The following is a 56,119-nucleotide window of genomic DNA, read 5'->3' as shown; positions in this document are numbered from 1 at the left end:
CACCAGAATGGTGGTGCTTCGGAGGCCACGCTAGCGCCCGTTCGCGCCCTTCAGGCGCGACTTGACGACCAGCGGCTGGATGTAGGGTTCAAGGGATTTCAGCGTGCGCGCCAGCGCACCGCGCATCTCGTCGACGGTCGCAACGCCCGCCGCCATCATCTCGTGGCGCGCCACTTCGTTGGTCAGGAGGAAATTGACGGCGCCGGCCAGCATGTCGCGATCGCGCACCAGCTTGGCGCCGCCACTGTCGAGCAGACGCTGGTAGGCCTCGCGAAAATTCTGCACATTGCGCCCGGCGAGAACCGCTGTGTCGAGCATGGCCGGCTCCAGCGGGTTCTGGCCACCCTCGGAGGTCAGCGAGCGGCCGACGAAGGCGATTTCCGTCAGCCTGAGATAGAGCCCCATCTCGCCGATCGTGTCGCCGAGCAATATGTCGGTGTCGGCAGTGATCCTGTCGCCCTTGCTGCGCCGCGCGACCTTCAGGCCCATGCCGGAAATCTGTGCCGCCAGGACCTCGGCGCGATCGGGGTGGCGTGGAACGACGATCGTCAGAAGACCGTGGTGACGCTTGTGCAGTGTCGCGTGGACCTCGGCGGCGACCACCTCCTCGCCGTCATGGGTCGATATCGCCGCCCAGGTCGGGCGCGCGCCGATCTGCCGCCGCAGCGTCGCCAGCACCCGTTCGTCGACAGGCGGCGGCGACGTGTCGACCTTGAGGTTGCCCGACACCGTAACCGGCCGCGCGCCGAGAGCGAGAAACCGCTCGCCATCGACATCAGACTGCGCCACCACATGAGCCAGGTTCTCGAACAACGCCTCGGCGATATTGGCTCGTTTCTTCCACGACTTGAACGAGCGGTCGGACAGCCTGCCGTTGACCAGCACCTGCGGCACGCGGCGCGCGCCGAGCTCGAGGATGGTCATCGGCCAGATCTCGGATTCGGCGATGATCGCCAGATCCGGCTGCCAGTGATCGAGAAACCGGCTGACCGCCGGCTTAAGGTCGAGCGGCACATACTGGTGGATGATGCGATCACCGAGCCGCTCGTCGGCAACCTGCGCCGAGGTGACCGTTCCGGTCGTCAGCACGATGTTGACGCCATAGTCGAGAATGCTTTCGACCAGCGGCACGACGGCAATGGTCTCACCGACGCTCGCGGCATGGATCCAGATCACCGGCCCGTCGGGACGCGCGCGGCCGGCGACACCATAGCGCTCGCGGCGGCGGTTGCGGTCCTCCTTGCCCTGCGAGGTGCGCCAGGCGACATAGGGTCCGACCAGCGGATAGGCAGCGGCGCCGGCGAAACGGTATGCCGACAGCATGACTCGCGCCCAGTGACCGCTCATCGCGGAGCATCCACGAGACGGTAGGCCTCGGCGGTCGCGGCATTGAGCGCGACCGTCACTTCCTGACGCTTACGCTCCATTTCGGCGTCATCGGCGCCGGCGGCCACGAAGATCGGCGGGCCGATGACGATCGACGAGCGGCCGAATGGCAGGTTGATGGTGGTCTTATCCCAGCTCTTCTCCAGCACCTTGCGGCGGCTGGTGGTGATGGCGACAGGCACAAGCGGCCGACCCGAGAGGCGCGCCAGGAGAACGATGCCAAGCCCTGCGTCTCGCGGCGTACCGTGCGGAATGTCTGCTATCATGGCGACGTTCTTGCCTGCACTGAGCGACTTTTTCAGGGCGATAAGTGCTTTTGCCCCGCCCTTGTCGAGATGCCTGGCATTTTCACGTCCGCCCGAACCACGCACCGCCTCGATGCCGAATTTCTCCAACATCAACGCGTTGAGCTCGGCATCGGCGCTGCGTGAGACCATGGCGACCAGCGGCTTACGCTTGGGGTAGTAGGCTGGCGTCAGCAGATGCTGGCCGTGCCACAGGGCGATGATGCCGGGCTCGAACTCGGCATAGGCCCGGCCCGAAAACCGCGCCGATCCCTCGACGACGCGATTGGTGAGGCGTACGAACCGGACGAACTGAGCGAACAGGCTGGCGATGGCGTTCTTGACGAATCGCGACTGCGCCAGCGGTTCGCGAATCTTGCGCCAGAAGGCCTTGGTCGTGCGGCTGCGTCCCCTGCCCGTGGGCTCGGCGTTGCTCGCTGGCCCTTTCGCCAGATCATGCTCCATCGAAGTCAACCGGCAGCCTTGTTGTCGGGGTCCAGCAGCCGGTGCAGATGGACGACGAAATAACGCATGTGGGCATTGTCCACGCTGGCTTGTGCCTTGGCTTTCCACGCTGTGTGCGCGGATTGATAGTCCGGATAGATGCCGACGATGTCGAGCCCGTCGAGATCGCGGAAATCGGTGCCGCCGAGCTTCTTCAGTTCGCCACCGAACACCAGATGCAAAAGCTGTTTTTTTCCGTCTTCCGCGGCCATGTCGGTCCTTCACATATCGTGAGTTTGTGACAGGTCTAGACCAAAGCCGCCGACTTTGGAACCTTCAGAGCGAGATGAATTCATCTCGCTCTGGAAAACGCTTTCACGCATCCAGTCCGGCGATGACGCCGGCGAGCACGGCCAGCAATTCACCGCTGCCGGCGGCGAGCGCGCCATGACGGGTCACCTCGCCGGCATAGAGTGGGGCGCGGCCATGCTGGTCGAGCAACTGGCCGCCGGCCTCGCGCAAGATGAGATCGGCCGCCGCAATGTCCCAGTCATGCGCGTTCGGTTTGACGAAAGTGGCATCCAGCGCGCCATTGGCAATCATGGCCAACCGATAGGCGAGCGAAGGGCTGTAGGGGGCCCGCTTCAGCCGCGCCTGCCATTCGGGCGGCATCAGGTCGGTCAGCTGCTTCAGTCCGGAAATCTCGGCCGTATCCGCCAGCTTGCGCACGGCAATGCGCTTGCCGTTGCGGAAGGCGCCCTGGCCGGGCAGCGCCCAATAGGTCTCTTCCATCGCTGGGCATTCCAGCACGCCGGCCAGCGTGCGGCCCTGCTCGACGACGGCAACGCTGACGCACCAGGTGCGCAGGCCTTCCAGGAAACCGCGCGTGCCGTCGATCGGGTCGACGACGAAGGTGCGGCCTGCCGAAAGCCGAACCGGATCGTCGACTGTTTCTTCCGACAGCCAACCATAATCGGGCCGTGCCGCCAGCAGCGTTTCGCGCAGATAAGCGTCGGCGGCATGGTCTGCCTCGCTGACCGGCGATGTGCCGCCCTTCATCCAGACTTGCGGTTTGTTGCCGAAGTAACGCATGGCGATGACCCCCGCCTCGCGGGCGGCATCGCGCAGCAGCGGCAAGTCTTCGGTGGCCCCGACAGTGGTCAGGTCATGCTCCGGCAAGGGTCATGCCTTCGATCAGGAGCGTCGGGGCCGCGGTACCGAAATTGCGGTCGAGATCATCAGCCGGCACCATGTTGAGGAACATGGTCTTCAGGTTCGAGGCGATGGTGACCTCGGCGACCGGATAGGCCAACTCGCCATTCTCGATCCAGAAGCCCGAGGCGCCACGGCTGTATTCACCAGTGACCATGTCGACGCCCTGGCCGAACACCTCGGTGACGTAGAAGCCGGTCTTGAGCGATTTGATCAGTTCTTCCGGCGACCGCTCGCCAGGCTCGATGGCGAGATTGGTGGAGGATGGCGTCACGGAAGAGCCACCGCGCGCGCCGCGCCCATTGGTGGTCAGACCAAGCTCGCGCGCGGCCGAGGTCGACAGGAACCAGTGGTTGAGCACGCCCTTCTCGACCATGAACAGCTTTTCGCCCTCGACGCCTTCGCCGTCGAACGGACGCGAGGCCTGGCCGCGCCGCCTGAGCGGCTCGTCCGTGATGGTGATGGCGGATGCGGCCACCTGCTTGCCCATCATGTCGCGCAGGAACGAGGTCTTGCGCGCGACCGAGGCACCGTTGATGGCGCCTGCCAGATGGCCGGCGATGCCACGCGCGACGCGCGGGTCGAACACCACGTCGACCGGCCCGGTCGCCGCCTGACGCGCGCCAATGCGCCGCACGGCGCGCTCGCCGGCCTTGCGGCCGATGTCTTCGGGCGCATCGAGATCGGCAAAATGCTGGCGCGAGGAGAATTCATAGTCGCGCTCCATGCCCGTGCCCTCGCCGGCGATGACGCTGGCCGAGCGCGAAAAACGCGAGCCGACATAGTGGCCGAGGAAGCCGTGCGAGGTGGCCAGCACCAGGCCGCCAAGACCGGCACCGGCGCTGGCGCCGGCCGAATTGGTCACGCCCTTGACGGCAAGGGCCGCCGCTTCCGCCGCGAGGGCAGCCTCCTTCAACTGGTCGGCCGACACTTCGGTGGCGTCGAACAGGTCGAGATCGCGTGTCTGTTTGGCGAGCAGTGCTGGGTCGGCCAGCCCCTGATAGGGATCCTGGGGTGACACCTTCGCCATCGCCACGGCGCGTTCGGCCAGTGTTTTCGGGTCGGACGCTGCCGTCGCCGAGACACTCGCCACCCGACCGCCGATAAAGACGCGCAGCGCGACATCCTCGCTCTCGGACGATTCGGTACCCTCGACCTTGCCGAGACGCACCGACACCCCGGTCGAGCGGCCGCGCACGGCCACCGCGTCGGCGGCATCGGCGCCCGCCTTCCTGGCAGCCTCGACCAGAGCCGCGACGCGGTCGGTCAATTTTGCTGCGTCTGATATATCGGTCATGCCTGAAATCCTGCTGGTGCGGCCGGCGTCTGGCCGTTGCCCACCCATCTATTGTTCCGGTCCGGCTTGTGCAATGGCATAGGCTTCAATCAAAATGCGGGGCGACGGTTCAAATCGCGAACCCTGTGACGTAAAATCGGTCCCCAGCCTGCTCGGAGCATTTTTCGATGACGCCCTTCCATCTCGCCTTTCCCGTCCGTGATCTCGATGAAACCCGCGTTTTCTATGGCGAGGTGCTGGGCTGCGCGATCGGCCGCTCGTCGACGACCTGGGTGGACTTCGACCTGTTCGGCCACCAGATGTCGGCGCATCTGCGGCCGCAGGCCGCACAGGCCACCCGAGACGGCAAGGTCGACGGCATCACCGTGCCGATCCCGCATTTCGGCGCCGTGCTCTTGATGGACGACTGGCAGCGCCTGGCGACGCGGCTAGAGGCGCGCGACGACATCGACTGGCTGGAACGGCCGATGGTCCGCTTCAAGGGCGAGTCTGGCGAGCAGGCGACATTGTTCATCCGCGACCCCTCGGGCAATGCCTTGGAATTCAAGGGTTTTCGCTCTCTGGAGCAGGTTTTCGCGCACTAACTCGGGCGCAGGCACCGGTCGGTCAACGACCGAAACGATCCGCCGCAAAGGGTGCGAGGCGCGCGGGATCGCCGCGTCCGGCGATCAGGTCTGCGACCAGCCGCGCCGTGATCGGAGCAAGCGTCAGGCCAAGATGGCCATGACCAAAAGCGTGGATCACTCGGGAATTGCCGCGCGAAGGGCCGATGACCGGTCTGGAATCCGGCAGGGAGGGCCGGAAGCCAAGCCATTCGGATGAAGGTGAGCCTAGCTTGGGAAAGATTTGCCTGACGCCGCGGTCGAGCAGCGCCAGCCGGCGCGGATTTGGCGGCGCGGCAAGCCCACCGAGTTCGACGGTGCCGGCGACCCGCAACCGGCCGGCCATCGGCGTCATGTAGAAACCGAGATCGACGGGACAGACCGGCCGTGTCAGCAGCGGAGCGTCAGTCCGGAATTCCAGGTGATAGCCGCGCTCGGTCTCGAGCGGGATCCTGTCGCCGGCCTGCGCGGCCAGTGCGCGCGACCGTGCACCGGCGGCAATCACCACCGTGCCCGCCTTGATGCTGAAGCCCTGGCCGCTAAGCCGGACAGCGCCGGTCTCGACCTGCAACCCGGTGATTGCCGCTTGCCTCACCGAGGCGCCACGGCCGGCCGCGGCACCGAGCAGTCGCCGCATCACCGTTGCCGGATCGGTCACGTTGATCGAGTCCGGAAAAAACAAGCCATGCGTTGCAGTCGCCGGCAAGCCGGGCTCAAGTGCGGCCACCTCCTGCGGCGTCAGGATCTCCTGATGAACGCCGAATCCGGCGCGCATCGCCCGGCCGCCAGCGGAGGCGGCAAAATCGCTTTCGCGGCGATAGAGGTAAAGACAGCCATTGCGGCGTAGCAAATCTTCCAGGCCGGCTTCCCCAGCCATGTCCTCCCAGGCCGGCAAGGCGTCGGCCAGCAGTCCGGCAAGCGCCAGCGCATTGGCCCGTGTCGCCGCCGGCAGCGATTGCCGCATGAACCGGACCAGCCATGGCGCCAGTTGCAGCAACGCCGGCCAGCGCAGCGAAAACGGGCTGTCGGGATCGAGCAGCAGCTTTGGCAACGCGCGCAGCACGGAAGGAGTGCCGACCGGCATGCAGGCGTATTCGGCGACCGTTCCGGCATTGCCGAACGAGGCGCCGGAGCCCGGCTCATTGGGGTCGATGAGCAGCACTTCGCGACCGTCCGCGGCAAGGCGGAGCGCCGTCGCCAGCCCGACAACACCGGCGCCGACAATGGCGATTTCGACGGTTTCTGAAACTGCCACTGTTGGATCTTCCTGTTTGACCGTGAGCTGCTCTCGGGCCCGCGTGCCGCTCATGTGGTCGCTTGGTTCGGGGTCACGGTCCAGTGTTGATCCCCGGAATCGAATAGGCCAGACTTTCTCGCCTTCAGGCGACAGGCGTCCAGATGACGTCCTCGATTTTCTGCGCGCCGGTCGCCAGCATCACCAGGCGGTCGAAGCCGAGCGCGATGCCGCTGGCCGGCGGCATGATGGCAAGGGCGGCGAGAAAATCCTCGTCGAGGGGATAGCGCTCGCCATAGATGCGCTGTTTCTCGTCCATCTCGAGGACAAAGCGCCGGCGCTGCTCCTCGGCGTCGGTCAGTTCGCCAAAACCGTTGGCGAGCTCGACACCGCAGCAATAGAGCTCGAAACGCTCGGCGACGCGCGGGTCGCGCGGGCTCGGCCGCGCCAGTGCCGCCTCGGCCAGTGGATATTCGCACAGGATCGTCGCCCGCCTTTGCCCGAGGAACGGTTCGACCTTTTCCACCATAACCCGGCTGAACAGGTCGGCCCAGCTGTCGTCGGGCGCGGTGCGCAAGCCGGCGCGGGTCAACGCGGCATACAGCGCATCGCGGTCGGTGCTGCCGTCGGCGGCGACCGTGGCCAGCAGGTCGATGCCGGAATAGTGGGTGAAGGCATCCGCCACCGTCAGCCGTTCCGGCTCAGCAAACGGATCGCAGTCGCGGCCCCGGAAGGAAAAGCACGTCGCCCCTGCCCTCGTCGCGGCCAGCGCCAGAAAGGCGGCGCAATCCAGCATCAGGCTCTCATAGGCCTCGCCCACCCGGTACCATTCGAGCATGGTGAATTCGGGATGATGCAAGGGGCCGCGCTCACGGTTGCGGTAGACCGGACCGAGGCTGAAAATCCTGGTTTCACCGGCGGCGAGCAGCTTCTTGCAGGCGAATTCCGGCGAGGTGTGGAGATAGAGTGGCGACCGCGCGCCGTCCGGCCCAACCACTTCCGTCGCGAAAGCCGCCAGATGCGCCTCGTTGCCGGGCGAGACCTGCAAGGCGGCCGTTTCCACCTCGACGAAATGATGGCTGGCGAACCAGCCGCGCAGGCCGGCGGCGATGCCGTTGCGCAGCATCAGTCGCGGGCGGCGGTCGGCATGGACATGCGGCGTCCACCAGGGCGAAGCTTCTCTCATGGGGCCCAGATCATGGTGGAATGGGGCTGGCGGCGGCGGCCAAGATGCGGTAGGCCCCCATCCAGCGCCGCACTAGCCGGCAAACGCCAGTCAACTCTTCTTGCAGGATTTAAAACCGTGGTGAAAGTCATCGCCAGTTCGCTCCGCAAAGGCAACGTCGTCGACAAGGACGGCAAGCTTTATGTGATCCTCTTTGCCGAAAACATCCACCCAGGCAAGGGCACGCCGGTAACGCAGCTCGACATGCGCCGCATCGGCGACGGGGTGAAGGTTTCGGAGCGCTACCGCACGACCGAGCAGGTGGAGCGCGCCTATGTGGAAGAGCGCGAGCACACCTTCCTCTATCGCGACGGCGAAGGCTTTCATTTCATGAACCCGGAGACTTACGACCAGGTCGCGGTGTCGGAAGCCGTGGTCGGCGACATGGCGCCTTACCTCCTGGAAGGTATGGCCGTGCAGGTGTCGCAGTTCAACGGCATCGCCATCTCCCTGGTGCTGCCGCAGCGCGCCACCTTCGAAGTGGTGGAAACCGAGCCGACGACCAAGGGCCAGACGGCCTCGTCCTCCTACAAGCCGGCCGTGCTGTCCAACGGCGTGCGCACGCTTGTGCCTCCGCACATCGCGCCGGGCACCCGCGTGGTGGTGATGACGGCGGACGGGGCTTATGTAGAGCGGGCGAAGGACTGAGGGGCGGCTTTTAGCTTCAGGGCGAAGGCGGCTATTCCTCAGCGAGCGACCCTTAGGGACAAGGGATCGAAGGGGCCGGGAGCGGATCGGTCGGCTTTTGCGTTCCGATTGGCGAAAGTCGCCCTTCGGGTCCACCATGACGACGTTTCAGATAGCCCATTTAGATGGACCCGTTGCCATCCGTTGGTTTAACGGGCTTAGGTTATACTGGCTCGAAGGTGGAGGAGCGCATGCCGGGGCAGTTTGCAGTCGGGGTCATCGCCTACGTTTTCGCGGTAAACTTGCTGGCATACGCCACCATGGCGTTCGATAAGGCTATGGCCAAGAACGGTTCCCAACGCATTCCAGAGTCGACGCTTCTTACACTCGCCATCATTGGCGGTAGCATCGGGACTGCGATCGCGCAAAAAACGATCCGGCACAAGACGCGCAAGGAGCCGTTCCGCTCCAGGCTCGCTCGCATCCTCCTGCTCCAAGTCCTCGCGGTAATCGCGATTGAAGTGGGATTGCTCTTTCCGGGATCGCCCGAAACGCTCTCGCAATTCCTCGCATTCTGAGGCGAATTCTGGGCCGCGAGCGGAATGTCGGCTCTTGGCATGGAAAGAACGATAAGGGGACGGACGCAAAGAGACGTTCTCTGGTGGCTAGTTGCGCCTAGACGCGAGTGCTACGCTCACTGCAAAGCGATGTGAACTCTTTGCGGTCCAGGAGGGAGAGTGGCGCGGCCGGAACGGAAACTCGTGGCGGTCCTAGCTGCGGACGTTGTCGGATACTCGCGTCTGATGGGCGCCGACGAGGCCGGAACCCTTTTGCACCTAAAGACACTGCGCGCCGAGGTGATCGATCCGAAGATTGCGCAATTCAATGGTCGGCTGGTCGGCACGGCGGGTGACAGCTTGCTGATCGAGTTTCCCAGCGCTGTCGATGCGTTGCAGTGTGCGGTCGAGACTCAAGTACGGATAGCGGCACGCAATGATGACCTTCCCGAAGAAAGGCGCATGGCCTTTAGAATGGGTGTCAACGCCGGCGAGGTTATCCTCGATGATACGACCATCTACGGTGACTGCGTAAACGTCGCAGCCAGGCTGGAAAAAGTCAGCGAGGCCGGAGGCGTCGTCATTGGCAGCAGTGTTTACGAGCACGTGAAAGGAAAGCTTGCTTACGAACTCGTCGATCTCGGCGATCATACGATGAAGAACATAGCTGAGGCGGTTCGTGCCTACCGGGTCGAAACGGGAGAGCGGGGACAAGAAGCTTCGGTCGCTATCGCCTCAGCGAAGGATTTGCCGCTCCCGTTCAAGCCGTCGGTAGCCGTGCTCCCGTTCGCTAATATGTCGGCGGATCCTGAACAGGAATATTTCTCGGACGGAATAACCGAGGACCTAATCACGGAACTTAGCCGTAGCCAAAGCCTGTTCGTGATCGCTCGCAATTCCTCATTCGTTTTCAAAGGGAAGTCCGTAAACACTACCGAGGTGGGAAGGAAGCTCGGGGTACGGTACGTCGTCGAGGGAAGCGTTCGGAAGGCTGGGGCACGCGTAAGGATCACGGCGCAGCTGATAGAAGCATCATCCGGCAATCACGTCTGGGCCGAGCGTTATGATCGAAGCATCGACGACCTCTTCACCGTGCAAGACGAGGTCACAGAACAGATCGCCTGGGCGTTGGTCGGAAAGGTTGGAGCTGCGGAGATCGCCCGGACCCGACAGACGAAAACGAGCCTTGGTGCCTATGACGCATTCTTGCGCGGAATCGAAGCTAAGCACCGTTTTACAGAAAATGACACCGTCGCTGCTATCGAGTTCTTTAAATCGGCTCTTGGCTCGGAGCCCGATTCAGCACGGGCGAATGCCTGCCTCGCGGACGCCTACGCGACGCTCTCTGCCTTCAGGGCTGACGCAGGTCTGAAGGAGTTGGCGATGCGGTCGGCCTTGCGGGCGATTGAACTCGGCGATGCCAGCGGACTCGCAGAGGCGGTTCTTGCCGCTCTACATGCATGGAAAGGCGACTTCGAGACCGCTGAGACCTATGGGCAACGCGCGCTCGTGCTCGGACCCACAAATGCGATGGCACTCAATTGGGTTGGCTACATCTCCCTTTGGGGTGGTCAACTCGATAAGGCCCGCGAAATAGGCGAGCGGCTGCGACGTCTCAATCCACTAGAAGACCGCGATATCCACGAGTTGCTCGCATTTACACATTATCTTCTCGGCGACTATGAGGCGTCACTGCTGTCGTTCCGCCGCTGGGATAACAACAGCTATGATCGGGGGTTCGCCAATCTGGCTGCGTGTTTGGGTCAGCTAGGACGCGCCGAAGAGGCAAGCTTGGCCTGGGGCAGATGCCTTGAACAGAAGCCAGGTTTCACTCTGTCTGATTACAAGCGCGACTCTCCATATCGTCGGCAGGAAGATATAGAGCACTGGCTCGACGGGCTGCGAAAGGCAGGCATTTCGGATTGACGATGATCAGGCGGATGTCCGCTTTTATAGATACGTCTATGGTCTATCAACGACCCGCATCAGGCGCTTAGCTGCCATTCGGCCGCGAACTCACCTTTATCCGCATCGGGTCAAATGCGACCGTTCCGTGGGTCGCCTTTTGCTCGCTTAAGCCAGTTCGGCAAGCAGAGTAGGCGTCACGCCTCAGCGGCACGCCACCACCCTCACGCGCCAACCCGCTTCCCTCGCTTCCCCTTCCCGCCCCGTGCCTCCAGCACCTTCTCCACCTGCCGCTTCAACTCGTCCTTGATGTCAGCCGTATCGTTCATCAAAGCATCGATCTTCAGGAAATCGAGCACGCGGTATTTCGACACCGCCGGGAGGACCAGGATGTCGGGGCGGCACTGCTTCAGCTTGTTGGCGATGATCGACTGAACCGTCAATTGCGTGGCGCCGTCGGGCCGGCTGAGGTCAATGCGTGTCTCGGGCATTAACCGAAAACGACAAGGCGCAGCGATATATTTCATGAAGCGTGTCGCAAAGGGCCTGCGCAGGCCGTCCTCTGACAGAAGAAGGAGAGCGCCATGCGAAAACTTATCGTCACCGAATTCATCAGCGTCGATGGCATTGCCGAGGTCGAGAAGCTGCCCAGCGTGACCTGGAACGACGAGATGAACAGGTTCAAGGAAGACGAGCTTGCCGATAGCGGCGCCATGCTTTTGGGTCGCACGACCTATGAGATCTTTGCCGGCTCCTGGCCCACGGAAACCGGAGATTTTGCCGACCGGCTCAACGCGCTGCCGAAATATGTCGCCTCGACCAGCCTGAAGGCGCTCGGCTGGAAGCCAGCCGAATTGCTGAAGGGACCGCTGCCGGAAGCGGTCAGGACGCTGAAGCAAACCAGCGGCGGCAACATCTATGTGCATGGCAGCCTCAGCGTCGCGCAGGAATTGCTGCGCCATGGCTTGGTCGACTGCGTCAGGCTGCTCAGCTATCCCGGCGCCGTCGGCCAGGGCAAGCCGCTGTTCCCAGTCGGCGAGTCGCTGCCGTTCGAACTGATTTCTGCCAAGCCGTTCAGCAACGGCGTTGTGGCGCTGGAGTATGCGTCGGTGGCGACGAAGTCGAAGTCGGCTTTCAGGCTTGTATGATAACAGCGCTCGACCCTGGTCAATCCGACGTCGCGCCCGCCCCTTACCCGGCCTTCTTCCCCCGCCTCCCCTTGATGGCGGCGCTATTCCGCGCCTCCACCGCCTTCTCCACCTGCCGCTTCAGCTCGTCCTTGATGTCAGCCGTCTCGCTCATCAGGGCGTCGATCTTCAGGAAATCGAGGACGCGGTATCTCGACACCGCCGGTCGGACCAGGATGTCGGGGCGGCACTGCTTCAGCTTGTTGGCGATGATCGACTGCATCATCAGCTGTGTGGCGCCGAACATCAGGTCGACGGAGGTCGGATGTTTGCGGTCGGCCTCTTCCGGCGCGCCGACCACGTCGACGCCGATGATGATGTCGGCATCGTTTTCGATCAAGTCGAACGGCACGGGGTTGTAGATGCCGCCATCGATCAGAAGCCTGCCGTCGCGGGTCACCGGGCGGAACACGGCGGGTATGGCCGCCGACGCCGCAAGCGCGGAGTGCAGGTCGCCGTCATCGAAGACGGCGAGCTTGTGGCCGAAATAGTCCGTCGCCGTCACCTTGAGCGGGATTTTCAGCTCGGCGAAGGTTTCGGGGATCGCCTCGGGCAGGAAGGCCTTGAGGATGCGCTCGACATTGAATTGGCTGACGCGGATGCCGCCCTGCATGGCCTCGGCGATCGTGCCCGGTCGTGCCCGCCACATGCGGCTCGCCACTTCGGCGCGGCGGCCGAGGATCGAGCGGGCATAGTCGTGGATGTCCTTGCCGGTCATGCCGGCGGCCATGCCGGCGCCCATGATGGCGCCGATCGACGAGCCGGCTATGGCCACCGGCCTGATGCCCAGTTCGTCCAGCGCCTCGATGACATGGATATGCGCCAGCCCGCGCGCGCCGCCGCCGCCGAAGGCGATGCCGAAGGTCGGGCTCATCCCTTGCCTGCTCCGGCCAGTTTCGGTCCTATGACCATGATGGTCGGCTCGGCCGACAGCAGCTTTTTCGCCGCCGCCTTGACCTGGTCGAGCGTCACCGCGTTGATGTAGCCGGCGCGGCGCTGCATGTAGTCGATGCCGAGATCGTCGAGTTGCAGTTCGACCAGCGTCGTGGCAATGGAACTCGACGAGTCCAGATTGTTGATGGCATAGGCGCCCACCAGATATTTCTTGGTCGCCGCCAACTCCGCTTCGGTCGGGCCTTGCTCGGCCAGTTGCTTGACCACGTCGCGGACGATGCCCAGCGTCTCGGCGGCCCGATCCGACCGCGTCCCGGTGCTGACGATCAGCGCATTGGCGTGGTCCTGGTTGATCAGCGAGGAGTTGACGCTGTAGGCCAGCCCGCGCTTTTCGCGCACCTCCTGGAACAGGCGCGAGGTGAAGGTGCCGCCGCCGAGAATCTCGTTCATCAGCACGGCGGGGAAGAAATCCGCCGCCTTGCGCTTCACGCCGGGAAAGGCGAGCTGCAGCGAGGTCTGCGGCAGGTCGTAATCGACCTCGATATGCTGCGCCAGCTTCGGGTCGATATCGGCCACCGGCCTCAGCGCCTGGTTCCGCGGCAGGTCGCCGAACACCATGTCGAGCTTCTTCTTCAGCGTCTCGGGATCGATGGCGCCGACCACGGCGACATGCAGGCCGCCGCGCGCGAAGACCGCCTTGTGAAAGGCTTTCAGGTCATCCGGCGTGATGGTGGCGATGCTTTCCTTGGTGCCCTGGTCGGAACGGGAATAGGGATGATCACCATAAAGGGCGCGCGCCCATTTGTTCTGCGCGACCGTGTCGGGATCGTTCTCGCCGGCGATGATGCCGGACAGTATCTGGGAGCGGATGCGGTCGATGGGCAGTTGGTCGAAGCGCGGCTCGTTGACCGCCAGCCGCAACAGCTCGAACGCCTGGTCACGCTGCTCGGCCAGCATGCGCATCGAGCCGTAGATGCCGTCGCGACTCTCCTCGAAGCTCATCTCGGCGCCGGCATCGTCGAGCTTGATTTGAAAACCTTCCGAGTCGAGCGGACCGGCGCCTTCGTCGAACAGGCCGGTCATCAGATTGGCCAATCCCTCCTTGCCCGGCGGATCCTGCGTCGAGCCGCCGCCGAAAACGAAGCGGATGGCGACGATCGGCACGGAATAATCCTCGACCAGCCAGGCGGTAATGCCTTTTGGCGAGGTGACGGACTGGATGTCCATGGCACGCGCGGTGAGTGCGGGCAGGATCAGGAAGAGAATGGAGAGGAAAAGGGTTGCGAGAGGCGCGCGTGCGCGTATCGCGTTCGTGCTCATCATCATCAATTCCCCGCCTGTTGCTGCGGCAAGAGGTAACCGGTCGTCGATCGGGCGAGCACCAGATAGCGCGCGGCGACGGCCTTGACCTGGTCGGCTGTGACCGTGCGGATGCGGTCCGGCCATTGCTGGACGTCCTGCACATCGCCGCCGGTGGCAAGCGTCGAGCCGTAGATGTTGGCCATCGAATCCTGCTTGTCGCGGGCAAAGATCATCGACCTGACATAGCGGTCCTTGGCTTTTTCCAGCTCCGATGGCGTGACGCCATCCCTGACGATGCGTGCCACTTCCGCATCGACCGCCGCTTCGACGTCGGCGAGCTTGGCATCGCCGCGCGGCGCGCCGTAGACGGTGAAATTGGTGTCGTCGAGCATGGTGCCCTGGAAAAAGGCGCCGGCGCTGGAGGCGATGCCCTGCTGGACGACGAGCGCCTGGTAGAGCCGGCTGCGATTGCCGCCGCCGAGGATTTCCGCCAAAAGGTCGAGCGCTTCCGCTTCGCCCGGCTTGCCCGTGTGATAGGACGGCACCACCCATTGGGTGGAAAAACTCGGCACGCTGACGCGGGCATCGGAGAGCGTCACCGTGCGCTTGGTGTTCTGCTCCGGCTCGACAGGGCGGATGCGGGGCGGCAGATCGGGGCCGCGCGCCACCTTGCCGTAGGTCTTTTCGGCCAGTGCCCGCACGGCATCCGGCTCGACATCGCCGGCCACGATCAGCACGGCGTTGTTGGGCCGGTAGTATCTGTCATAGAAGGCGGTGGCGTCGGTGCGGTTCAGCTGCTGCATCTCCTGCATCCAGCCGATGACCGGAATGCGATAGGGCTGGTTCTGCCACAGCGTGGCGTCCACCTCCTCGTCCAGAACCGCCTCCGGATTGTTGTCGATGCGCGAGCGGCGCTCCTCGAGGATGACGTCGCGCTCGGTCTTGATGACGTCGTCGGTGAGGATGAGATTGCGCATGCGGTCGGCCTCGAAGCTCATCATCAGTTCGAGCGCGGTCGGCGCCACCGTCTCGTGGAAGGCGGTGTAGTCGTAGGAGGTGAAGGCGTTGTTGGAGCCGCCGATGTCGGAGATGGCGCGGTCGAACTCGCCCGCCGCATGATGGGTCGTCGCCTTGAACATCAGATGCTCGAAGAAATGCGCGATGCCCGATTTGCCGGGCGGCTCGTCGGCGCTGCCGATCTTGTACCAGACCATGTGGGTGACGATCGGCGCGCGATGGTCGGGAATGACGACGACCTCCATGCCGTTATCGAGCAGGAAATCCGTGACCTTGAACGCGTCCGGCGCGCTGTCGGCCAGCGCCGGGCCGGTGATCGCGAAAGCCAGCGACGTCGCCAGCAGCGTTGCGCGCAGCCATTCAGCCTGAAATGTCATCAATGGCTCCGGTTTCGCTGTTCATCGTTTCACGGAAACGTTGAACCGCTCCATGTTTTTGTTTGGCGCAATTCCGGATGGAAAACCGCTTCACACTTTTCCTGGAATTGCTCTAGGCGGGACGATAGGCAGGGTCTGGGCGACAAGCAAAGTGAATTGTTGGTCATGTTGCCGCCAAAGGCGGCGGCAAAGAGGCCGGCCGTGTATGCCCGGCTATGGATGCATAGGCGGATCAGGCCGCCTTGATGAAGCGGATGACGGTCTCGCCATAGTTGCGTTCGTCCAGCACGGAGAAGCCGGGGCCTGGCTCGAAGGGCGCCACCGCGGCCTCCTCGACCACACACAGCGCGCCGGGGCGGAGCCAGCCGCCGGCCTTGGCCGACTGCAGGGCGCGCTCGCCAAGGCCCTTGCCATATGGCGGGTCGGCGAAGACAAGGCCGAACGGCGCCAAGGTGCCGGCCTCGCCAAGGCCGGTGGCGTCGCGGCGAAAGATCTTGGTGCGGCCGGTCAGGCCGAAGGCCTCGACATTGTCGCGGATCAGGCCACGGCCTTCCGCCGATTCCTCGATGAAGACGCCGTAGGAGGCACCGCGCGACAGCGCTTCGAGCCCAAGCGCGCCGGTGCCGGCGAACAGGTCGAGCACGCGCGCGCCGTCCAATTGCTCGGCAAAGCGATGCGCCAGCACGTTGAAGACCGCCTCGCGGGTGCGATCGGTCGTCGGACGGATGGCGCTCGAGCGAGGCGTCGCCAGGGGACGCCCGCGAAACTCACCGCCGACGATTCTCATCTCGCTTTGGGGCCTCTGGGACCACTTCGCGGCCGCTCCCCGCCACCAGCGCCACCCGGACGCTCGCCGCGCGGCTTGCCGAATGGCTTTGCACCGGCGGGTTTGCCATAGGACGGCTTGAACGACGCCTTGCGCGCCTTGGCGTCAGCCGCCTTGGCGGCGTCTGCCTCAGCCCGGCCCTTGCCGATCGGCCGCGCGCCCGGCGCCATCCAGACATTGGCCTTGCGCTGGCCGGGCGGCTCGATCGGCCGCTGCTCGCGCTCGGATTTCTTGCCACCGCCCGGCTTGCCGCCAAAAGCACCGCGCGGTTTGTCACCAAAGCCGCCGCGCGGCTTATCGGCAAAATTGCCGCGGGGCTTGTCGCCAAAGCTGCGTTCGGGACGCGGACCGCGCTCGCCAAAGCTCTTCTCGGACCCTGCGCTCCTGTCGGGGCTTGTCGACAGCTTGCCCAGTGCCTCGTCGCGGCTGCCTTCGCGGCGCTTGCGGTTCTTGATCAAGCCGCCCTCACCGATCGGACGGCGCTCGCCGTCGCGGGTGAACTTCGGCCGTTCCGGCTCCGGCTCGCGGATTTCGGTGCGCCGCACCGGCTTGTTGGAAAACGGTTTGGTGACATCGGCGTCGAAATTGGCGCCTGATTCCTCGACCAGGCGTTCGCCAAGCTGGTCGCGCAACACCCTGCCCTTGATCTCCAGCACATGGCCCTCGGCAAGGTCATCGAGCTGGAACGGGCCGTAGGAAATGCGGATCAGCCGCGTCACATCGAGGCCGAGCGAGCCGAGGATGTTCCTGACTTCGCGGTTCTTGCCCTCGCGCAGGCCGATCGTCAGCCAGGCATTGGTGCCTTGCTCACGGTCGAGCGTCGCTTCGATGGCACCGTAAAACACGCCGTCGACGGCAATACCCTCACGCAGACCGGCAAGCGCGCTCTCCTCGACCTTGCCGTGGACGCGCACGCGGTAGCGGCGCAGCCAGCCGGTGGCCGGCAGTTCGAGCACGCGCGACAGGCCGCCATCGTTGGTGAGCAGCAGCAGGCCTTCGGTGTTGATATCCAGCCGGCCGATGGTCATCAGCCGCGGCAATTCGGCCGGAAGCACGTCGAAGACGGTCTTGCGGCCCTCGGGATCGCGGTTGGTGGTGACGACGCCGGCCGGCTTGTGGAACAGGAACAGCCGCGTGCGCTCGATCGGCGGGATTTCCATGCCGTCGAGATGGATGATGTCATCAGGCATGACGTTGAAGGCCGGCGAGGTCAGGGCCCGGCCATTGACCTTGACGCGGCCGGCGGCGATCAGTTCCTCGGCATCGCGGCGCGAGGCCAGGCCGGCACGCGCCAGCCGCTTGGCGATGCGTTCGCCTGCCTCTTCCGCAGCCTCGGCGGGACGCGGTCGCGGCTTGAAGCTGCCGCCCGATGCGGTTTGCGGCTGATCGTTGAAATCGCGCTTCGGGCGATCGTTGAAGTCCCGCCTGGGACGGTCAGCGAAGTCGCGCTTTGGGCGATCGCCAGCATCGCGCGGAGCGCGGTCGCTAAAATCACGCTTGGGACGGTCGAAGCGCTTTTCGCCGCCCGCTGCCGCCGCAGCCGGCCGGTCGCCACGCGGCGCATAAGGTTTGCGCGGCCCTTCGCGCTTTTCATAGGGCTTGCCTTCGGGGCGCGGACCTTTGTGGAATGGTCTTTCGGCGCGCGGGGCGCCACCCTCACCGGCTTCGCGCGGCTTGTAGTCGCGCTTCGGCCGTTCGCCTGCGGCCGCCATCGGCCGATCACCGCGTGGCGCGTAGGGCTTGCGTGGCCCTTCGCGCTTTTCATAGGGCTTGCGTTCGCCCTCGGTCGCCATCGGGCGGTCGCCGCGCGGTGCGTAGGGCTTGCGTGGCCCCTCACGCTTCTCAAAAGGCTTGCCTTCGGGACGCGGACCTTCGCTGAATGGCTTGTCACCGCCCTTGAAGTCGCGCTTCGGCCGCTCGCCATCGGCGGCCATCGGCCGATCGCCACGCGGAGCGTAAGGTTTCTTGGCGCCAAAGGACGGCTTGCCGCCTTTGCCGGCGGCGCCATCACGGCTGCGCGGTCCCGCGGCTTTCGGGCCACTCCTGGCCGGACCCTTCTTGGGTCGGAATTTCTTGTCGTTGTCGTCCATGTGGCCTTTATCCGTTTGCGCTGCTACAGCGTGGCGCATCCTTTCGGGCGCGCAACGAACGCTGTAGCACTTTTGATGTGGCGCATGATCATTTCCGAAAACCGAGTCCCGATTTTCGAGGTCATGCGCTCAATAACAGGATCACCGTCAGGTGGCGAGGAGATAATCGGAATGGAAATCGCGTGAAGCGGCCCGATTTCATGGCGCTGGCGCTGAAGGAGGCCGAAGCTGCCTCCTTGCGTGGCGAAGTGCCGGTCGGCGCCGTCATCGCCAACGGCGATGGCGTTGTCGCCAGCGCCGGCAACCGCACCCGCGAACTTGCCGACCCGACCGCGCATGCCGAGATGCTGGTCATCCGCGAAGCCTGCCGCAAACTGTCGGCCGAGCGGCTCACCGGCCATGACCTTTATGTAACGCTTGAGCCTTGCGCCATGTGCGCCGGCGCCATTTCCTTCGCCCGGCTGCGCCGGCTCTATTTCGGCGCCGCCGACGACAAGGGCGGTGCGGTGGTCAATGGCGTACGCTTCTTCGCCTCACCGACCTGCCACCACGCGCCCGACATCTATCCGGGCATGGGCGAGACCGAAGCGGCTGCGCTGCTCAAAGGATTTTTCCGGGAACGGCGCGGCTGAACCGGGCGCCCTTCGGCAGGAAACAACAAAGAGGCGGTTTTTACAGGGACGGCATCCAGTCGAACCAGCCGCTGCCCTTCTTGCCTTCCGCCTCTCTCTTGAGACGGCGTTCCTTCTTATACTCGTCCTCGCCAAGCTCATTTTGCGGCGCCGTGCCGGCTGCGACGCGATACTGTACCGGCGGTTCGCTGAGATATTTTCGGGTGTTCGGATCGCCCTGCTTGCTATCGGCGAGACGACGCTGGATCTCGGCGGCGCGACCCTTGTCGGAATCGGCGGGTGTCCACGCCGGCGGGTGGCTCGAGCCTGATTCCGCCATTGCCCTCTTCACCGAGGCCGGATCGGTCTGCACGTCGTCGACAATCTCCGACTGGTAAGCCGGATCGTTCTGATGGGCGGTGGCGTCGGCTCGAAGGCGGGCGCGGCGCTGCTCGGGCGATTCGGGCCATTCGGCGCTTGCCGTCTCGATGCTGTCCTGCGGTGCCGGCAGCGCTTCCTTCTGGCCTGGCGCCGGCTTCACCAGCGTCGGGCGCGGCTTGTAATCGATCTGTTCCTTGCGCTTCGGCGCGAATGAAAAGGCGCCCGAAATATCGCCGGCCAGCTGTTCGCCGGCGGTCTTGTCGGTGCCATAGGTCGGAGACCCCATGCAGCCGGACAAAGCGAGGCCCGATGCGACAAGCGGCGCCAGCAGCGCCAGGCGCGCATTATATCTCTCGGTCATGCCAAAAAGTCCCACTGTAGACAGCCTCTCGATTGCCACCGGCCTCATGACCGGTCCCCATCGTCCAAGCACTTGCGACGGAAATCCGGCGACAATTTGTCTTCCGGAGTTTCGCGTGTTTACCTCAACCACTCGTTAAGGGCAACGCGCGGGCGGTTTTCGCCCGCCCGGCGTGGCATTTGTGCACCGATCAAGCTGGCCGGCCGGCCTGTCAAAGCCGGCCAAGCGCCTTCAATTCGTGCAGCACCGCCGCATCGCGCGCCGAAACATCAGGGAATTCCGGATCCCGGCCGACATCGGCGGTGTAGCGCCAGGACCGTGCGCATTTCACCAGGCCGCGATCCTCGGCCTTTTCGACCACCACGGCGACACCCCTGACGTCGTCAAGCGTGAAGGCACCCGCAGGCGCTTCGCCATGAGCGATGACCAGATCGCTGGTGATCGCCATCTCGGCCATGTCGACATCGGATATCGCCGCTTCGAGCGCTGCATCGTTGATGGTGACGACCGGCACTGCTTCCAGCGACGACCCGATCACCTTCTGGGCGCGCGCGATCTCCAGCGCGCCGGTGACGACACGCCGCACCTGCCGCACCTGGCGCCATTTTTCCGCCAGCGCCTCGTTCTTCCAGTCCGCCGGGATCTGCGGGAACTGGTCAAGATGCACCGAGACGGCGTCGGGATGACGATCGAGCCAGGCCTCTTCCATGGTGAAGGGCAGCATCGGCGCCAGCCATTTCACCAGGCAATTGAAGAGATGGCGAACCACCTGCACCGAAGCCTTGCGTTTCACACTCGACGGCGCGTCGCAGTAGAGCGCGTCCTTGCGGATGTCGAAATAAAACGCCGACAGCTCGACTACCATGAAATCGAGCAGCATGCGGGTGATGCGCTTGAATTCGAAGGCGTCGTAGCCCGAGCGCACGACCTCATCGAGCTCGGCCAGCCGGTGCAGCATCAGCCGCTCCAGCTCCGGCATCTTTTCCAGCGGCACCTCCTCGCCATCGTCATGGGCGAGCGTGCCCAGCATCCAGCGGATGGTGTTGCGCAGCTTGCGGTAGGCGTCGATGTTGGTCTGCAGCACGTTCTTGCCGAGCCGCTGATCTTCCCAGTAGTCCGTCGTCACCACCCACAGACGCAGGATGTCGGCGCCCGACTGCTTGATGACGTCCTGCGGAACGACGGTGTTGCCGAGCGATTTCGACATCTTGCGGCCGTCCTCGTCCATGGTGAAGCCATGGGTGACGACGGTGTCGTATGGCGCCCTGCCCCTGGTGCCGCAGCTTTCCAGCAGCGAGGAATGGAACCAGCCGCGATGCTGGTCGGAGCCTTCGAGATAAACGTCGGCCGGCCATTTCAGGTCAGGACGATCCTCCAGCGTGAAGGCGTGCGTCGAGCCAGAATCGAACCAGACGTCGAGGATGTCCATCACCTGCTTCCATTTGGAGGCATCATGATTGCCGAGGAAACGCTCCTTGGCGCCGGCGGCGAACCAGGCGTCGGCGCCCTCCTGTTCGAAGGCGTCCATGATGCGCTGGTTGACCGCTTCGTCCTTAAGCACATTGCCGTCGGCATCGGCGAAGACGGCGATCGGCACGCCCCAGGCGCGCTGGCGCGACAGCACCCAGTCCGGGCGCTCCTCGATCATGGCGCGGATGCGGTTCTGGCCGGCAGCGGGCACAAAGCGAGTGTCGTCGATTGCCTTCAGCGCGCGGCTGCGCAGCGTCGAGCCGTCGCCGAGGTCCTTGTCCATATAGACGAACCATTGCGGCGTGTTGCGGAAGATGATCGGTTTTTTGGACCGCCATGAATGGGGATAGCTGTGCTTCAGCCGGCCGCGCGCGAACAGCGCGTCGCGTTTGATCAGCTCGTCGATGACGACCTGGTTGGCATTGCCCTTCTTGCCGTTGTCGTCGATGACACGCGCCGGCCCACCCTCGCGATCCGTGCCGAAACCCGGAGCATCCTTGGTGAAGAAGCCGCCATCGTCGACGGTGAACGGGATGGCGCTGTCAATGCCGCGTGCACGCAAATCCACCGCCGCATCCATCCAGGCGTCAAAGTCCTCGCGGCCGTGGCCGGGCGCGGTGTGGACGAAGCCGGTGCCGGCGTCGTCGGTGACATGGTCGCCGGCGAGCATCGGAACGGCAAATTCGTAGCCGCCGCCAAAGCCCTTGAACGGATGCGAAAGCGTAAGGCTTCCAAGCTCTTGCGCCGAAACGCTGCGGAGACGATTCAAGGTGACCTTGGCCTTGGCCGAGGCGTCTTCGGCCAGTGCGTCGGCAAAGATCAGCTTTTCGCCCGGCTGCGGGCCGAACGCGTTCTCGGCCGCGGTGACCTCGTAGAGGCCATAGCTGATGCGCGGCGAATAGTTGACGGCGCGGTTGCCGGGGATGGTCCAGGGCGTCGTCGTCCAGATGACGACATGGGCCTGCAGCAGGTCGAGCGCTCCCTCCGTCAGTTTGGTCTCACCATCATCGATGGGACGGACCAGGCTGGCGACCGGAAACTTCGCCCAGATCGTGTCGGACTCATAGTCCTGGTACTCGACCTCGGCCTCGGCCAGTGCCGTGCGCTCGACCACGCTCCACATCACCGGCTTGGAGCCTCGATAGAGCTGGCCCGACATGGCGAATTTCAGCAGCTCGCCGGCGATCCGCGCCTCGGCATGGAAAGCCATCGTCGTATACGGGTTCTTGAAGTCACCGATGACGCCGAGCCGCTGGAACTCACCGCCCTGCACCGTGATCCAATGCGCGGCGAACTCACGGCATTCCTTGCGGAATTCGTTGACCGGCACCTCGTCCTTGTTCTTGCCCTTTGCGCGGTACTGCTCCTCGATCTTCCATTCGATCGGCAGGCCATGGCAGTCCCAGCCGGGCACATAGTTCGAGTCATAGCCGCGCATCTGGAACGAGCGGGTGATGACGTCCTTGAGGATCTTGTTCAGCGCATGACCGATATGGATGTTGCCGTTGGCGTAGGGCGGGCCGTCATGCAGCACGTATTTCGTGCGGCCGGCAGCATCCTCGCGCAGCTTGCGGTAGAGGTCCATGTCCTGCCAGCGCTTGACCAGCAGCGGCTCCTTCTCCGGCAAGCCGGCGCGCATCGGAAAATCCGTCTGCGGCAGATAGAGCGTCTTGGAATAGTCGATCGTTTCAGCGGTGTCGGTCATTGGTCTGCCATGTGCATTGCCCGGCGGCAAAGGAGCTCGGGCGTTGAACTATACTTTTGAGCATGTCGTTTTCCCAAAACCGGGGCCACTTTTGGGCGACATGCCTGATGATCTGGAAAAAGCGCGAGAGGCCGCGCGCAAGATTCCCGGCGGCTCCGGCGGCGTTCAGGCCGCCCGGAACACCGGGCCGGTAATTCGTATCGTCAGCGCGTGAAGGCGCGAAAAGCTCGTCATTGGTGGGCTTTTAGCGGAGATGGACGCAGGAATAAAGCGCCTCTCGTTCGATTCACTTACATCGTGAAATCGAAGCGATAGGTGGTCGACACGCCGATCATGAACTGATTGCGGTCGCCGCGCTCCCTGACCAGGCTGGAATCGGCGGCCGGTCCCATCAGGCGCGAATATTCGCCAAACAGGCTGGCGGTCATCGGCTCGGTCACCTTCCAGGTTATGGCGCCGCCAAGGCCGGTCGACTTCAGCCCGCCACCTGGATGATATTCGCTCAAGCCCGAGGCCACGGCTTCCTGCGCGTTGACGCCGTAGTAAGCGTCGAAATAGTTGGCCGAGGCGAAGGAAACACGCGGTCCGCCCGAAATCCGCACGGTTGGCGTCACATCGTAGAAGGCGTCGGCGGCGATGTCGGCGACAAAGCCGTTGTGAGCGCGAATACCGTGGCGAAGCTCGGCGCGGGCGCGCAGCCAATCGGTCGGATAGAATTCGAAGAAGCCGCCGACTTCGCCGCCCCAGCGCACCGGATCGAGGCCCTTCAGCTCATCGGCGTTGCCATCGTCACGCGAAAACAGGAACTTGCCGGTCAGGCCAGCGCGGACACCGCCATCGTCGACCAGCGCCAGCGAGATGTTGTCGTTGCGCGAGACAAAGCGGGCCGCCGGTCCGGCCTTGCCCAACGAAATGATCGGCGAGGCGCTGAGCAGGTACTTCTTGCCGCCCTCGAAATTCGGCGCCACCATGCCGGTAGCGCCAACGGTCAGGTACCAGTCGCCGGACAGCCAACCGCCCTCGCCCGCATTGGCGGTACCCGCGCCGCTCAGCACCGCAGCAGCCAACACCAGAGAGATTCTTCCGACCGGACTCATGGCCACTCCACTAACACAACACACACGGTTACCGATGACAGCTTTGACGGCCGTTTGGTAAAATTTGATTTAACCGGAGGCATCCGCTCGCGGTTTGCCGCGATCCCGCTGCCGGTCATCGACTGGACGTCGGCCGGCGCCGGGATTAACTTCCATCCGGCAGTATCCCGTAGCCCTTGATGGAGACCGCGACAATGACCCTGCACGGCGACGCCTTGAAGATCGCGATCGAACAGACACGGACAAAATGGGGGTGGTTTGTCGCGCTCGGCGTGCTGCTGCTCATCTTCGGCGGCATTGCCTTCGGCAATCTGTTCATCGCCACGGTGGCTTCTGTCTATGTCGTGGGATGGCTGATGCTGATGGCCGGCATCATCGAGATCGTGCATGCGTTCGGCGTCAAGACCTGGAGCCGCTTCTTCTACTGGCTGCTCAGCGGACTGCTCTACGCCATTGCCGGCTTCTTCGCTTTCGACAATCCGCTGCTCGCTTCAGCGGTCCTGACGTTCCTGCTGGCGATCGCACTGGTCGCGTCGGGCGTGCTCAGGGCCTGGGTCGGCTATAGCCACCGGCCGGAACGCGGCTGGGGCTGGGTGGTCGCGGCCGGTGTCATCAGCACGCTTGCCGGCCTGATCATCGCCATGGGCTGGCCGGTCAACAGCCTGTGGGTGCTCGGTCTCTTCCTGGCGATCGACCTGATCTTCCAGGGCTGGACCTTCATCGCCGTCGGCCTGGCACTGAAGAAATAACCGGGATCACGCCTGGATTCAAAATGCCATGGCCGCATCGAGGTCGGAGAGCGGCTTGACGCCGGCAAGCAGGGCGCGTGCCTCGGCTTCGTCGCGCTTCATCTGCGTGACCAGCGCATCGAGCCCTTCGAACTTCACCTCCGGGCGCAGGAAAGCGAAGAAGGAAACCTGGCAGATCTCACCATAGAGGTCGCCGGAGAAATCAAAGACGAAGGTTTCCAGAAGCGGCGTGCCGTTGTCGTCGACGGTCGGGCGGCGGCCGAAGCTGGCGACACCGTCGTGAAGCTTGCCGTCGGCGCGGCGGAAGCGGACGGCATAGATGCCCTCCTTGAGCGCGGCTTCGGGTGAAAGCCTCATATTCGCGGTTGGAAAGCCAAGCGTGCGGCCGAGCTGCTGTCCGCCGACCACCTCGCTTTCGACGGTGAAGCGATAGCCAAGCAGTCCGGCGGCCTCGGCCACCTCGCCCTCGCTCAGCAACCCGCGAATGCGGCTCGACGACACCACCTCGGCGCCCTCGTCACGGAAGGCGTCGACGAGCGTGACGCCGAAGCCGTGACGCTCGCCGGCCGCCATCAGGTAGGCCGGGCCGCCTTGACGATCCTTGCCGAAATGGAAATCGAACCCGGTCACGGCGTGGGTAATGCCAAGATTCCTTTCCAGCACATCCGTCACGAATGCTTCCGCCGACAGCGAGGCGAAGTCGCGCGTGAACGGCTGCTCGACGAGCGCGGCAAAGCCCAGCAGCGACAGGAGCCGCGCCTTCATCGGCGGCGGCGTCAGCACGAACAACGGGATATCAGGCCGGAAGATCTTGCGCGGATGCGGTTCGAATGTCAGCACCAGAGCCGGGACTCCAAGCCGTCCGGCCTCGGCCGAGGCCCGCTCTAGAACCGCCTGATGGCCGCGATGGACACCATCGAAATTGCCGATCGCCACCACGCCGCCGCGCAGGTCTGCGGGCAGCGGCGTGGTTGCCAGAATGCGCTGGAAGGCTGCCATCGTCACCTACCGCAGTCTGGGAATGACGGCCACCGGACGATAACCATGCTTTTCCAGGAAGGTCGCCAACCTTGCCGGATCCGGTTGCAGTGCATCGCCATAGTCGCGGGCATGGATACCGCCGGAGACATAGAGAACATCGAAGCCATTGTCGGCGGCGCCCTTCACATCGGTCATCATGCCGTCGCCGATGGCCAGCACCTGGCCGCGCTCGACCGGCCGGCCAAGAATCTCGGCAATCTCCTTCATCGCGAGGTTGTAGATCGGCATGTAAGGTTTTCCGGCGATCAATGTGCGGCCACCAAGCTGGGCATAATCGCGTGCCAACGCGCCGGCACACCAGATGATGCGCTCGCCGCGCTCGACGACGATGTCGGGATTTGCGCAGATGAAGGGCAGGTTCCTGGCGCGCAGCCGCCGCAGAAGCTCGGTGTAATCCTCGGGCTTCTCGACCTCGTCATCGAACAGACCGGTGCAGACGACGCCGGACGCCTCGAATTCCTCGACAATCTCGACGTCGAGACCGTCATAGAGCGTGAAATCGCGCTCAGCGCCGATATGGAAAATCTTGCGCGGACCTTCGGCGATCAGATCCCGGGTCACATCACCCGACGTAACCACCCGGTCGTAGGCTATTGGTGGAACACCGATCGCATTCATCTGCGCCACGACATCGGCACTTCGGCGCGGCGAATTGGTGATCAGGACGACGGGGATTTCCGCCTCTCGAGCCCTTGCCAGGGCCGCGGCCGCCACAGGGAAATGCCTCTCGCCATTGTGGACCACGCCCCAGACATCGCACAGGATTGCCGAATAGGCATTCGACACGTCTTCCAGCGAGCCGATGATTTCAGGCGAATCCGCCATGCCGTTTCCTTCAGTCATGATCGTTGCGAGTATCACGGCCGACCGTTCGCCGCAGCCGGTTCGGATTAACCGAACCGCTCCGGCCTGTCACCAGCTTTCGCCGGGCATTTGCGCAGCGTCAGCGAGGGCGCCCATTGGTTATCGGTTGGTGAAGTACCGACCCGGCAATCGAGCGATTTCCCAAACGTGGCCTTCAGCGTTTTGTGGAAAGCTGGCGTCGATCGAGAATCCGCCGGCGGGGGCCGCTGCAAGACATGCATGAACTTTGGCGTCAGTTCTGCCGCGACAAACGCGGCAACTATGCTCTTATGACGGTCGTTGCGATGGTTCCGCTGATGGGCGGTCTGGCGATGGCGGTCGATTTCACCGAGATGAGCCGTCAAAAACAAACGGTGTCGAATGCGCTCGATGCCGCCAACTTCGCCACGGCGCGCCGGCTGACGGAAGGTGCGACCGACGACCAGCTGAGAGCCTACGCGCTCGACTTCTTCAATGCCAACCTCAACAAGCTCGATCCCGCCAACACGACGCTCAGCGTCACCTTGCCAAGCAACACCACCGGCGGCGGCTTGCTCAAGATGAGCGCGCGGCTGGACTACAAGCCCTATTTCTATCCTGCCTTCGGCCAGCTCATTGGCAAGTCCGCAACCGACGCGAACCAGAAGATCAGCTTCGACGTCACCTCGGAAGTGCGGCTGAAGAACACTCTGGAAGTCGCCCTGGTGCTCGACAATTCCGGATCGATGACCAAGACCGGAACGGGCTCGGGGCAAACGCGCATCGACCTTCTCAAGACCGCGGCCAAACAGCTGGTCGACACGCTGGCCCAGCAAGCGGCCATGATCAAGCAGATCGACAAGCCGGTGCAGTTCGGCCTCGTACCGTTTGCCGCTTCGGTCAACGTCGGCCCCGGAAACGGCAATGCGTCCTGGATGGACACCGAAGGCCTGTCGCCGGTATCGAACGAGAATTTCGACTGGTCGACGCTGAACGCGGCCGACAAATACGCCCAGAAAGCCAACGGCATCTGGTACAAGCGCGGCTCCGGATGGGGTGCCGACGAAGGCCAGATGCTGACCCGGTTCTCGCTCTACCGCGATATGAAGGTCGTCACCAACCATGAACGTGTCACCAACAGCAAGCGTGTGGTTTGCGACGAATACAACTCGAACAACACCTGCAAACGAAACCACGACGAATATGACTACATCGATTCCTATGGCCCATTCGCCAGTTGGCAGGGCTGCGTCGAGGCCCGGCCCTATCCCTACAATGTCAACGACGCCGCGCCGTCCGGCGGCTCGGCGAACACCGGCATAGGGGTTGGCGATCCGGCAACGATGTTCGTGCCGATGTTCGCCCCCGACGAACCCGGCAATCATTGGAAGCTCACCCAGGACCCCGACGAGGCCGCGCCGACGACCTATGGCGCCGTCAACAGTTGGTGGAACGACGACCCGACGAGCAGCACCGGCCAATCGCGGCTGCGCAACATGAGTAAATATTTCCAACCGCGGCCGATAAGCGCCCCGGCGCTGCCCGCCGGCAATGGTCCGAACTACAGCTGCACCACCAACCCGATCACGCCGCTGATCGATGTCAGCGTCACCGATGGGCTCACCGCGATCAAGGCCGCGATCGACCTGATGCAGCCGAATGGCGGCACCAACGTTCCCGAGGGCATGGCCTGGGGCTGGCGTGTGGTTTCGAGCGGCGAGCCGTTCACGCAAGGTCGCCCGGAAACAGAAAGAGGCAACGACAAGGTCGTGATCGTGCTGACCGATGGCGCCAACACCTACTACACACCTTCGTCGCTCGGCTATTCCGACCCCGCCAGCGCGAAGTCGAATTATGCGTCTTACGGCTATCTTAACCCCGGCTACAACGGCACTTCGGTCGGCCGCCTGTTCTTGGGCACGTCGAGCGCCATCGGCCAGTTCGACTATTCGAACGGCAATTATACCAACGCGCTCAACCAGCAGATGGCGACGCTTTGCAACAACGCCAAGGCAGCCAACATCATGGTGATGACGGTGGCGCTCGACCTGTCCACAACCAATACGTCAGACAAGCAGGCGATCGATGCACTGAAAGCCTGCTCGTCGAACTCGCGCTTCCGCAAGGATCGCACGGACGCGAGCAAGCCGGCGAAGCTGTTCTGGAACGCCACCGGTGCCACCTTGTCGAACGACTTCAAGGAAATCGGCAACGAATTGTCGAACCTGCGCGTCGTCGGTTGACCCGAAGGCATTGGCAGCCCTCTGGCGCAACGGCTGGCGCCGCCATGCCCTTGCGCGCGCCTGCCGGCACAGGCACATGTAGACCGCTCGCGGGATCGTGCATCCATTCGCGGCGCGCTGGGGAACGAACCGATGCCCGAAACCGCCGATCATCTCGCCTTCGCGCTGGTCTGCCTCGGCATGGTGCTGACGCCTGGCCCCAACATGATCTATCTGATCTCGCGTTCCCTGTCGCAAGGGCCGAAGGCCGGGCTGATCTCGCTTGGCGGAGTGGCACTCGGCTTTCTCTTCTATGTGCTGGCGGCGGCCTTCGGCATCACCGCGCTGCTGCTCGCCGTGCCCTACGCCTACGATACGCTGCGCTTTGCCGGTGTGCTCTATCTCCTGTGGCTGGCCTGGCAGGCGGTGAAGCCGGGCGGGCGTTCGCCATTCCAGGTGCGTGAACTGCCAAGGGATCGGCCGCGCAAGCTGTTCGCGATGGGCCTGATGACCAATCTGCTGAATCCGAAGGTGGCCGTGCTCTATCTCTCGCTGCTGCCGCAATTCATCAGCCTGGGCAAAGGCCATGTCCTGTCGCAGCTTCTGGTGCTGGGCGCCACGCAGATCACGATCAGCCTCAGCGTCAACGCCATCATCGCGGTGACGGCCGGCTCCATCGCCACCTTCCTCGCCGGGCGGCCGCTATGGCTGATCATCCAGCGCTGGATGATGGGCACCGTGCTGGCGGCACTCGCGCTGAAGATGGCGACCGACGCGCAACGCTGAGAGCTTACTGTTAGTGCATGATCTTTTCCGAAAACCGGTTTCCACTTTTCGGGATCATGCATATCTACATCGGCCGCCTTATCTGCTGCGCCCGCTCCGGCTCGACCACCCTGCGGTAGAGATGCCAGGTGGCATGGCCGAGGACGGGCATGACGACCGCTAGCCCGGCAAACAGCGGGATCGAGCCGATCACCAGCAGCACGGCGACCATCAGCCCCCACAGTGCCATCTGCAGCGGGTTGGTCATCACCGCCCGTGCCGAGGTCTCGATGGCCGAAACGGCGCCGACGTCCCGGTCGAGCAGCAGCGGGAAGGCAATCACCGTGGTGGCCAGCACGACAACGGCGAAGACAAAGCCCGCGGCGTTGCCAGCAAGGATCAGAATCCAGCCTTTGCCGGTCGTCAGTACCTCACGGACGAAGCTGCCGATCGATGCCGGAGGCTGATCGCCGAACAATCCGGTGTAGATCGACTGCGCGGTGTAGAGCCACAACAGGAACAGCGCGACCAGCATGATGCCGATCACCACGATCGACGGAACCGCCGGCGAGCGGCGCACATCGAGGGCATGCCGCCAGGAAGTGTTCATGCCGAGTTCACGCCGGCGGCTGATCTCGTAAAGGCCGATCGCGGCAAACGGCCCGACCAGCGCGAAACCCGACATCAGGGGATAGATGAGCTGGATGGCATTGGCGCCAGACGTCCACCACGTCAGGATCAGGCCAACGATGGGATAGATCAGGCACAGGAACACGTAGTGCGAGGGTTTTGCCCAGAAATCCTCGGCGCCGAGGCGTAGCGCATCCCAAAGGTCCGACGTGGTGATGTGGCGCACCGTTGGCTGCACGTGCATACCGCGTGCGTCCGCCATGACATGAAAGCCGGCCATAACCTTCCTCCCGTGTGTCGGGCCGGTCACCGCCAGGATGGCCGCCCACAGCTGCCACTTCAAGAATGACAGTCACGATAACAGATTTGGCGCCGATTGTCGCCGCGTCAATGGCTTGGACTAACTCGCCGTTGGGCTCGCCCCCTGCCCGTCGCCTCTCATCTGGCCGCGCCTTGGGCATGCTTCCTTTTTGGCCAACCGTTGTGCCGCATTTTAGCATTATGCATTTTAGCGTTTACTGAAATTGCTCGTAGAGACCCCTGGCGTATCACCTGAGCTTTGCAGTTTTTGGCGAGGGTCGATGTTCTCATTGAAAGGCTTCTGGTCTTCGGAGCGGGGCAACCTTGCCATGACGACCTCCATAGCGATGCTGCCGATGATAATTGGTGTTGCCGGCGCCATTGATCTGTTCGGCACGAGCCATGATGCCGCGCAACTCCAGAACTCGCTGGACGCGGCGGGACTCGCCATCGGCACGAAGTTTTCTCCCGACATGGCGGCTGGCGATGTTCAGCAGCTTGGGCTGCAATTCTTTGCCGTAAATTTGAGCGCGGCCGACCCTCAGGAATATTCGGGCAGCGTCTCGGCTTTCTCGGCAACGGCCAGTGGCAGCCCAAGCGCCTACTTTGTCTCGCTGTCGTCGAGCATAAGCCACCCAAGTTTCATCGCCGACTCGGCCCCCTGGCCGGCATACCGCTCGACCTTGGTCAAGATAAAACCTGGCGCTCAAGCCTGTGTGCTGGCGCTCGATCCGCATGCCTCCGCCGCCGTGAACCTGCAGGGCTCGACCAATGTCTCGATGGATAGTTGTGTGATCGCGTCGAACTCGGACGCGTCCGACTCTGTCAATAGGGGCGGCTCTGCACTGGTTTCGGCGGGCTGTGTCTCAACCGTCGGCGGCACCAGCGGGCTGTTGCCGCCCAGCGCCAGTCTCGCCTGCGGAACGCCGCACGAACATCGGTACGCGTCTTTTGATCCACTGGCCGACGTCATTCCTCCCCCTTACACATTGTGTTTGCCGGTCCCGAGCGGCAAAACCTACACGCTGTCGCCCGGCACCTATTGCGACAAGACATTGTCGGGGAACATCACGCTTAATCCGGGCGTCTACATCATGCGCGGCACCACCATAAAGCCAGGGGGAAACGGTAGCCTGACTGGCCAGGGCGTGACCATCTTCCTCATGGAAAGCGCTCAGATATATATAAATGCCAATGAGAAGGTGAACCTTTCCCCGCCCACCAGCGGCCCTTATGCTGGTATCACCATTTTTCAGGATCACGGCAATACGTCTGCGCTGACGTTGAATGGCGGTGCAAATTCCGTTCTCAGCGGTTTCATCTACGCGCCGGACGCGCCCATTTCCTACGCCGGCAACTCTGATATGAGCGCCCAGGGCGACTGTCTCAGGCTTGTCGGAAATACGATACAGATGACCGGAAACTCGTCCGTCACGTCGGACTGCGCGGCTGCGCTTGGAAATCGCGCAATGTATGCTGACCGGATGATCACTCTCGTGAAATGAGAGACGGCTCCCAACGTTTGACCTGACGTCCGGAGGCGCCGGCGGTAGCGTTGAGAAGAATGGCGGTCGCGTTCAACAACGCCGGAGTGCGGCAACCGCACTCCGGCAGATAGTGCCTTTCACAAAGGCACATCCAGTTGAAAATGAGCATCGCTACGGTTGCGTCAGGCCGCGAAGCGATCGATCACCTCGGCCAGCGGGGCATGGCCGAGGCAGGCGCCCGACCCGGCAGGCCTTTCGCCGTCCTCGACAGCCATGGCGTATCGGACAGCGGCATCCGCCTCGATGCGGCGGCGCAATCCGGCCAGTTTGGGATAGGCAGCGCCCTCGATCGCCTGATGGAACTCCGCCCAGCGGGCCACACCAATCAGCGTGGTATCCGCCAGCGTCAGCCGATCGCCGACCAGAAAGTCCGTATCGGCGATCATGGCCTCGAGCCGATCATGGCGTTCGGCAACGGCCTTGCGGCCGAAGTCGCGCAAGGTCGCCTTCAGCGCCGGTTCATCCGCCGCCATTTCCAATGCCACCCAGAGCGGGCTGAAAGCGGCTGTGAAACCGGTGTTCACGAAGGCCATCAACTGGTGCATGCGGTCGGCCTGCGGCGTGCGCGGATCGAAGCTGATGCGACGTTGCGTATCGCGGGCCTCGAGCCACGCGGCGATGGCCATGGTCTCGGTGAGCACCGTGCCTTCGTCGGTGATCAAAACCGGCGTTTCCTGACGGCCGTTGATGCTGGCATAGGCGTCGTTCTTCATCTCGGTGAGCATATCGACGCGGCACAGGCGATAGGGTTGTCCGACGCGTTCAAAGGCGGCGACGAGCCCCATCGAGCTTCCCGCCGGAAAGCCGTAAAGGAGGATAGGTTCCATTTGTTTTCTTCCATGATTGAAGGGATCACGCCGCGCAGCGAAACTTGACCCTAAACGCTGGTCGCCCCATGTAAATTACGCACAATTCTGTAACCAGGACCCGCCTATGAAAGACGTCGTCTCACGCTGCCCTATCGAAGAGACCATGCGCGTGCTCAGCGGTCGCTGGCCCACACTGCTGCTCTATTATCTGAAGGACGGAACCAAGCGGTTCAGCGACCTGAGGCGTGACAACCCGACCGTGTCGCACCGCATTCTGGCGCTGGAACTGCGCAAGTTGGAGGACGCCGGTATCGTGCGGCGAACGGCGCGCCCAGGCTATCCGCTGCGCGTTGACTACGACCTCACGCCGCCAGGTAGCAGGCTTGTACCGCTGATCGATGCGCTCGGCGCCTGGTGGATGGATACCTATGACGATCGGACCGGCCGCTCCCCGACTTCGGACGTAAATCTCGACACCGCCGCCTAAAGCGTGTCGCGTCTTAATGGATTCCGCTTTAGGTCTATGTTTTCATGCATGTCGTTCTCTCAAAACCGAGATCACTTTTGGGCGACATGCATTAGAACCGTCGGTTAGACCGGAATTTTCGTCCCTCTGCCCGGCAAAAGCCATGATCGCCACTATCTCAGATGGGCATGACCATTGCGAAAATCGAAAACCACCCGATCCCGAAGCTGAACAGGCGCATGCTGCTGAAGGGCTTAGGCCTCGCAGCCCTGGCCGGTCTCGCCGCCTGCAGCACCGTTTCGCAGCCAACCGGTGAAGGCGCCGGGGCCTCCTCATCCGCCACCAGCACGCTGGCCAGTATCCGCGCCTCGGCGGGACTCGCGCCGCTGACACCCGACCGGCAGCTCGAGCGGGCCGCCCTGCAGCAGGCCGGCTACATGGCGCAGCGCCGCCGCATGAGCCACACCACCGGCTGGGGCAAGGATTTCGCCTCGCGCGTCAAGGGCAATGGCATTGCGGGTGCGGCCGCCGAGAACATCGCCGAGGGCCGTTTCGACCTTGAGAAGCTGTTCGACATCTGGGTGCATTCGCCCGGCCATCGCCGCAACATGCTCGACCCGCGCTTCACCCGCTTCGGCCTTGCCTATGTGCGCGATGGCAGCGACAGCAACCTCCGTTACTGGAGCCTCGTGCTCGGGAAATGAGAGGCGTCCCGATGCTGCGCCCGATCGCCGCCTACCTGGTCGTCGCCTTGAATTTTGCCATGAGGTAGGGGCCGGACAGAACCGGCTCGCATTTCGGCGTTTCTCCCTACGCAAGACAAACGTCCAGGACCCTGATCTCGGCGTGCCAGTCGGCTGGTGGAAGAAAGCCATGGACTGGCGCCGGTCCTTGCCGCTGCCTTGGCCGCCCTCTTCCACCGATGGATTGACCACGCGATGGACGGTGGAAACCCAGCGATCGTTGGTCCAGCGCGCCATCAGGTCGCCGATGTTGATGACGAAAGCTCCCGGTGTCGGCGGCACTTCGGTCCACGCGCCGTCCGGGGTGATGATCTCAAGGCCGCGCGACCCGGCCTGCGGCAACAGGATGGTCAGGCTGCCATAGTCGGTATGAGCCCCGGCTCGGATCTGTCCCGGCTTCGGCGCGACATGCTGTTCGGGATAATTGAGGGCTCGCAGCGCGCTGATCGGCGCATCGAGGAAGCTGTCGAAATATCCTTCGCGCAGACCAAGTGCGGTGGCAAGGACACGCATGATGCGTACGGCCAGGTCCTCAAGCGCGGAATAATAGGCCTTCCAGGCGTCGACGAAGCCGTCCGGTGCTTCCGGCCAGATCGTATCGGCATAGCAGAAGGCCAATGCTTCCGGGTCATTCATGCCTTGCGGCACGCGAAGCGGCCCGCCATTGAAGCTCTCCTTCAGGTCGGGAGGCGTCTCGACGTTGCGCGATTTGGCAAGCGCCTCCAGTTCTGGCCCGAGGTAACCGTAAGGATAGCCCTTGTAAGGCGCCTTCGAGCGTTGCTTCTGCTCCGGCAGCAGGTCGAAGAAAGCGCGTGCTTTCGACCAGGCGGCGTCGATCACAGACTGCGGAATGCCGTGGTTCTTCACGGCCAGAAAGCCGGTGCCGCGGCAGATGCGATCGACCTCGGCGCCGAGCACCTTTTTCTCCTCGATGCCGGCGCTTTCGAACTGGCCGAGATCGAACATCGGGAAGGCAGGCTGCATGGCGATGGTCTCCTGACTCGTTGTCATGGAGACTTACAAGCTCAAGAACGACGACATCTAGTCCATGTGCGCGGCTGGTGCGCCGCCGGCAGGCGCCTGCTTTGGCTTGCGCAGCAGGAAAACAAATGGGATGGCAAGCAGCGTCATCACCATGAGTATTTTGAAGTCATTGACGTAGGAGATCATCATCGCCTGCAGATTGACCATGCGATCGACCTGCGAAAGCGCCATTGGATCGCCGCTTGCGGCTGACGGAGAGACCGCCCAAAGATTTGGGTTGAACGGGTTGATGAAAGCCGAAAGCTCGGTGTGATTGATCTGCGTGTTGCGCACCATCAGAACCGTCACGACCGACACGCCGATGGACGAGCCAAGATTTCGAACCAGGCTGAACAAGGCCGTGGCATCGGTGCGGAAGCGCACGTCAAGCGTGGCGAAGGCGACGGTCGACAGCGGCACGAACACCATTCCCATGCCCAGGCCCTGGATGATGCCGGAACTGATGATCAGCCAGTTGTCCATCTGCGGCGTGAAGCTGGACATGGTGTAGAGCGACTGCGCGGTGAGCAGGAAGCCGATGACGACGAGGATGCGCGCGTCGATCTTGCTCATTATCCGCCCGACGACCAGCATCGAAATCATCGTGCCGACACCGCGTGGCCCTATGACGACGCCGATTGTGATGGTCGGATACCCGAAGATGGTCGACAGCATTGGCGGCAGCAGCGACATGCTGGCCAGGATGAGCACTCCCATGACAAAGATGAACGCCAGCCCAGTCACGAAATTGCGGTCAAGGAATATCTTGGGATCGATGAAGGGGTGTTCCGCCGTCATCGTGTGAATGATGAACACCCAGAAGCCGGTGAGGGAAAGACCAAGCTCGATCCAGATCTCGACCGATGAAAACCAGTCGACCTCGCCGCCGCGGTCGAGCAGCAGCTGAAGCGCGCCGACGCCGAGCGATATCATGGCGAAGCCGAAGAAATCGAAGCCGCGCACCCGCCGGGCGACGGCCGGCAAGTAGGCGGCCATGCCGAGAAACGCGACGATGCCGACCGGCAGGTTGATGAAGAACACCCAGCGCCAGTTGAAATTCTCCGTCAGCCAGCCACCCAGCGTCGGGCCCAGAATCGGCCCCAGCATGATGCCGGCGCCCCAGATGGCCATCGCCTGGCCATGGCGCTCCCTGGGGTTGATGTCGAGCAGGAAGGTCTGCGACAGAGGCACGATCGCGGCGCCGAACACACCCTGCATCAGCCGGAAGAACACTATGGACTCCAGGCTCCAGGCAATGCCGCACAGCATCGAGAATATGGTGAAGCCGACCACTGCCGTCAGGAACAGTTCCTTGCGGCCGAAGCGGTCGGCCAGCCAGCCGGTGACCGGCGTCATGATGGCGGCGGCAACGATGTAGGAGGTCAGCACCCAGTTGATGTTGTCCGGCGAGGCGCCGAGATCGCCCGTCATTGTCGGCAGCGCGACGTTGGCGATCGTCGTGTCGAGTGCCTGCATGACCGTCGCCAGCATCAGCGCGACCGTGATCAGGCCGCGATGCGGCACTTCTTTAAAAGGTTCGGGCGTGCTCATGGCGTGGAACTTCCAGCAGGTAACAAAAACGTGTACAGAGGGGTTTCCGGGCGGCAAAGCCTTCCGTTGAGAGACCGTCATCGCGGTGGGACGCGATTATCGATGTGGGGGTTACATCGATTGAAAGTCTCTGATGAGCGGATGCCTGCCGCCCGGAAACATGAGGACCGACGGGTCTGCATCGAAGATCTCAGATTTTGATGAAGCCGCGATGCGCGCCTGGCTCAAGTTCTGATCCTTCAAGCTCCTCCCATCAGACCAATCCTGCTATTCACCTCCACCCGCCTGGTCCTGGCGGGATTCTGTTGATTTTTACTGCGCGGCCTCGCCGGCCGTGGCGTGACCGAAGATCGACGGCAGGCCACGCGCCACGCCGGTGTCGACGGTAACGGTGGCGCTCATGCCGGTGCGCAATGCCATCTTGGCGTCTTCATCGGTCAGTTCGAGACGCACCGGGATGCGCTGCGTGACCTTGACCCAGTTGCCGGTGGCATTCTGGGCCGGCAGCAGCGAGAACTCCGCTCCCGTACCGGCGCCGATCGCCTTGACCGTCGCCTCGAAGGTGCGCCCCGGATAGGTGTCGACCACGATATCGGCCTTCTGCCCGGGCTTCATGTGGGTGAGCTGCGTTTCCTTGAAATTGGCGGCGATCCAGGTGTCGCCGGTCTCGACCAGCGAGAACAGCGGCGTGCCGGAACCGACATACTGACCGACCTTGAACGACGAGGCCTGGCTGACGACGCCGTCAGCCGGCGCCTTGACCGTGGTCTGCGCCAGGTCGTAGGCCGCCTTGTCGCGTGCGGCGAGCGCGGCCATCACGGTCGGGTGCTTATCGGTCTCGATGTCGGGATTGCCGCCAAGGGCTGCCTTGGCGCTGATGATGCCTTGCTCGGCAACGGCGAGCTGCTGCTTGGCCTTGTCGAGATCGTTCTTGGCTTCGTCCAGCGACGACTTGGCGTTGATGCCCTTCTGGGCAAGGTCGGCGGCGCGGTCGAACTGCGACTGCGCGAAGGCGACCTGACTGGCATCGGACTTCTGCTGAGCCATCGACTGGCCATATGCCGCGCGCAACTGCTCAACATTGAGGCGCGCGCCCGCAACCGCCGCATCGGCCTGCGCCAAAGCGATCCGGTAGGGCTCGGGGTCGATGGAAAACAGCACATCACCCTGCTTGACCAGCTGGTTGTCGGCGATGTCAACCTGGACGATACGGCCGGCCGTGTCGGAAGCAATCGACACCTTGGCCTGCTGCAGATTGGCGTTTTCCGTCTCCTGGTAGCGGCCGCCGGTGACCCAGACGTAACCGCCGCCGACGGCCAGTGCCGCGGGCAGCGCGATCATCAGCAGAAGACGGCCCAGCCGACGCTTTTTCTTCACAGGCACCGGGGCTGGCTGCATCGGAGGAGCAACCGCCGCTGGGGCTGGGGTTGGGGCCGCAGCCGGTTTGACCGGCGCTTCCATCTCCAGTTCGGTCACTTTCTCGTCTATCTTGGCTACCGCGTTCATGCTGCTGCGCCCTCTGTGTTCTTTACTTTTTCAATGGACGGCATCTCGTCGTCGGTCAGGTTGCGAACCATCGCCTCAAGCCCCTCGATGAGGACGCGACGGGCCTCCGGCTTCACGCCGACAAGCGATTCCTCGTAGACTTCCCCGGCAAGGCTTTTGATCACCGCGTAGGCATCGCTCGCCTTGGGCGTCAGGAAGATCATGCGGACGCGGCGATCGTTGGCGTCGGGACGACGCTCTATCCAGCCGCCCTCCTCCATGCGATCGACCAGGCGCGAAACGCTGATCGGCTCGATTTCGAGAAGTTCGGCCAGCCGCGCCTGCGCGACACCGTCTTCCTTGGCAACGCGAACCAGAAGCCGCCATTGCGCCGAAGAAAGTCCCAAACCACTGGCCCTCGCCTCGAAACGCTTGCGCATCAGGCGCTGCACGTCGTGGATCAAGAAGCCCAATCTGTCGATGCCATCGGAAACCATGAGCGGGATATATAATAAGCGTGCTTACTATTCAAGATGCCGTATTTCGCCAGAAGCCGGCAAATGTGGATGACAGCCATGCCGGGCAAATCATGGTTAGCAATTTGCGACCGCCGGGTGGCCAGTCGGTCGGATCGCGCCCGCCCCCTTTGGAGACGCTGGTCGCGTCTGAGATATTGATGTACAGCCGCTGGTCAGGATCGGGGGATCATGAAAATGCCGACGCTTTACGCTCTCAAGCCGGCTTTCCAAGGACGACTGCGGCCGCTGGTCAATCGGCTGGCGGCAATCGGGGTGACCGCAAACAGCATAACCATCCTGGCGGCGCTGATGTCGGTCGCGGCCGGGACGGTGATCGCGATCCTGCATGAATGGCGCTGGCTGCTGCTGCTGATCCCCGCGGTAATGTTCGTGCGCATGGCGCTGAACGCCGTGGATGGCATGCTGGCGCGGGAACACGGGCAGGCCTCGACGCTCGGCATGTATCTGAACGAGTTGTGCGACGTCGTTTCGGATCTCGCGCTGATTCTCCCTTTTGCCGTCTTTCCGCAGTTTGCCCCATGGGGCGTCGTGGCCTTCGCGATATCGGCCGTGCTGACCGAGTTCGCCGGAGTGCTGGGCATCGCTGCCAAGGTCGGGCGAAATTACGCTGGGCCGTTCGGCAAGAGCGACAGGGCGCTGGCGCTCGGCGTGGTCGCCGTGCTGTGCGCGACCGGGCTCTGGCCGGCATCCATCGCGCCAATTGTGTTTCCGGCCATGGCAACGCTTTCGCTGCTGACCGCCATAAACCGGATACGCGCCGGTCTTATTGGCAGCGCCAGCTGAGCATCGAGGCTCGCCATGCCGCCAGAGGGAAAGACCATGATGCACGAACCGATCGCCGCCGCGGCCACGGAACGCCTTGAGCGGCAAGCGCAGGAGCGGGTCTTCCGCAGCCATGACGGGACGGAGATCTTCTATCGCTTCTGGCCTGCAGCGTCCGCCGATGCCAAGGGCGCGGTGGTGCTCTTCCATCGCGGCCATGAGCATGGCGGCCGCATGGCCCATCTCGTCGATGAATTGCAGATGCTCGACCACGCCTTCTATGCTTGGGATGCCCGCGGCAATGGCCGTTCGTCCGGCGAGCGCGGCTATGCCCCATCCTTCTCGGCCCTGGTGCGCGACATCGACTGCTTCATGCGCGAGATCGCCGCCAGGGACGGCTTCGCCACGCAGGATATCGCCCTGATCGCTCAATCCTTCGGCGCCGTGCTCGCCGCCGCCTGGGTGCACGACTATGCGCCGAGGCTGCGTGCCATGGTGCTGGCCTCCCCGGCCTTCTCGGTAAAACTCTACGTGCCCTTCGCCAAGGAAGGCATCGCGTTCTGGCAGAAGATCAAGGGCCGCTTCTTCGTCAATTCCTACGTCAAGGCGAAGTTCCTGACCCATGATCCCGTGCGCATCGCCTCCTTCGAGAGCGATCCGCTGATCACGCGGCCGATCGCCTCCAACATCCTGGTCGAGCTCTACCAGCATGCCGCGCGGATCGTCGCTGACGCCCGCGCCATCACCGTGCCAACGCAGCTTCTGCTCTCGGGCAGCGACTGGGTGGTGCGCCACGGCCCGCAGCACGAATTCTTCGTCAATCTCGGCAGCCGCGCCAAGGAACGCCATGTGCTGCAAGGTTTCTTCCACGACACGCTGGGCGAGCGCGACCGGGCGCAGGCCCTCGACCTGATCCGGCCATTCCTGGCCAGGCAGTTCGCTGCACCAGATGCGCCGGTCGACCTGAAGCAGGCGGACATCGCCGGCTACACGCGCGACGAGGCCGACAGGCTTGCCTCGCCGCTCGCTCTCATGTCGCCCAAAGGCCTCTATTGGGCATTCAGCCGCGCCTTCATTCGCATGGGCGCCTGGGTCTCCCAGGGTATGAAGGTCGGCGTCACCACCGGCTTCGATTCCGGCTCGACGCTGAATTATGTCTATGAGAACGACGCGCGGGGTCTTACACCCCTTGGCCGCGTCGTCGACCGTGTCTTCCTGCAAGCCATCGGCTGGCGCGGCATCCGCCAGCGCAAGCTGCATCTCGAAGAGCTGATCGGCTCTTGCCTGACGACACTGAAGGCAGCCGGCCGGCCGGCGCACATTCTCGACATCGCCGCCGGCCACGGCCGCTATGTTCTCGATGCCATCGTGAAGAGCCCCGACCAGCCGGCGAGCGTGCGCCTGCAGGATTATTCCGACCTCAACGTCCAGCTTGGCCGCAAGCTGATCGCCGAGCGTCAATTGCCAGCCAGCGTCTCCTTCCATCGTGCGGACGCCTTCGACGCCGACATGCTCGCCAATGCCGATCCGGCGCCCGACCTCGCCATCGTTTCCGGCCTCTACGAACTGTTCTCCGACAACGCGATGATCGCCCGCTCGCTCGGTGGATTGGCCAGCGCCATGCAGCCGGGCAGCCTCCTGCTCTACACCAACCAGCCATGGCATCCGCAGCTCGAAATGATCGCCCGCAGCCTGACCTCGCATCGCGGCGGCGAAGCCTGGGTGATGCGCCGGCGTACGCAAGGCGAGATGGACCAGCTCGTCGAAGCCGCCGGTTTCGAGAAGCTTGACCAGCGCATCGACCAATGGGGCATCTTCACCGTCTCGGTCGCGCGGCGCCGCTGAACAGCATGGTCTCATCGCTTGCATCGGCCGCGCGCACTGAGCCTTATGGACGGGTGGTCGTCAGGGCAGCCCTCTGGCTGGCCTTCCTGGCGCCAATCTTCTACCTCAGCTACGGCTTCGCCAACTGGCTGGCGTCGCGGCGCGACGACGTCGGCAGCATCGTGTTCTCCTGGGAACACAGCATCCCGTTCATCGCCTGGACCATCGTGCCTTACTGGTCGATCAACCTGTTCTACGGCCTGTCGCTGCTGCTCAACGACACGAGGCAAGGGGTCGACCGTCTGGCCGGACGGTATCTTACCGCGCAGATCGTCGCCGTTGTCTGCTTCATCCTGTTCCCGCTGACCGCGACGTTTGTGCGGCCCGCAACGACCGGCCTGCCGGGCTTCCTGTTTGCCATGCTCGGCGGTTTCGACAAGCCGTTCAACCAGGCCCCCTCGCTACACATCGCCCTTTTGGTGATCATCTGGGATCATTGGCGCCACCGGCTCGGCGGGTCCCTCCTGCCGCTCTGGCATGGCTGGTGCTTGCTGATCGGTGCCTCGGTGCTGACCACCTGGCAGCATCACTTCATCGACATCCCGACCGGCGCGCTGCTCGGCCTTTTTGCGGTGTGGCTGTTTCCGCGCAGCGGCGCGTTGCCGTTTTCAGGCTTCCGGCTGGCCAGCGATGCGAAGGCGCGGCGGCTGGCGCAGCTCTATGCGCTGGGCGCTGCCCTTGCGCTGGCGGGTACCGCGCTCGGCGCCTTCTTTTCAGCCGTCGCGCTCTTTCTGCTTTGGCCGGCGCTGGCGCTGGCGATCGTCGCCTTCGCCTATGCCGGGGCAGGCTCAAAGGTGTTCCAGAAATCCGGTGATGGCAGCATCACGCTGGCAAGCCGCATCCTGCTCTTGCCTTACCGCCTTGGCGCCAGGACAAACATATGGGCGTGGACGCGCAATCTTGCTCCTCAGGTGACAATTGCCGACGGCGTCTTTCTCGGGCGCTTTCCCACGGCACGCGAGGCCAACAGCTTCGGCACGATCATCGACCTCGCCGCCGAACTTGAAAAGCCGACGCGAGCCGATTGCCGCTGGATCAGCTTTCCGATGATCGACCTTATGTCGCCGCCGGCGGCGATACGGCAGCAGGCAGCCGGCGCGCTGGAGAGTGCGCGCCGCGACGGCACCGTGCTGGTGTGCTGCGCACTCGGCTTCCAGCGCAGCGCCGGCGTCGTCGCCGAATGGCTGGTGGCGACCGGCAGGGCCAGGACGCCGACGCTTGCCCGTGAGATGCTCATGGCCGCTGGCCGTCCGGTTCATCTTGCCATGGAGCGGGCGGCGTCATGACCGGAGATGCCTACCAGGACCGCACCGATCGCTTCGCCCGCATGCTGATGCAGCAGGCCGCATGGCCTGCTGCACTCGTGGTGGTCGCAAACATCCTTGGCCCCCTGGCTGCTTCGGCGCGCGGCGCCTTCGAGAGCTTGCCCGCGGCCGTCTCCCTGTCGATCACCGCCGCGAGCGCTGTCGCCGTGCTGGCGCTGTCGGCGCTTCTGGCGTTCGACGCACTGTTGTTCCGGTTGATGGCCAGCTACGACGACGAGGCATCCGGTGGTGCGGCGGTGGATGACATGCTGGCACGGATGCGCCTGAAGCCCGCCCCGTCCACGACACGCCTGCTCGAAGACCGCATGGCCGGCACAAGCCGCTTGCTGTTCAAGCAGCGCGCCGCCCTGGCCCTGTTTGCCGCAGCACTTCTTGCGGCAGGGTTTTGGGCGCCGCGATGAACAAGCTTTCGCTCAAAACCTTCACCTTGCTGCAGACGATAACCTCCGTCGGCCTTTCGGCGCTGGCCTGGACGGTGACCGGGGTGCGTCCAATCTGGAACGGCAGCCTGCCGTCCGACCGCCAGCGCATCTATTTCGCCAATCACACCAGCCATGGCGACTTCATCCTGCTGTCGGCCTGCCTCAGCGAAAAGGAGCGTGCGATCACCCACGCCGTTGCCGCCGGCGAATATTGGGGAAAGTCGCGGCTGCGCCGCTTTATCGCGCAGGACATGCTGTCGTCCGTGCTTATCAACCGGCAATGGACGAAGCCTGAGGAGAACCCGATCGAGATAATGCTGTCGGTTCTCGACCAGGGCCACTCGCTGATCCTGTTTCCCGAAGGCACCCGCAACATGACCGAGGAGCCGCTGCTGGCGTTCCGCTCCGGGCTCTACAATCTGTCGATGGCGCGGCCACAGGTCGAGCTGATCCCGTGCTGGATCGAGAACATGTCGCGGGTGCTGCCCAAGGGCCAGTTCCTGCCGGTCCCGCTGCTGTGCCGTGTGGTTTTCGGCGCGCCGGTCGCGGTTGGCCCGGGCGAAGAACGCCGCGCCTTTCTCGAGCGCGCCCACGCCACGCTTCTGGCGCTCAACCCGCGTCCCGAGCGAGACGATTGATGCGCCACGAGATTTCCATTCTGATCATCGGCCTGCTGGCGGTTTTGACCACCGCCAGCATTGTCGCCACCATCCTTTCGGCGCGGGCGCCGAAGCCGCTGAGCTCGACGCTGGTCAATCTCACCCAGCGCATCAACGCCTGGTGGGTGATGGTGGCGCTGATGACGGTCGCCTTCTTCTTCGGCCGCTACGGCATGACCATCCTGTTCGCGCTGATCTCCTTCGCCGCGCTGCGCGAATTCGTGACGCTGACGCATACGCGCCGCAGCGACCATTGGGTGCTGCTTGGCATGTTCGGCATCATCATACCGTTTCAATACTGGTTGGTGTGGACCGCCTGGTACGGGCTCTTCGTCATCTTCATTCCGGTCTACTGCTTCCTGCTGATGCCGGCCATCACGGCGCTGCATGGCGACACCGAACGCTTCCTCGAGCGGATCGCCGCGCAGCAATGGGCGGTGATGATCTCGGTCTATTGCGTCAGCCATGTTCCGGCGCTGCTGACCCTCAATGTGCCAGGCTTCGAAGGCCGCACCCTGTTGCTGATCGCCTTCCTGATTATCGTCGTGCAAGGCAGCGACGTCCTGCAATACATCTTCGGCAAGCTGTTTGGAAAACACCGGTTTTCGCCGAACGTCTCGCCGTCGAAAACCTGGGAAGGCCTGATCGGCGGACTGGTGTCGGCGAGCCTGCTCGGCGCGCTGTTGTCGTTCGTGACACCCTTTTCACCGCTGCAGGCAGCGGCCGTGGCCTTCGTCGCCTGCTCGATGGGATTTCTCGGCGGGCTGGTCGCCTCGGCCATCAAGCGCGACCAGGGTGTCAAGGACTGGGGCCATCTGATCGAAGGCCATGGCGGCATGATGGACCGCACCGACAGCCTGGTCTTCGCTGCCCCGGTCTTCTTTCACATCGTGCGCTATTTCTGGACGGTCTGAGAGCTCCGAACTAGCGAAGTGTTGCCCACCGCGATCACAGCCGGTTGCGGATGAGCATGGTGACGACGAAGAACGCGCCAACCGAGCTGGTGATGATGCCGATCGGCAGTTCCTGCGGCGGCAGCAGCGTTCGGGCCAGAAGATCGCTTGCCAGCAGAAGCACCGCGCCGAAGACGGCACAACTGGCAACCAGGCGCAGATGCAAGGGACCCGCCAGCGGCCGCGACAGATGCGGGATCATCAGTCCGACGAAGCCGATGACGCCGGCGACAGAGACAAGGATCGCCGTCGAGAAGGCGGCGACGATAAACGTCATCCTGCGCATCCGCGCCACCGGCACACCAAGGCTTTCGGCGGCGTTTTCGCCGGCCAGGAAAGCATCGAGCCGGCGGTGGTTCCATAGCGCGTAAGCCAGGATGGTGCCCGCCCCCAGCGCGCCCAACCAGATATTGTCCCAGCGCGCCAGGCCAAGGCCGCCCATCGTCCAGAACAGCACGGAGTGGGCGGCGCGCTGGTCGCCGGCAAAGACCAGATAGTTGGTCAAGGCGGTGAACATGAACGACACGGCAAGGCCGGCAAGGATCAGCCGCTCCGGGCCTTGCCCCCTCACCCGCGCGACCAGCAGCAGGACGACACCGGCAGCCAGTATGCCGCCGGTGAAGGCCGCGACCGGCAACGTCCAGATGCCGAAACTGTCGCCGAAGACGGTGATGACGGAAACGGCACCCGCGGCGGCTCCCGACGACAGGCCGAACAGGAACGGGTCGGCAAGGTCGTTGCGGGTCACCGTCTGCAGCAGCGCACCGACGACGCCCAGCCCGGCGCCGACGCAGATGGCCAGGATCGTGCGCGGCAGCCGCAGGTCGACGACGATCTTGCCAACCGGCCCGGACACGTCGTGCCCTTCCAGCCCAATTGCACGGCCAAGCGCGGCAACGACATCGGTCAACGGGATCAGCGTCGAGCCATAGGCGATCGACAGCAGAGCGAGAGCGGTGATCACCGCCGCTCCCACCAGCATGGCCAGTGCGAATGTCCTGTGCCGCAAGGTTAGAACGCTTCCGGATGCATGGCCTTGGCGATCTTGTCGATCGCTTCGATGTTGGCCGGTCCGGGCGTCAGTTCGGCATAGCGAAGGGCGACGAAGCGCTCGTTCTTGACCGCGTCCGTCTCCTTCATGGCCGGATGCGCCTTCAGGAAATCGAGCAGCTTCTTGTAGCCGCCACCATCCTGGTAATCGAGCAGGATGAGGAATTGTGGATTGCGCGACGCCACCGTTTCCCAGTCCGTGTTGCCCCAGCTGGTGTCCATGTCGGCCATGATGTTGTCGCCGCCGGCGGCTGATATCATGGCGCTGGGGATGGCGAACTTGCCTGCGGTAAACGGCTTGTCCTCGCCGGAATCATAGAGGAACACCCGCGTTCCCTTACGGTCGCCGACCTTGGCGGTGATGTCGGCGAGTTGCGTCTTCCAGCCCGAAACGAGCTTTTCGGCCTCGGCCTCCTTGCCGAAGATCTTGCCCAGCTTTTCGACATCGCCATAGAGCAGGTCCATCGAGGCGGCGGGGTGGTTCTTGTCGAGATGGACGCAGCTTTCCGTCAGCGCCAGCGTCTTGATGCCGTGCGGGGCAAGCGTGTCGGGTGTCACCTCGCCGCCCGGCTTCATGCCGTAATACCAGCCGGCGAAGAAGAAATCGGGCTCGACCGCGACGAGGTTTTCGAGCGTCGGGTATTTCGGCGCCAATTCCGGGATCGAGCCCTGCTCGGCCTTGAATTCGGGACCGATCTTGTACCATCCGGTGATGCCGGTCAGGCCGACGATCGATGGCTGCAGTTTCAGCGCGAAGGCCATCTCGGCCATGTTGAGATCATGGATGACGGCGCGCTTCGGCGGTGCGTCAAACGTCAGCGGCTTGCCGCAACTGTCGACCGTGACCGGGAAGGCGAAGGCCGTGGGGGTCAGCAGCGAGAAGGCAAGCGAAAAGGCTAGGCGTTTCAAGAATTTGCTCCTATGTGAATGGGATTGGGTCGAATACGGAACGGTTTCAATCAGGATGGCGGCGAGCCACGGTTTGGAACTTCGAACACCGTCAGTTCGCGGTCTTCGGTCGGATGGCGCAGACGCAGAACATCGATGCCGAAAATCTCGCGGATCAATTGTTGGGTCAGCGCTTCGCGCGGCGCGGCCAGCGCTTGCAGACGGGCCTGGTTCATCACCGCCACCCTGGTGGCGAACGGCGCGACCAGGGCCAGATCGTGCAGCACCGCGATCACGGTCATGCTGAAGCCGGCCACGAGTTCGAGCAGTTCGCCGCGGGCGCGCGGGTCGAGATGGTTGGTCGGCTCGTCGAGGAACAGGATCTTTGGCTGCTGGGCGATGGCGCGCGCCAGTTGGGCGCGCTGGCGCTCGCCGCCCGACAATGAGCCTATGGTGCGCCCAAGCAGCGGCAGCAGGCCGGTCCGGCGCAGCGCATCGACGACAATGTCGCGTTCCTCGCTCCTGCGCCGCAGCCCGGCGTGCGGGACGCGGCCAAGCTCGACATAGTCGATCACCGCCAGCCGTGGATCGGGCTGGTCGGTCTGGCCGACCACGGCGATGTGCAGTGCCCGCTCGGCAGCGGAAATCCTGTCCAGCCGACGCCCGGCTAGCTTCACCTCGCCGGAACTTGGCCGTAACATGCCCGACAGCATGCGCAGCAGCGTCGTCTTGCCGGCGCCGTTGGGGCCAATGATGGCGAGGCGGTCGCCAGCGGCCACCGACAGGCTGACCGCCTGGACCAGATCCCGCCCATTCGCCATGGCGCAGAGGTCACGTGCTTCGAGAAGCGCTACAGTCATCGGCTGCTGCCCGCCGGATTGCCCGAACCGGGGATGCGGGCAAGCGTCTTGCCGGCCAATCCCGCCGGGCGCTGACCGGAACTGCACGAGCCGTCGGCCAGCGAGGCGTAGAGTTTGGCGAATCGCACGAGGTCGCCGACATCGGCTCGCGCGTCGATGGAGCCGAAGAGATAGGCAGCCTTGCCTTGCGCCTGGAAGGCGACCGTCAGCGGCCGCGAGCAGCCCGCCATGCAGGCCACGCCTTCGACCGCGACGCCGCTCGCCACGGCTGGTTCATGTTGGGCCGAAAGTCGGGAGCGCAAATCGGTACAAAGGTCGTTCCCGGACCTGACGCCGGTCACATGGTCACGGCAAAGCGTGCACACGATGATGCGATGGATGGGATCGATGGAGCCGTCCAACTTTCCGTCACTTTCCAAAACTGGCGACGGAAGGAAGCTGGCGAACCGGCCGACAAGACCGAGATTCGCGTTTCCTCCCGGCACACCCCGTCCGGTCAACTCATGCTGATGGCAGGTCTCCTGGCTCGCGGGTCGTTGCGCCATCCTGCCTTCCCAGCCTTGCCGGCCAGTGGCATTCGCGGATTTTGCTCGCCGCTTACAGTTGCGGGGGCAGCCACGGCCTCGACCCCTGGGATCTCACCGTGTTCCCTTTTCACCCCTCGCCTTTTGACTCGGGGACCATCACGAAATCACAGTAGATTTCCCCCAAACGCATCGCAACGCATTTCTGCGGGTTGAGTTTGCCAAGCCGGCAATGGGTATGATCGATGGCTGGACGGAAACAAGCAACACCTTTGATTGTTATGTAATAACATATTGCTATGAATATGACCCGACTCTGTCAACCCCTTTCCACGCAAAGGCGATGGCCTATCGTTTCGGTTTTGCGCGGAGCGCAATTTCGATCAAACTGACCTCATCGGGAAACATCACCATGATCCTGCCACGTGTGAATCGAGCCATTTTAAAAGGAGCCCCATGAACCCGACCGAGAAAGCGCTGTGGTTCGTCGAGAGCCATCTGCCGGAGGCGATCTCGCTCGACGATGTCGCGCAAAGCAGCGGCGTGTCGCGTTTTCATGTGACGCGGGCTTTCGGGGCTGCAACCGGTCGCTCGGTGATGGGCTACATGCGCTCGCGCCGCTTGACCGAGGCGGCGCGCAAGCTGGCCGGCGGAGCGCCCGATATCCTCAGCGTCGCGCTCGATGCCGGCTACAACTCGCATGAGGCGTTCACCCGTGCCTTCCGCGATCAGTTCGGCACCACGCCGGAACTGGTGCGCGCGCAAGGCACACTCGACAAGCTCGACCTCGTGGAGCCGATCCTGATGGACCAGTCCTTTCTTGCCAACCTCGAACCGCCGCGTTTCGAGACCAGCCGGCCGTTCCTCATCGCCGGTCTCGGCGAACGCTACAGCTGCGAAACCAGCGCAGCCATTCCGATGCAATGGCAGCGCTTCGGCCCCTATATCGGCAACATTCCGGGCGAGACAGGCGACGTTGCCTATGGCGTCTGCGTCAACGGCGACGATGCCGGCAATTTCGACTACATTGCCGGCGTCGAAGTGTCGGACTTTTCCGACCTGCCCAAGGAATTCAGCCGGGTGCGCGTGCCGGCACAGAAATATGCGGTCTTCGCCCACCGCGAACACATCTCGACCATCCGCCGGACGGTAAACACCATCTGGAACAAATGGCTGCCGGCCTCCGGCCATGAGATTTCAGATGCGCCGGAATTCGAACGCTACGGTCCCGAATTCGACCCGCGCAGCGGCAATGGCGGGCTGGAAATCTGGATACCGGTGAAGGGGTAGACGATCACGCCATCGGCAGCGCCGGCCAGCGATCAGTGACCTTTCCGCCGGCAAACACCGCGATCGATCCGAATTGCTGCAGCACGGCCTCGCTCTGCGTCGGGCGCAAGAAGGCGTAGTCGCCTGGCCTTGCGGGCGCATCGGCCGGCAAGCCCATGAATTGCTGGTTGGAGGACAGGCCGAGCAAGCCGTTCGTCGTCATGCCTTGGGGGAACACCGGCTCGGCCATCCACTTGCCGCCATAGAGGTAGCAGCCCTTGCGGGGAAACCGGCCGATCGCCTGCAGCGCGCGGGTGACAGCCGGCGGGCCGGGCAGCATTGGCTCGACCACTTTCAGCATCGGCGTCGCGATAAAGGCCGCCGGCTGGAAGCCTTCGAGACCTGATGTATCGAAGTCGCTGGGCAGCACGAAGGCCGATCCCATCGACACTTCATTGGCGACACCGCCATGATGAAGCAGCGCGGTCTTGCTGCCGCCGATGTTCAGGATGCGGCGCTGGTCGGCCCCGAGACAAGCGACGAACGCCGTGGCCTGCGCCGACGCCTTTGCCAGGGCTTTCGTCGGCCCGCCGAACAGACCAGGAATGAGCGGCGCATGCGCCTCGTAGGCCATGACCCCTTCGCAATGCAGCCATTTGTGAGCATGGAGCGCGCTCAATGCCCTCGACAAGGTTTCGGGATCAGCAAACCCGCCGCGATGCAGCCCGACGTCGATCTCGAAAGCAATGCGCAGTTCGATGTCGAGTTCGGCAGCGAGCGCGCCGTACTCCGCCAGTCTCTCCTCGCTGTCGATCAGCCAGCAGACACGCGACCAGTCGGCGTCGGCTTTCACCAGCGCCGCCCTTGCCGCGTCGACCGGTATCGGCTTGCCATACAGAAGATCGGCATCCGGAAACGTCTTCAGCACCGCCTCGCTGATCGGCGGATGGAAGGTCATGACGTGATTGGTGCCAAGCGCCTTGCCGATATGCGCAAGCAGCGGCAGACAGGCGAGTGATTTGTCGACCAGCCGCACGGCAAGGCCGGGATCCAGTCTCCCCTTCACCAGAGCGATGTTGCTGTCCAGCCGGTCGCGATCGAGCAGCAGGCAGGGCTGGAAGATGCCGGCTTCCTTCAGCGCATCCGACAGGGTGGAAAAATAGGCGTTCATGTCTCGATGCCGAACAGGTCGGCCATGTAGGGCGAGACGAAGCGGTTTTCCGGATCGATGTCGCGGCGCACCGCCATGGCGTCGTCCCAGCGCGGGTAGAGCTTTTTCAGATCCGCCGCTTTCAGGCTGTGCATCTTGCCCCAATGCGGCCTGCCGCCATACCTGCGGAAGATCGGCTCGGCCGCCCGCATGAACGGCAGCGGATCGTTCGCCGCGTCATGGTGGATGGCGATCGAGCAGGTTAGCCTGTTGTAGAAGGGCGAGAGCCAGAATTGATCCGGTGCGACCGAGCGCACCTCCATCGGGAAATAGACCTCGGGAAAACGCTTCTCGGTCAGTTCGATGATCTCGGCCAGCGCCTTCGGTCCCTCCTCGAACGGCAGATGATATTCCATCTCGTTGAATTTGGTCTGGCGGTCACTGGCATAGACGTTGAGCCAGTCCTGCACATAGTCCTCGGCCGGCACTTTCGCGACGGCGCCCAGGATCAGTCGGCGGCGCAGCGATGGCAGCCAGGCAAGCGCGGTGCGCAGCCTGCGCAGCGTCCTCAAACCCGCCTCGTCTTGCTCCGGCGGGCGCGCGGTGGGTGCTGCGTCGCTGAGGTCGCTGGCTATGAACTGTGCATAGCCGGAAAACGGAATGTAGTAGAATTCGGCCGAGCGATGCGCGGCCATCATCATCTCGAAATCGCGCAGCATGTCGGCGATCGGCAGCACCCATTTGCGGCGACGCAGCCGGTAGGTCGCGATGTTGTTCAACGTCACTTCGCTGAGCACGCCGAAGGCGCCGAGCGCGACGCCGATGGCGTGGATCATGTCCTGATCCCCCGCCCGCTTGAAGTCGCGGACCTTGCCAAGCCCGTCGACGATCCGCACCGTCTCCAGCTGCGTGTGATAAGCGCCGAGTGTCGGTCCCGAGCCGTGCGTGGCGGTACCCAGCGCGCCGCCGATCGCCTGGCGGTCAATGTCGCCCATGTTGGGCAGGCCCTGGCCAATGCCCTGCAGGATGTGCATCAGCGGACCGAGCCGGGTCCCTGCCCGCACCCGCGCCTGATGTTTTTCGGCATCGTGCGAAACCAGCCCTTCCAGTCTTTCCAGGGACAGGATCGTGCCCTGCGATTTCACCAGCGGCGTGAAGGAATGACCGGCGCCAACGACGCGGACCGGGCCGGGTGCGGTACGAATGAGATCACCCAGTTCGCCGGCATCGCCGGGGCTGGCGATCAGCCGCGGTTCGGCAGTGACAAAGCCCGACCAGTTGCTCCAGCTGTTCGACATGGCGCCCCCAGTTCAGGCAACAGCGCGGCGACGCCGCGACACGAGAATGAACAGACCGAGCAGCGCCACGCTGGCTACGGTACTGGCGGCAGCAAATTCCGGCACCGGCCGGTAATCCTTGCCATCGATCAGCAGTGACGCCGCGATCGGCCCGATCGCCAGGCCGAACAGCTGGGCCGCCGGCACCAGCAGCACGGCGGTGCGCGTCTCGTCGGCGGTGATCGCCAGCCGGATCTGGTAGGGCACGATGAACAAGAGGATGAAGCCCATGACCAGAGCTGCGATCCAGAATGTGGTGAGGCCAGGTCCACCGGCCAGAACCAGGGAGCAGGCAAGCGCCACGACACCGATCGTGGCGATGGCAGCGCGATAATCGATGCGCGCCTCGAACACGGTGGCCGTCATTGCGCCCAGGACCTGCACGGCGAGGCTGGCCGAGACGATCAGGCCGACGGTGCGGCCATCGATGCCGTATTGTGCGCCAAGCGGCTCCAGAAAGGCCCAGACCGCGCCGAAGAACATGAAGTAGCAGAAGACCGACAGCAGCGCGGTGAGGGAAGGAACCGTCAGCACATTGGCCAGATTCTCGTCCTTGGGCAGGTCGGCATAGTCAACGGGTACGGTGAAGGCGACCGCCAGCGACGCCACGCAGACGACGGCAAGAACGATGAAGCCGCCTGCCGACCCGGCGGCCGGAATGACATAAAGCGCCAGCATCAGGGCAAGCGCGCATTGCGCCAGCGTCTGCATGGTGACGAAAAGGCCGCCGATGCGCTCGGCGCGCCGCGAACGGGCGATCAGTTCGGTGGCGACCGCGACCAGACCGCCTTCGGCGAGCCCGGCCAGGGCGCGGGCCGCAATCAGCGTGTTGGCGCTTGCGGCATGGGCCGTCCACACATTGGCCAGCGCCAGCAGCAACAGAAGGGCGGCGCTTTTCCAGCGCATGTTGTGTGCCGAGAGCAGCATCGCCACGACAGCTGAACCGATGGCAATGGCGATCATCTCGGCTGTGGCGACCAGCGCCAGTTCATCGCCGCTGACATGGCCCTCGGTGTAAAGGGCCCCGAGCAGCACGGGCTGCAGCCCGAGAATGAGCAGGCCGACCGAACCGATCCACAGGGCCGCGGCTAGCTGCCTGCCGGTCGGATTGCCGACCAGCCAGTCGCCATTGCCTGCGTGGCCGGTATCTGTCGAAGCCAAAGGCGCCTCCCAACGTCCTTGCCGTGCGGCAAAAAAGCTGACAACCTGTCAGCATTTCAGAAGCTGATACTTGATCATATTTCTTGTCAACCGGAATTTGAAAAACCCGTGCGAAAGATCGGTGCATGACGGACGTGAAGAGAATGGCGACCGAGCCCAGGCGCAGGCCCAAGCAGGAACGCAGCCGCGAGCGCATCGATGCGATCCTGTCGACGACCATGCGGCTGATCGGCGAGAAAGGCATCGACGCCGTCACCATGAAGGAGGTCGGCATGCTGGCGGGCGGGCCGATCGCCACCGTCTACCATTATTTTCCCAACAAATCGGCGATCCTGGCGATGCTCTATGAGCGGTTTTCAGAGGTCAGCCGCGCAAGGCTGACGGCGATCATCACCGACATCCGCGAAGCGAAGGACGTGATCGTGGCCGCCGACCGGCTGCTTGACGACTATCTCAGCCGCGTCGCCGGCGATCCGGCCATCCAGGATCTGCAGAACGCCATCCAGGCCGACAAGGCGCTCAAGAACCTCGACATCGCCGAAACCCGACACCAAGCCAAAATGTTCTGCGACCACGTCATCGCCCTGATCGAGCCTCAGAAGCGCGAGCAGTTCGAACGCACGGTTCTCCTGATCTTCCAGCTCGCCGGCGGTGTGGTGCGCCTGGCGCTTGCCGAGGGCGAAGCGGAAAGCCGCCGGACCATCGAAGATTATCGTTCGATCATTCACACGCAGCTGCGGTTGTTTCTGTAAGCCTCGATCCGTAGAAAAATTTCACACTCCCGGTCGGTGCCACGCGCCTTGACTCTGGCAGGCCGCCAGCCTATTTCAGCGCCACGTTAGCACTCGCCATTGGTGAGTGCTAACCACATGTCCGGCGCCGCCGGATGGAGGAACTGTTTCTCACCGTTCTCATCGAGGAAGAAAAAATGGCAAAGTCGAAGTTCCGCCCGCTTCATGACCGCGTGGTCGTTCGCCGGGTCGAATCCGAATCCAAGACCGCCGGCGGGATCATCATCCCGGATACGGCAAAGGAAAAGCCGCAGGAAGGCGAGATCATCGCCGTCGGCTCCGGCGCTCGCGACGAAGCTGGCAAGCTGGTCCCGCTGGACGTCAAGGCCGGCGACCGCATCCTGTTCGGCAAGTGGTCGGGCACCGAAGTCAAGCTCAATGGCGAAGACCTTCTGATCATGAAGGAATCCGACATCATGGGCATCATCGGCTGATTATCGGCCTCACCGTCAACTGAATTCCCGGGCTTACTCCAAGCCCTTGCCAGGAGCTAAAAATGGCTGCCAAAGACGTAAAATTCTCCCGTGATGCCCGCGAGCGCATGCTGCGCGGCGTCAACATCCTCGCCGACGCGGTGAAGGTCACGCTCGGCCCCAAGGGCCGCAACGTCGTCATCGACAAGTCGTTCGGCGCGCCGCGCATCACCAAGGACGGCGTCACCGTCGCCAAGGAAATCGAGCTTGAGGACAAGTTCGAGAACATGGGCGCGCAGATGGTCCGCGAAGTTGCTTCGAAGACCAACGACATCGCCGGCGACGGCACCACGACCGCAACCGTTCTGGCACAGTCGATCGTCCAGGAAGGCCACAAGGCCGTTGCCGCCGGCATGAACCCGATGGACCTGAAGCGCGGCATCGATCTGGCCGTGACCGAAGTCGTCGCGGCGCTCGGCAAGGCCGCCAAGAAGATCAAGACCTCCGAGGAAGTTGCCCAGGTCGGCACGATCTCGGCCAATGGCGACGAGTCGGTCGGCAAGATGATCGCGGAAGCGATGCAGAAGGTTGGCAACGAAGGCGTCATCACGGTTGAAGAAGCCAAGACCGCCGAGACCGAACTCGAAGTCGTCGAAGGCATGCAGTTCGACCGCGGCTACCTCTCGCCCTACTTCGTCACCAACGCCGACAAGATGGTTGCCGAGCTCGAGGACGTCTACATTCTCCTGCACGAGAAGAAGCTCTCCAACCTCCAGGCCATGCTGCCGGTTCTCGAAGCCGTCGTGCAGACCTCCAAGCCGCTGCTCATCATCTCGGAAGACGTCGAAGGCGAGGCTCTGGCCACGCTGGTCGTCAACAAGCTGCGTGGCGGCCTGAAGATCGCCGCCGTCAAGGCGCCGGGCTTCGGTGATCGCCGCAAGGCCATGCTGGAAGACATCGCCATCCTCACCGGTGGCCAGGTCATCTCGGAAGACCTCGGCATCAAGCTCGAGAACGTCGGCCTCAACATGCTCGGCCGCGCCAAGAAGGTGTCGATCTCCAAGGAGAACACCACCATCGTCGACGGCGCCGGCAAGAAGGCCGAGATCCAGGGCCGCGTTGCCCAGATCAAGCAGCAGATCGAAGAGACCACCTCGGACTACGACAAGGAGAAGCTGCAGGAACGTCTCGCCAAGCTGGCGGGCGGCGTTGCGGTGATCCGCGTCGGCGGTGCGACGGAAGTCGAAGTCAAGGAAAAGAAGGACCGCGTCGATGACGCCCTCAACGCGACCCGCGCGGCCGTCGAAGAAGGCATCGTTGCAGGCGGCGGCGTCGCGCTGCTGCGCGCTTCGGCCAACATCAAGGTCACCGGCGTCAATGCCGACCAGGCCGCCGGCATCAACATCGTTCGTCGCGCGCTGCAGGCTCCGGCCCGCCAGATCGCATCGAACGCCGGTGCGGAAGCATCGATCGTTGCCGGCAAGATCCTCGAGAACAAGGGCGCGACCTTCGGCTACAACGCCCAGACCGGCGAGTATGGCGACATGATCGCCATGGGTATCGTCGACCCGGTCAAGGTCGTGCGCACGGCGCTCCAGGACGCAGCCTCGGTCGCTGGCCTGCTGGTCACCACCGAAGCCATGATCGCGGAGGCTCCGAAGAAGGAGTCGGCTGGCGGCGGCGGTATGCCTGGCGGCATGGGCGGCGGCGGCATGGGCGGCATGGGCGGCATGGATTTCTAATCCAGCCCTAGTAGCCTTCAGATACGGAAAGGGCGGCAGAGATGCCGCCCTCAGACTGCTGACAAACCCCGTCGATTTTCGGCGGGGTTTTTTGTTATGTGATTGAAGTGTCTTGGACAGTTTGTGTCAGGAGATTTTGGCAGGAG

General features: G+C 63.5%; 53 protein-coding genes, 2 pseudogenes and 1 riboswitch (1 of these 56 cut by a window edge). Of the genes and pseudogenes, 23 read left to right on the top strand and 32 right to left on the bottom strand.

All coding sequences use genetic code 11. The annotated features are described in order from the left end of the window. The 6 genes from lpxK to ASD99_RS15320 all read right to left on the bottom strand — a co-directional run. Positions 1-29 carry the start of a tetraacyldisaccharide 4'-kinase gene (lpxK, locus tag ASD99_RS15345; RefSeq protein ID WP_057144163.1) on the bottom strand. It extends 997 nt beyond the left edge of the window, so 29 of the gene's 1,026 nt are visible here — the first part of the coding sequence; its start codon is at positions 27-29; the stop codon falls past the left edge of the window. 1 nt (position 30) lies between these two features. After that, positions 31-1,347 carry a lipid IV(A) 3-deoxy-D-manno-octulosonic acid transferase gene (gene waaA, locus ASD99_RS15340; protein WP_057144162.1) on the bottom strand — a complete coding sequence of 439 codons (1,317 nt, stop codon included), beginning with the start codon at positions 1,345-1,347 and terminating at the stop codon, positions 31-33. After that, positions 1,344-2,135 carry a lysophospholipid acyltransferase family protein gene (locus ASD99_RS15335; protein WP_056593798.1) on the bottom strand — a complete coding sequence of 264 codons (792 nt, stop codon included), beginning with the start codon at positions 2,133-2,135 and terminating at the stop codon, positions 1,344-1,346. The genes waaA and ASD99_RS15335 overlap by 4 nt, the downstream gene beginning before the upstream one ends. A gap of 5 nt (positions 2,136-2,140) precedes the next feature. After that, positions 2,141-2,386, bottom strand: a complete 246-nt coding sequence (locus tag ASD99_RS15330) for a DUF4170 domain-containing protein (protein WP_056593794.1) — start codon at positions 2,384-2,386, stop codon at positions 2,141-2,143. A gap of 103 nt (positions 2,387-2,489) precedes the next feature. After that, on the bottom strand, positions 2,490-3,293 hold the full coding sequence (locus ASD99_RS15325; RefSeq protein WP_057144161.1) for a 3'(2'),5'-bisphosphate nucleotidase CysQ: 804 nt from the start codon (positions 3,291-3,293) through the stop codon (positions 2,490-2,492). After that, complete coding sequence (locus tag ASD99_RS15320) at positions 3,280-4,623, bottom strand: TldD/PmbA family protein (protein WP_056594514.1); 1,344 nt, start codon at positions 4,621-4,623, stop codon at positions 3,280-3,282. The genes ASD99_RS15325 and ASD99_RS15320 overlap by 14 nt, the downstream gene beginning before the upstream one ends. Positions 4,624-4,790: 167 nt before the next feature. Here ASD99_RS15320 and ASD99_RS15315 point away from each other — a divergent pair, with 167 nt between their 5' ends. Then, positions 4,791-5,207, top strand: a complete 417-nt coding sequence (locus ASD99_RS15315; protein ID WP_057144160.1) for a VOC family protein — start codon at positions 4,791-4,793, stop codon at positions 5,205-5,207. A gap of 22 nt (positions 5,208-5,229) precedes the next feature. Here the strand turns inward: ASD99_RS15315 and ASD99_RS15310 are convergent, their stop codons facing one another. Beyond that, a complete protein-coding gene (locus ASD99_RS15310; RefSeq protein ID WP_057144199.1) occupies positions 5,230-6,480 on the bottom strand; it encodes an NAD(P)/FAD-dependent oxidoreductase in 1,251 nt (416 codons plus the stop codon). Positions 6,481-6,604: 124 nt separating this feature from the next. After that, a complete protein-coding gene (epmA, locus tag ASD99_RS15305) occupies positions 6,605-7,645 on the bottom strand; it encodes an EF-P lysine aminoacylase EpmA (protein WP_056593780.1) in 1,041 nt (346 codons plus the stop codon). A 117-nt stretch (positions 7,646-7,762) separates the two neighbouring features. On the opposite strand from epmA, the gene efp reads away from it, so the two are divergent. The 3 genes from efp to ASD99_RS15290 all read left to right on the top strand — a co-directional run bounded on the left by efp (position 7,763) and on the right by ASD99_RS15290 (position 10,794). Next, complete coding sequence (gene efp / locus ASD99_RS15300) at positions 7,763-8,332, top strand: elongation factor P (protein WP_013532351.1); 570 nt, start codon at positions 7,763-7,765, stop codon at positions 8,330-8,332. A 230-nt stretch (positions 8,333-8,562) separates the two neighbouring features. Next, on the top strand, positions 8,563-8,889 hold the full coding sequence (locus ASD99_RS15295) for a DUF1294 domain-containing protein (protein ID WP_056593777.1): 327 nt from the start codon (positions 8,563-8,565) through the stop codon (positions 8,887-8,889). A 159-nt stretch (positions 8,890-9,048) separates the two neighbouring features. Beyond that, positions 9,049-10,794 carry an adenylate/guanylate cyclase domain-containing protein gene (locus tag ASD99_RS15290; RefSeq protein ID WP_057144159.1) on the top strand — a complete coding sequence of 582 codons (1,746 nt, stop codon included), beginning with the start codon at positions 9,049-9,051 and terminating at the stop codon, positions 10,792-10,794. A gap of 203 nt (positions 10,795-10,997) precedes the next feature. Here ASD99_RS15290 and ASD99_RS15285 read toward each other — a convergent pair. Continuing rightward, positions 10,998-11,228, bottom strand: a pseudogene (locus ASD99_RS15285) (patatin-like phospholipase family protein); the annotation flags it as partial. A 129-nt stretch (positions 11,229-11,357) separates the two neighbouring features. Here ASD99_RS15285 and ASD99_RS15280 point away from each other — a divergent pair. After that, positions 11,358-11,921, top strand: coding sequence for a dihydrofolate reductase family protein (locus tag ASD99_RS15280; RefSeq protein WP_056593766.1), 564 nt, complete (start codon positions 11,358-11,360; stop codon positions 11,919-11,921). Between the two features lie 43 nt (positions 11,922-11,964). On the opposite strand, the gene ASD99_RS15275 is transcribed toward ASD99_RS15280, so the two are convergent. The 5 genes from ASD99_RS15275 to ASD99_RS15255 form a co-directional block, all read right to left on the bottom strand. Further along, positions 11,965-12,834 carry a patatin-like phospholipase family protein gene (locus ASD99_RS15275; protein ID WP_057144157.1) on the bottom strand — a complete coding sequence of 290 codons (870 nt, stop codon included), beginning with the start codon at positions 12,832-12,834 and terminating at the stop codon, positions 11,965-11,967. Continuing rightward, positions 12,831-14,177 (bottom strand): M16 family metallopeptidase, encoded by a 1,347-nt coding sequence (locus ASD99_RS15270; protein WP_244497760.1) that lies wholly within the window; start codon positions 14,175-14,177, stop codon positions 12,831-12,833. The genes ASD99_RS15275 and ASD99_RS15270 overlap by 4 nt, the downstream gene beginning before the upstream one ends. Before the next feature lie 2 nt (positions 14,178-14,179). After that, complete coding sequence (locus ASD99_RS15265; RefSeq protein WP_057144155.1) at positions 14,180-15,550, bottom strand: M16 family metallopeptidase; 1,371 nt, start codon at positions 15,548-15,550, stop codon at positions 14,180-14,182. Between the two features lie 232 nt (positions 15,551-15,782). Next, complete coding sequence (gene rsmD / locus ASD99_RS15260) at positions 15,783-16,337, bottom strand: 16S rRNA (guanine(966)-N(2))-methyltransferase RsmD (protein WP_056593754.1); 555 nt, start codon at positions 16,335-16,337, stop codon at positions 15,783-15,785. Continuing rightward, positions 16,334-18,466, bottom strand: a complete 2,133-nt coding sequence (locus ASD99_RS15255; RefSeq protein WP_057144154.1) for a pseudouridine synthase — start codon at positions 18,464-18,466, stop codon at positions 16,334-16,336. Before ASD99_RS15255 ends, rsmD begins: the two co-directional genes overlap by 4 nt. A 182-nt stretch (positions 18,467-18,648) precedes the next feature. On the opposite strand from ASD99_RS15255, the gene ASD99_RS15245 reads away from it, so the two are divergent. Beyond that, positions 18,649-19,098 carry a nucleoside deaminase gene (locus ASD99_RS15245; RefSeq protein ID WP_056593748.1) on the top strand — a complete coding sequence of 150 codons (450 nt, stop codon included), beginning with the start codon at positions 18,649-18,651 and terminating at the stop codon, positions 19,096-19,098. A 40-nt stretch (positions 19,099-19,138) separates the two neighbouring features. On the opposite strand, the gene ASD99_RS15240 is transcribed toward ASD99_RS15245, so the two are convergent. Both ASD99_RS15240 and ileS read right to left on the bottom strand, forming a co-directional pair. Beyond that, the gene (locus ASD99_RS15240) at positions 19,139-19,819 is read right to left on the bottom strand and encodes a hypothetical protein (protein WP_082525706.1); all 681 of its coding nucleotides are present in this window, start codon (positions 19,817-19,819) and stop codon (positions 19,139-19,141) included. Between the two features lie 211 nt (positions 19,820-20,030). Then, positions 20,031-22,994 (bottom strand): isoleucine--tRNA ligase, encoded by a 2,964-nt coding sequence (ileS, locus tag ASD99_RS15235; protein WP_082583290.1) that lies wholly within the window; start codon positions 22,992-22,994, stop codon positions 20,031-20,033. Between the two features lie 91 nt (positions 22,995-23,085). Between ileS and ASD99_RS35135 the strand changes: the two genes are divergently transcribed. Continuing rightward, positions 23,086-23,208 (top strand): hypothetical protein, encoded by a 123-nt coding sequence (locus ASD99_RS35135; protein ID WP_274533697.1) that lies wholly within the window; start codon positions 23,086-23,088, stop codon positions 23,206-23,208. A 76-nt stretch (positions 23,209-23,284) separates the two neighbouring features. Here the strand turns inward: ASD99_RS35135 and ASD99_RS15230 are convergent, their stop codons facing one another. Further along, positions 23,285-24,091, bottom strand: coding sequence for a MipA/OmpV family protein (locus ASD99_RS15230; RefSeq protein ID WP_057144151.1), 807 nt, complete (start codon positions 24,089-24,091; stop codon positions 23,285-23,287). Positions 24,092-24,285: 194 nt separating this feature from the next. Between ASD99_RS15230 and ASD99_RS15225 the strand changes: the two genes are divergently transcribed. Beyond that, positions 24,286-24,840: an HdeD family acid-resistance protein gene (locus ASD99_RS15225; protein ID WP_056593737.1), complete on the top strand. Its 555-nt coding sequence runs from the start codon at positions 24,286-24,288 to the stop codon at positions 24,838-24,840. 18 nt (positions 24,841-24,858) lie between these two features. On the opposite strand, the gene ASD99_RS15220 is transcribed toward ASD99_RS15225, so the two are convergent. Together ASD99_RS15220 and ASD99_RS15215 are read right to left on the bottom strand one after the other, a co-directional pair. Beyond that, the gene (locus ASD99_RS15220; RefSeq protein WP_056593733.1) at positions 24,859-25,839 is read right to left on the bottom strand and encodes a bifunctional riboflavin kinase/FAD synthetase; all 981 of its coding nucleotides are present in this window, start codon (positions 25,837-25,839) and stop codon (positions 24,859-24,861) included. A 6-nt stretch (positions 25,840-25,845) separates the two neighbouring features. Next, positions 25,846-26,706 (bottom strand): TIGR01459 family HAD-type hydrolase, encoded by an 861-nt coding sequence (locus ASD99_RS15215; RefSeq protein WP_056593730.1) that lies wholly within the window; start codon positions 26,704-26,706, stop codon positions 25,846-25,848. Positions 26,707-26,960: 254 nt separating this feature from the next. Between ASD99_RS15215 and ASD99_RS15210 the strand changes: the two genes are divergently transcribed. Both ASD99_RS15210 and ASD99_RS15205 read left to right on the top strand, forming a co-directional pair. Then, complete coding sequence (locus tag ASD99_RS15210; RefSeq protein ID WP_200951002.1) at positions 26,961-28,946, top strand: TadE/TadG family type IV pilus assembly protein; 1,986 nt, start codon at positions 26,961-26,963, stop codon at positions 28,944-28,946. Between the two features lie 132 nt (positions 28,947-29,078). Beyond that, positions 29,079-29,711, top strand: a complete 633-nt coding sequence (locus tag ASD99_RS15205; RefSeq protein WP_057144149.1) for a LysE family translocator — start codon at positions 29,079-29,081, stop codon at positions 29,709-29,711. A 64-nt stretch (positions 29,712-29,775) separates the two neighbouring features. Here the strand turns inward: ASD99_RS15205 and ASD99_RS15200 are convergent, their stop codons facing one another. Beyond that, entirely contained in the window at positions 29,776-30,600 is an 825-nt protein-coding gene (locus ASD99_RS15200) for a DUF2189 domain-containing protein (RefSeq protein ID WP_057144198.1), read from the bottom strand. 301 nt (positions 30,601-30,901) lie between these two features. Between ASD99_RS15200 and ASD99_RS15195 the strand changes: the two genes are divergently transcribed. After that, positions 30,902-32,125 (top strand): TadE/TadG family type IV pilus assembly protein, encoded by a 1,224-nt coding sequence (locus ASD99_RS15195; protein WP_057144148.1) that lies wholly within the window; start codon positions 30,902-30,904, stop codon positions 32,123-32,125. A 164-nt stretch (positions 32,126-32,289) separates the two neighbouring features. Here the strand turns inward: ASD99_RS15195 and ASD99_RS15190 are convergent, their stop codons facing one another. Then, entirely contained in the window at positions 32,290-32,994 is a 705-nt protein-coding gene (locus tag ASD99_RS15190) for a glutathione S-transferase family protein (protein ID WP_056593715.1), read from the bottom strand. A gap of 106 nt (positions 32,995-33,100) precedes the next feature. Between ASD99_RS15190 and ASD99_RS15185 the strand changes: the two genes are divergently transcribed. Further along, a complete protein-coding gene (locus ASD99_RS15185; RefSeq protein ID WP_057144147.1) occupies positions 33,101-33,463 on the top strand; it encodes a winged helix-turn-helix transcriptional regulator in 363 nt (120 codons plus the stop codon). Positions 33,464-33,630: 167 nt separating this feature from the next. Continuing rightward, positions 33,631-34,146 (top strand): CAP domain-containing protein, encoded by a 516-nt coding sequence (locus ASD99_RS15180; RefSeq protein ID WP_082583296.1) that lies wholly within the window; start codon positions 33,631-33,633, stop codon positions 34,144-34,146. 210 nt (positions 34,147-34,356) lie between these two features. Here the strand turns inward: ASD99_RS15180 and ASD99_RS15175 are convergent. From ASD99_RS15175 to ASD99_RS15160, 4 genes and pseudogenes are all read right to left on the bottom strand, one after another. Continuing rightward, positions 34,357-35,151, bottom strand: a pseudogene (locus tag ASD99_RS15175) (isopenicillin N synthase family dioxygenase); the annotation flags it as partial. Between the two features lie 75 nt (positions 35,152-35,226). After that, positions 35,227-36,759, bottom strand: a complete 1,533-nt coding sequence (locus tag ASD99_RS15170; protein WP_057144145.1) for a DHA2 family efflux MFS transporter permease subunit — start codon at positions 36,757-36,759, stop codon at positions 35,227-35,229. 312 nt (positions 36,760-37,071) lie between these two features. Continuing rightward, complete coding sequence (locus ASD99_RS15165) at positions 37,072-38,265, bottom strand: HlyD family secretion protein (protein WP_057144144.1); 1,194 nt, start codon at positions 38,263-38,265, stop codon at positions 37,072-37,074. Beyond that, entirely contained in the window at positions 38,262-38,741 is a 480-nt protein-coding gene (locus tag ASD99_RS15160) for a MarR family winged helix-turn-helix transcriptional regulator (protein ID WP_056593701.1), read from the bottom strand. The genes ASD99_RS15165 and ASD99_RS15160 overlap by 4 nt, the downstream gene beginning before the upstream one ends. 216 nt (positions 38,742-38,957) lie before the next feature. Between ASD99_RS15160 and ASD99_RS15155 the strand changes: the two genes are divergently transcribed. From ASD99_RS15155 to ASD99_RS15130, 6 genes are read left to right on the top strand one after another with little or no spacing between them, the layout of a single operon-like run. Further along, positions 38,958-39,566: a CDP-alcohol phosphatidyltransferase family protein gene (locus tag ASD99_RS15155; protein WP_056594508.1), complete on the top strand. Its 609-nt coding sequence runs from the start codon at positions 38,958-38,960 to the stop codon at positions 39,564-39,566. A gap of 39 nt (positions 39,567-39,605) precedes the next feature. Continuing rightward, positions 39,606-41,390, top strand: coding sequence for a bifunctional alpha/beta hydrolase/class I SAM-dependent methyltransferase (locus ASD99_RS15150; RefSeq protein ID WP_162256702.1), 1,785 nt, complete (start codon positions 39,606-39,608; stop codon positions 41,388-41,390). Between the two features lie 5 nt (positions 41,391-41,395). Next, a complete protein-coding gene (locus ASD99_RS15145; RefSeq protein ID WP_056594499.1) occupies positions 41,396-42,715 on the top strand; it encodes a phosphatase PAP2/dual specificity phosphatase family protein in 1,320 nt (439 codons plus the stop codon). Continuing rightward, a complete protein-coding gene (locus tag ASD99_RS15140) occupies positions 42,712-43,155 on the top strand; it encodes a hypothetical protein (RefSeq protein WP_057144143.1) in 444 nt (147 codons plus the stop codon). The genes ASD99_RS15145 and ASD99_RS15140 overlap by 4 nt, the downstream gene beginning before the upstream one ends. Further along, entirely contained in the window at positions 43,152-43,814 is a 663-nt protein-coding gene (locus ASD99_RS15135) for a lysophospholipid acyltransferase family protein (RefSeq protein ID WP_057144196.1), read from the top strand. Before ASD99_RS15140 ends, ASD99_RS15135 begins: the two co-directional genes overlap by 4 nt. Continuing rightward, positions 43,814-44,749 carry a phosphatidate cytidylyltransferase gene (locus ASD99_RS15130; protein ID WP_056593695.1) on the top strand — a complete coding sequence of 312 codons (936 nt, stop codon included), beginning with the start codon at positions 43,814-43,816 and terminating at the stop codon, positions 44,747-44,749. Before ASD99_RS15135 ends, ASD99_RS15130 begins: the two co-directional genes overlap by 1 nt. A 34-nt stretch (positions 44,750-44,783) precedes the next feature. Here ASD99_RS15130 and ASD99_RS15125 read toward each other — a convergent pair whose 3' ends face one another. The 4 genes from ASD99_RS15125 to ASD99_RS15110 are packed head-to-tail and all read right to left on the bottom strand — an operon-like array spanning position 44,784 to position 47,951. Further along, positions 44,784-45,770 carry a FecCD family ABC transporter permease gene (locus ASD99_RS15125; protein WP_082525726.1) on the bottom strand — a complete coding sequence of 329 codons (987 nt, stop codon included), beginning with the start codon at positions 45,768-45,770 and terminating at the stop codon, positions 44,784-44,786. A 29-nt stretch (positions 45,771-45,799) separates the two neighbouring features. Next, a complete protein-coding gene (locus tag ASD99_RS15120) occupies positions 45,800-46,747 on the bottom strand; it encodes an ABC transporter substrate-binding protein (protein ID WP_057144142.1) in 948 nt (315 codons plus the stop codon). Positions 46,748-46,797: 50 nt separating this feature from the next. Then, positions 46,798-47,586, bottom strand: a complete 789-nt coding sequence (locus ASD99_RS15115) for an ABC transporter ATP-binding protein (protein WP_057144141.1) — start codon at positions 47,584-47,586, stop codon at positions 46,798-46,800. Continuing rightward, positions 47,583-47,951, bottom strand: coding sequence for a DUF1636 family protein (locus ASD99_RS15110; protein WP_320410771.1), 369 nt, complete (start codon positions 47,949-47,951; stop codon positions 47,583-47,585). The genes ASD99_RS15115 and ASD99_RS15110 overlap by 4 nt, the downstream gene beginning before the upstream one ends. 128 nt (positions 47,952-48,079) lie before the next feature. After that, positions 48,080-48,286, bottom strand: a riboswitch (cobalamin riboswitch). A 280-nt stretch (positions 48,287-48,566) separates the two neighbouring features. Between ASD99_RS15110 and ASD99_RS15105 the strand changes: the two genes are divergently transcribed. Next, positions 48,567-49,400 (top strand): AraC family transcriptional regulator, encoded by an 834-nt coding sequence (locus ASD99_RS15105; RefSeq protein WP_057144139.1) that lies wholly within the window; start codon positions 48,567-48,569, stop codon positions 49,398-49,400. Between the two features lie 4 nt (positions 49,401-49,404). On the opposite strand, the gene ASD99_RS15100 is transcribed toward ASD99_RS15105, so the two are convergent. Genes ASD99_RS15100 through ASD99_RS15090 form a run of 3 tightly spaced genes read right to left on the bottom strand, consistent with a single transcriptional unit; the run spans position 49,405 to position 53,027 of the window. Continuing rightward, positions 49,405-50,550, bottom strand: a complete 1,146-nt coding sequence (locus ASD99_RS15100) for a DSD1 family PLP-dependent enzyme (RefSeq protein ID WP_057144138.1) — start codon at positions 50,548-50,550, stop codon at positions 49,405-49,407. After that, positions 50,547-51,827, bottom strand: coding sequence for a D-arabinono-1,4-lactone oxidase (locus ASD99_RS15095; protein ID WP_057144137.1), 1,281 nt, complete (start codon positions 51,825-51,827; stop codon positions 50,547-50,549). Before ASD99_RS15095 ends, ASD99_RS15100 begins: the two co-directional genes overlap by 4 nt. 12 nt (positions 51,828-51,839) lie before the next feature. After that, entirely contained in the window at positions 51,840-53,027 is a 1,188-nt protein-coding gene (locus tag ASD99_RS15090) for an MFS transporter (protein ID WP_057144136.1), read from the bottom strand. A gap of 125 nt (positions 53,028-53,152) precedes the next feature. Between ASD99_RS15090 and ASD99_RS15085 the strand changes: the two genes are divergently transcribed. The 3 genes from ASD99_RS15085 to groL all read left to right on the top strand — a co-directional run bounded on the left by ASD99_RS15085 (position 53,153) and on the right by groL (position 55,973). Further along, positions 53,153-53,779 (top strand): TetR/AcrR family transcriptional regulator, encoded by a 627-nt coding sequence (locus tag ASD99_RS15085; RefSeq protein ID WP_057144135.1) that lies wholly within the window; start codon positions 53,153-53,155, stop codon positions 53,777-53,779. 176 nt (positions 53,780-53,955) lie between these two features. After that, positions 53,956-54,252 carry a co-chaperone GroES gene (groES, locus tag ASD99_RS15080; RefSeq protein WP_006203049.1) on the top strand — a complete coding sequence of 99 codons (297 nt, stop codon included), beginning with the start codon at positions 53,956-53,958 and terminating at the stop codon, positions 54,250-54,252. 62 nt (positions 54,253-54,314) lie between these two features. After that, positions 54,315-55,973 carry a chaperonin GroEL gene (groL, locus tag ASD99_RS15075; RefSeq protein ID WP_057144134.1) on the top strand — a complete coding sequence of 553 codons (1,659 nt, stop codon included), beginning with the start codon at positions 54,315-54,317 and terminating at the stop codon, positions 55,971-55,973. The last annotated feature ends 146 nt before the right edge of the window (positions 55,974-56,119 follow it).

It is taken from the genome of Mesorhizobium sp. Root695, from assembly GCF_001428185.1.
Lineage (GTDB): Bacteria > Pseudomonadota > Alphaproteobacteria > Rhizobiales > Rhizobiaceae > Mesorhizobium.
This window is presented reverse-complemented; position numbering and strand designations above follow the sequence as displayed.

Bases quoted from the DNA above. Each gene is read 5' to 3' on its own strand.
- ASD99_RS15205 (WP_057144149.1), top strand. From the start codon at position 29,079: ATGCCCGAAACCGCCGATCATCTCGCCTTCGCGCTGGTCTGCCTCGGC.
- ASD99_RS15220 (WP_056593733.1), bottom strand. From the start codon at position 25,839: ATGGCAGCCTTCCAGCGCATTCTGGCAACCACGCCGCTGCCCGCAGAC.
- ASD99_RS15215 (WP_056593730.1), bottom strand. From the start codon at position 26,706: ATGGCGGATTCGCCTGAAATCATCGGCTCGCTGGAAGACGTGTCGAAT.
- ASD99_RS15160 (WP_056593701.1), bottom strand. From the start codon at position 38,741: ATGGTTTCCGATGGCATCGACAGATTGGGCTTCTTGATCCACGACGTG.
- ASD99_RS15225 (WP_056593737.1), top strand. From the start codon at position 24,286: ATGACCCTGCACGGCGACGCCTTGAAGATCGCGATCGAACAGACACGG.
- ASD99_RS15105 (WP_057144139.1), top strand. From the start codon at position 48,567: ATGAACCCGACCGAGAAAGCGCTGTGGTTCGTCGAGAGCCATCTGCCG.
- ASD99_RS15230 (WP_057144151.1), bottom strand. From the start codon at position 24,091: ATGAGTCCGGTCGGAAGAATCTCTCTGGTGTTGGCTGCTGCGGTGCTG.
- waaA (WP_057144162.1), bottom strand. From the start codon at position 1,347: ATGAGCGGTCACTGGGCGCGAGTCATGCTGTCGGCATACCGTTTCGCC.
- ASD99_RS15155 (WP_056594508.1), top strand. From the start codon at position 38,958: ATGCCGACGCTTTACGCTCTCAAGCCGGCTTTCCAAGGACGACTGCGG.
- ASD99_RS15270 (WP_244497760.1), bottom strand. From the start codon at position 14,177: ATGATGAGCACGAACGCGATACGCGCACGCGCGCCTCTCGCAACCCTT.
- ASD99_RS15130 (WP_056593695.1), top strand. From the start codon at position 43,814: ATGCGCCACGAGATTTCCATTCTGATCATCGGCCTGCTGGCGGTTTTG.
- ASD99_RS15295 (WP_056593777.1), top strand. From the start codon at position 8,563: ATGCCGGGGCAGTTTGCAGTCGGGGTCATCGCCTACGTTTTCGCGGTA.
- ASD99_RS15265 (WP_057144155.1), bottom strand. From the start codon at position 15,550: ATGACATTTCAGGCTGAATGGCTGCGCGCAACGCTGCTGGCGACGTCG.
- ASD99_RS15280 (WP_056593766.1), top strand. From the start codon at position 11,358: ATGCGAAAACTTATCGTCACCGAATTCATCAGCGTCGATGGCATTGCC.
- ASD99_RS15170 (WP_057144145.1), bottom strand. From the start codon at position 36,759: ATGAGCACGCCCGAACCTTTTAAAGAAGTGCCGCATCGCGGCCTGATC.
- ASD99_RS15275 (WP_057144157.1), bottom strand. From the start codon at position 12,834: ATGAGCCCGACCTTCGGCATCGCCTTCGGCGGCGGCGGCGCGCGCGGG.
- ASD99_RS15190 (WP_056593715.1), bottom strand. From the start codon at position 32,994: ATGGAACCTATCCTCCTTTACGGCTTTCCGGCGGGAAGCTCGATGGGG.
- ASD99_RS15135 (WP_057144196.1), top strand. From the start codon at position 43,152: ATGAACAAGCTTTCGCTCAAAACCTTCACCTTGCTGCAGACGATAACC.
- ASD99_RS15330 (WP_056593794.1), bottom strand. From the start codon at position 2,386: ATGGCCGCGGAAGACGGAAAAAAACAGCTTTTGCATCTGGTGTTCGGT.
- ASD99_RS15240 (WP_082525706.1), bottom strand. From the start codon at position 19,819: ATGACCGAGAGATATAATGCGCGCCTGGCGCTGCTGGCGCCGCTTGTC.
- ASD99_RS15125 (WP_082525726.1), bottom strand. From the start codon at position 45,770: ATGCTGGTGGGAGCGGCGGTGATCACCGCTCTCGCTCTGCTGTCGATC.
- groL (WP_057144134.1), top strand. From the start codon at position 54,315: ATGGCTGCCAAAGACGTAAAATTCTCCCGTGATGCCCGCGAGCGCATG.
- ASD99_RS15200 (WP_057144198.1), bottom strand. From the start codon at position 30,600: ATGGCCGGCTTTCATGTCATGGCGGACGCACGCGGTATGCACGTGCAG.
- rsmD (WP_056593754.1), bottom strand. From the start codon at position 16,337: ATGAGAATCGTCGGCGGTGAGTTTCGCGGGCGTCCCCTGGCGACGCCT.
- ASD99_RS15195 (WP_057144148.1), top strand. From the start codon at position 30,902: ATGTTCTCATTGAAAGGCTTCTGGTCTTCGGAGCGGGGCAACCTTGCC.
- ASD99_RS15255 (WP_057144154.1), bottom strand. From the start codon at position 18,466: ATGGACGACAACGACAAGAAATTCCGACCCAAGAAGGGTCCGGCCAGG.
- ASD99_RS15210 (WP_200951002.1), top strand. From the start codon at position 26,961: ATGCATGAACTTTGGCGTCAGTTCTGCCGCGACAAACGCGGCAACTAT.
- ASD99_RS15320 (WP_056594514.1), bottom strand. From the start codon at position 4,623: ATGACCGATATATCAGACGCAGCAAAATTGACCGACCGCGTCGCGGCT.
- ASD99_RS15140 (WP_057144143.1), top strand. From the start codon at position 42,712: ATGACCGGAGATGCCTACCAGGACCGCACCGATCGCTTCGCCCGCATG.
- ASD99_RS15145 (WP_056594499.1), top strand. From the start codon at position 41,396: ATGGTCTCATCGCTTGCATCGGCCGCGCGCACTGAGCCTTATGGACGG.
- ileS (WP_082583290.1), bottom strand. From the start codon at position 22,994: ATGACCGACACCGCTGAAACGATCGACTATTCCAAGACGCTCTATCTG.
- ASD99_RS15085 (WP_057144135.1), top strand. From the start codon at position 53,153: ATGACGGACGTGAAGAGAATGGCGACCGAGCCCAGGCGCAGGCCCAAG.
- ASD99_RS15150 (WP_162256702.1), top strand. From the start codon at position 39,606: ATGCACGAACCGATCGCCGCCGCGGCCACGGAACGCCTTGAGCGGCAA.
- groES (WP_006203049.1), top strand. From the start codon at position 53,956: ATGGCAAAGTCGAAGTTCCGCCCGCTTCATGACCGCGTGGTCGTTCGC.
- ASD99_RS15335 (WP_056593798.1), bottom strand. From the start codon at position 2,135: ATGGAGCATGATCTGGCGAAAGGGCCAGCGAGCAACGCCGAGCCCACG.
- ASD99_RS15115 (WP_057144141.1), bottom strand. From the start codon at position 47,586: ATGACTGTAGCGCTTCTCGAAGCACGTGACCTCTGCGCCATGGCGAAT.
- ASD99_RS15100 (WP_057144138.1), bottom strand. From the start codon at position 50,550: ATGAACGCCTATTTTTCCACCCTGTCGGATGCGCTGAAGGAAGCCGGC.
- ASD99_RS15165 (WP_057144144.1), bottom strand. From the start codon at position 38,265: ATGAACGCGGTAGCCAAGATAGACGAGAAAGTGACCGAACTGGAGATG.
- ASD99_RS15315 (WP_057144160.1), top strand. From the start codon at position 4,791: ATGACGCCCTTCCATCTCGCCTTTCCCGTCCGTGATCTCGATGAAACC.
- ASD99_RS15185 (WP_057144147.1), top strand. From the start codon at position 33,101: ATGAAAGACGTCGTCTCACGCTGCCCTATCGAAGAGACCATGCGCGTG.
- epmA (WP_056593780.1), bottom strand. From the start codon at position 7,645: ATGAGAGAAGCTTCGCCCTGGTGGACGCCGCATGTCCATGCCGACCGC.
- ASD99_RS15095 (WP_057144137.1), bottom strand. From the start codon at position 51,827: ATGTCGAACAGCTGGAGCAACTGGTCGGGCTTTGTCACTGCCGAACCG.
- ASD99_RS15180 (WP_082583296.1), top strand. From the start codon at position 33,631: ATGACCATTGCGAAAATCGAAAACCACCCGATCCCGAAGCTGAACAGG.